The 56608-nt window shown below is 63.3% G+C and carries 54 protein-coding genes and 1 other RNA gene (1 of these 55 cut by a window edge); 37 read left to right on the forward strand and 18 right to left on the reverse strand.

The features are described 5' to 3' along the window. Positions 1-136: 136 nt before the first annotated feature. From NKH97_RS23420 to NKH97_RS23430, 3 genes are all read right to left on the reverse strand, one after another. On the reverse strand, positions 137-1786 hold the full coding sequence (locus NKH97_RS23420; RefSeq protein WP_023813179.1) for a thiamine pyrophosphate-binding protein: 1650 nt from the start codon (positions 1784-1786) through the stop codon (positions 137-139). Continuing rightward, positions 1783-2958: a CaiB/BaiF CoA transferase family protein gene (locus tag NKH97_RS23425; protein WP_128303462.1), complete on the reverse strand. Its 1176-nt coding sequence runs from the start codon at positions 2956-2958 to the stop codon at positions 1783-1785. Before NKH97_RS23425 ends, NKH97_RS23420 begins: the two co-directional genes overlap by 4 nt. Positions 2959-3057: 99 nt before the next feature. Continuing rightward, positions 3058-3990 carry an alpha/beta fold hydrolase gene (locus NKH97_RS23430; protein ID WP_128303463.1) on the reverse strand — a complete coding sequence of 311 codons (933 nt, stop codon included), beginning with the start codon at positions 3988-3990 and terminating at the stop codon, positions 3058-3060. Positions 3991-4172: 182 nt separating this feature from the next. Here NKH97_RS23430 and NKH97_RS23435 point away from each other — a divergent pair, with 182 nt between their 5' ends. After that, positions 4173-5180 carry a ribonuclease T2 family protein gene (locus NKH97_RS23435; RefSeq protein WP_128303464.1) on the forward strand — a complete coding sequence of 336 codons (1008 nt, stop codon included), beginning with the start codon at positions 4173-4175 and terminating at the stop codon, positions 5178-5180. An 89-nt stretch (positions 5181-5269) separates the two neighbouring features. Continuing rightward, complete coding sequence (locus NKH97_RS23440; protein WP_352442212.1) at positions 5270-5872, forward strand: hypothetical protein; 603 nt, start codon at positions 5270-5272, stop codon at positions 5870-5872. Positions 5873-5876: 4 nt separating this feature from the next. Here NKH97_RS23440 and NKH97_RS23445 read toward each other — a convergent pair whose 3' ends face one another. Continuing rightward, the gene (locus tag NKH97_RS23445; protein ID WP_023813174.1) at positions 5877-7163 is read right to left on the reverse strand and encodes a GGDEF domain-containing protein; all 1287 of its coding nucleotides are present in this window, start codon (positions 7161-7163) and stop codon (positions 5877-5879) included. Between the two features lie 275 nt (positions 7164-7438). On the opposite strand from NKH97_RS23445, the gene ettA reads away from it, so the two are divergent. The 3 genes from ettA to NKH97_RS23460 all read left to right on the forward strand — a co-directional run bounded on the left by ettA (position 7439) and on the right by NKH97_RS23460 (position 11209). Beyond that, positions 7439-9088, forward strand: coding sequence for an energy-dependent translational throttle protein EttA (gene ettA, locus NKH97_RS23450; RefSeq protein WP_013530923.1), 1650 nt, complete (start codon positions 7439-7441; stop codon positions 9086-9088). 46 nt (positions 9089-9134) lie between these two features. Then, on the forward strand, positions 9135-9902 hold the full coding sequence (gene tam / locus NKH97_RS23455; protein WP_023813173.1) for a trans-aconitate 2-methyltransferase: 768 nt from the start codon (positions 9135-9137) through the stop codon (positions 9900-9902). A gap of 185 nt (positions 9903-10087) precedes the next feature. Then, complete coding sequence (locus NKH97_RS23460) at positions 10088-11209, forward strand: beta-ketoacyl-ACP synthase III (protein ID WP_023813172.1); 1122 nt, start codon at positions 10088-10090, stop codon at positions 11207-11209. 10 nt (positions 11210-11219) lie between these two features. Here the strand turns inward: NKH97_RS23460 and NKH97_RS23465 are convergent, their stop codons facing one another. Continuing rightward, positions 11220-11750 carry a methyltransferase family protein gene (locus NKH97_RS23465; protein WP_352442213.1) on the reverse strand — a complete coding sequence of 177 codons (531 nt, stop codon included), beginning with the start codon at positions 11748-11750 and terminating at the stop codon, positions 11220-11222. A 197-nt stretch (positions 11751-11947) separates the two neighbouring features. Here NKH97_RS23465 and NKH97_RS23470 point away from each other — a divergent pair, with 197 nt between their 5' ends. Further along, a complete protein-coding gene (locus NKH97_RS23470) occupies positions 11948-12565 on the forward strand; it encodes an MOSC domain-containing protein (protein ID WP_352442214.1) in 618 nt (205 codons plus the stop codon). Positions 12566-12645: 80 nt separating this feature from the next. Here the strand turns inward: NKH97_RS23470 and NKH97_RS23475 are convergent, their stop codons facing one another. After that, on the reverse strand, positions 12646-13608 hold the full coding sequence (locus tag NKH97_RS23475; RefSeq protein ID WP_352442215.1) for a D-amino acid aminotransferase: 963 nt from the start codon (positions 13606-13608) through the stop codon (positions 12646-12648). Between the two features lie 150 nt (positions 13609-13758). On the opposite strand from NKH97_RS23475, the gene NKH97_RS23480 reads away from it, so the two are divergent. Beyond that, entirely contained in the window at positions 13759-14262 is a 504-nt protein-coding gene (locus NKH97_RS23480) for a hypothetical protein (RefSeq protein WP_352442216.1), read from the forward strand. Positions 14263-14268: 6 nt separating this feature from the next. On the opposite strand, the gene NKH97_RS23485 is transcribed toward NKH97_RS23480, so the two are convergent. Then, positions 14269-14583, reverse strand: coding sequence for a DUF2293 domain-containing protein (locus tag NKH97_RS23485; protein WP_127260329.1), 315 nt, complete (start codon positions 14581-14583; stop codon positions 14269-14271). After that, positions 14580-15119, reverse strand: a complete 540-nt coding sequence (gene tsaA / locus NKH97_RS23490) for a tRNA (N6-threonylcarbamoyladenosine(37)-N6)-methyltransferase TrmO (RefSeq protein ID WP_352442217.1) — start codon at positions 15117-15119, stop codon at positions 14580-14582. Before tsaA ends, NKH97_RS23485 begins: the two co-directional genes overlap by 4 nt. A 122-nt stretch (positions 15120-15241) precedes the next feature. Between tsaA and NKH97_RS23495 the strand changes: the two genes are divergently transcribed. Continuing rightward, complete coding sequence (locus NKH97_RS23495; RefSeq protein WP_352442218.1) at positions 15242-16264, forward strand: ArsR/SmtB family transcription factor; 1023 nt, start codon at positions 15242-15244, stop codon at positions 16262-16264. Further along, a complete protein-coding gene (gene metF, locus NKH97_RS23500) occupies positions 16261-17178 on the forward strand; it encodes a methylenetetrahydrofolate reductase [NAD(P)H] (protein ID WP_352442219.1) in 918 nt (305 codons plus the stop codon). The genes NKH97_RS23495 and metF overlap by 4 nt, the downstream gene beginning before the upstream one ends. Before the next feature lie 471 nt (positions 17179-17649). Here the strand turns inward: metF and NKH97_RS23505 are convergent, their stop codons facing one another. After that, positions 17650-18567 carry a DMT family transporter gene (locus NKH97_RS23505; RefSeq protein ID WP_352442220.1) on the reverse strand — a complete coding sequence of 306 codons (918 nt, stop codon included), beginning with the start codon at positions 18565-18567 and terminating at the stop codon, positions 17650-17652. A gap of 209 nt (positions 18568-18776) precedes the next feature. On the opposite strand from NKH97_RS23505, the gene NKH97_RS23510 reads away from it, so the two are divergent. Further along, complete coding sequence (locus NKH97_RS23510; RefSeq protein WP_352798877.1) at positions 18777-19997, forward strand: alanine racemase; 1221 nt, start codon at positions 18777-18779, stop codon at positions 19995-19997. Between the two features lie 116 nt (positions 19998-20113). Here the strand turns inward: NKH97_RS23510 and NKH97_RS23515 are convergent, their stop codons facing one another. After that, positions 20114-21295, reverse strand: coding sequence for a lytic murein transglycosylase (locus NKH97_RS23515; RefSeq protein ID WP_128303477.1), 1182 nt, complete (start codon positions 21293-21295; stop codon positions 20114-20116). 123 nt (positions 21296-21418) lie between these two features. Continuing rightward, positions 21419-22219 (reverse strand): glycoside hydrolase family 25 protein, encoded by an 801-nt coding sequence (locus NKH97_RS23520; RefSeq protein ID WP_352442222.1) that lies wholly within the window; start codon positions 22217-22219, stop codon positions 21419-21421. A 229-nt stretch (positions 22220-22448) separates the two neighbouring features. On the opposite strand from NKH97_RS23520, the gene NKH97_RS23525 reads away from it, so the two are divergent. Then, positions 22449-23828 carry a serine hydrolase domain-containing protein gene (locus NKH97_RS23525; RefSeq protein ID WP_352442223.1) on the forward strand — a complete coding sequence of 460 codons (1380 nt, stop codon included), beginning with the start codon at positions 22449-22451 and terminating at the stop codon, positions 23826-23828. Between the two features lie 22 nt (positions 23829-23850). Here NKH97_RS23525 and NKH97_RS23530 read toward each other — a convergent pair whose 3' ends face one another. The 5 genes from NKH97_RS23530 to NKH97_RS23550 form a co-directional block, all read right to left on the reverse strand. Further along, entirely contained in the window at positions 23851-24159 is a 309-nt protein-coding gene (locus NKH97_RS23530) for a HigA family addiction module antitoxin (protein ID WP_023813159.1), read from the reverse strand. Between the two features lie 9 nt (positions 24160-24168). Beyond that, positions 24169-24465: a type II toxin-antitoxin system RelE/ParE family toxin gene (locus tag NKH97_RS23535; protein WP_352442224.1), complete on the reverse strand. Its 297-nt coding sequence runs from the start codon at positions 24463-24465 to the stop codon at positions 24169-24171. A 110-nt stretch (positions 24466-24575) separates the two neighbouring features. Next, a complete protein-coding gene (locus NKH97_RS23540; protein ID WP_352442225.1) occupies positions 24576-25259 on the reverse strand; it encodes a class I SAM-dependent methyltransferase in 684 nt (227 codons plus the stop codon). Continuing rightward, positions 25256-26554, reverse strand: coding sequence for a BtaA family protein (locus NKH97_RS23545; RefSeq protein WP_352798878.1), 1299 nt, complete (start codon positions 26552-26554; stop codon positions 25256-25258). Before NKH97_RS23545 ends, NKH97_RS23540 begins: the two co-directional genes overlap by 4 nt. Positions 26555-26585: 31 nt before the next feature. Next, positions 26586-30209, reverse strand: coding sequence for a hydantoinase B/oxoprolinase family protein (locus NKH97_RS23550; RefSeq protein ID WP_352798879.1), 3624 nt, complete (start codon positions 30207-30209; stop codon positions 26586-26588). Between the two features lie 192 nt (positions 30210-30401). On the opposite strand from NKH97_RS23550, the gene NKH97_RS23555 reads away from it, so the two are divergent. The 8 genes from NKH97_RS23555 to NKH97_RS23590 all read left to right on the forward strand — a co-directional run bounded on the left by NKH97_RS23555 (position 30402) and on the right by NKH97_RS23590 (position 34443). Next, positions 30402-30662, forward strand: coding sequence for a hypothetical protein (locus NKH97_RS23555; protein ID WP_081734943.1), 261 nt, complete (start codon positions 30402-30404; stop codon positions 30660-30662). 164 nt (positions 30663-30826) lie between these two features. Next, positions 30827-31546 carry a J domain-containing protein gene (locus tag NKH97_RS23560; protein WP_128303483.1) on the forward strand — a complete coding sequence of 240 codons (720 nt, stop codon included), beginning with the start codon at positions 30827-30829 and terminating at the stop codon, positions 31544-31546. Then, complete coding sequence (locus NKH97_RS23565; RefSeq protein WP_352442228.1) at positions 31543-32298, forward strand: N-acetylmuramoyl-L-alanine amidase; 756 nt, start codon at positions 31543-31545, stop codon at positions 32296-32298. The genes NKH97_RS23560 and NKH97_RS23565 overlap by 4 nt, the downstream gene beginning before the upstream one ends. A 208-nt stretch (positions 32299-32506) precedes the next feature. Next, positions 32507-33232 (forward strand): lytic transglycosylase domain-containing protein, encoded by a 726-nt coding sequence (locus tag NKH97_RS23570; RefSeq protein WP_352442229.1) that lies wholly within the window; start codon positions 32507-32509, stop codon positions 33230-33232. A 50-nt stretch (positions 33233-33282) separates the two neighbouring features. Next, positions 33283-33692, forward strand: an RNA gene (gene rnpB, locus NKH97_RS23575) — RNase P RNA component class A. Positions 33693-33869: 177 nt separating this feature from the next. Beyond that, positions 33870-34145: a type II toxin-antitoxin system ParD family antitoxin gene (locus NKH97_RS23580; protein WP_352442230.1), complete on the forward strand. Its 276-nt coding sequence runs from the start codon at positions 33870-33872 to the stop codon at positions 34143-34145. Then, positions 34142-34294 (forward strand): hypothetical protein, encoded by a 153-nt coding sequence (locus NKH97_RS23585; protein WP_352442231.1) that lies wholly within the window; start codon positions 34142-34144, stop codon positions 34292-34294. The genes NKH97_RS23580 and NKH97_RS23585 overlap by 4 nt, the downstream gene beginning before the upstream one ends. After that, positions 34264-34443 carry a type II toxin-antitoxin system RelE/ParE family toxin gene (locus NKH97_RS23590; protein WP_352442232.1) on the forward strand — a complete coding sequence of 60 codons (180 nt, stop codon included), beginning with the start codon at positions 34264-34266 and terminating at the stop codon, positions 34441-34443. The genes NKH97_RS23585 and NKH97_RS23590 overlap by 31 nt, the downstream gene beginning before the upstream one ends. A gap of 8 nt (positions 34444-34451) precedes the next feature. Here the strand turns inward: NKH97_RS23590 and NKH97_RS23595 are convergent, their stop codons facing one another. Both NKH97_RS23595 and NKH97_RS23600 read right to left on the reverse strand, forming a co-directional pair. After that, positions 34452-35567 (reverse strand): cystathionine gamma-lyase, encoded by a 1116-nt coding sequence (locus NKH97_RS23595; protein WP_352442233.1) that lies wholly within the window; start codon positions 35565-35567, stop codon positions 34452-34454. After that, complete coding sequence (locus NKH97_RS23600) at positions 35560-36000, reverse strand: hypothetical protein (protein ID WP_352798901.1); 441 nt, start codon at positions 35998-36000, stop codon at positions 35560-35562. Before NKH97_RS23600 ends, NKH97_RS23595 begins: the two co-directional genes overlap by 8 nt. On the opposite strand from NKH97_RS23600, the gene mraZ reads away from it, so the two are divergent. The 18 genes from mraZ to NKH97_RS23690 all read left to right on the forward strand — a co-directional run. Beyond that, complete coding sequence (mraZ, locus tag NKH97_RS23605) at positions 35978-36436, forward strand: division/cell wall cluster transcriptional repressor MraZ (protein ID WP_056582893.1); 459 nt, start codon at positions 35978-35980, stop codon at positions 36434-36436. The genes NKH97_RS23600 and mraZ overlap by 23 nt on opposite strands. Continuing rightward, a complete protein-coding gene (gene rsmH / locus NKH97_RS23610) occupies positions 36433-37467 on the forward strand; it encodes a 16S rRNA (cytosine(1402)-N(4))-methyltransferase RsmH (RefSeq protein ID WP_352775617.1) in 1035 nt (344 codons plus the stop codon). Before mraZ ends, rsmH begins: the two co-directional genes overlap by 4 nt. A 4-nt stretch (positions 37468-37471) precedes the next feature. Further along, positions 37472-37870 (forward strand): cell division protein FtsL, encoded by a 399-nt coding sequence (ftsL, locus tag NKH97_RS23615; protein WP_128303489.1) that lies wholly within the window; start codon positions 37472-37474, stop codon positions 37868-37870. Then, positions 37867-39576, forward strand: coding sequence for a peptidoglycan D,D-transpeptidase FtsI family protein (locus tag NKH97_RS23620; protein ID WP_128303490.1), 1710 nt, complete (start codon positions 37867-37869; stop codon positions 39574-39576). The genes ftsL and NKH97_RS23620 overlap by 4 nt, the downstream gene beginning before the upstream one ends. Positions 39577-39630: 54 nt before the next feature. Then, positions 39631-41085, forward strand: a complete 1455-nt coding sequence (locus tag NKH97_RS23625; protein ID WP_128303491.1) for a UDP-N-acetylmuramoyl-L-alanyl-D-glutamate--2,6-diaminopimelate ligase — start codon at positions 39631-39633, stop codon at positions 41083-41085. Beyond that, positions 41082-42539: a UDP-N-acetylmuramoylalanyl-D-glutamyl-2,6-diaminopimelate--D-alanyl-D-alanine ligase gene (locus tag NKH97_RS23630; protein WP_352442236.1), complete on the forward strand. Its 1458-nt coding sequence runs from the start codon at positions 41082-41084 to the stop codon at positions 42537-42539. The genes NKH97_RS23625 and NKH97_RS23630 overlap by 4 nt, the downstream gene beginning before the upstream one ends. Positions 42540-42557: 18 nt before the next feature. Beyond that, complete coding sequence (gene mraY, locus NKH97_RS23635) at positions 42558-43640, forward strand: phospho-N-acetylmuramoyl-pentapeptide-transferase (RefSeq protein ID WP_013530954.1); 1083 nt, start codon at positions 42558-42560, stop codon at positions 43638-43640. A gap of 8 nt (positions 43641-43648) precedes the next feature. Then, positions 43649-45049, forward strand: a complete 1401-nt coding sequence (gene murD / locus NKH97_RS23640; RefSeq protein WP_128303493.1) for a UDP-N-acetylmuramoyl-L-alanine--D-glutamate ligase — start codon at positions 43649-43651, stop codon at positions 45047-45049. Continuing rightward, the gene (gene ftsW, locus NKH97_RS23645; protein WP_128303494.1) at positions 45049-46200 is read left to right on the forward strand and encodes a putative lipid II flippase FtsW; all 1152 of its coding nucleotides are present in this window, start codon (positions 45049-45051) and stop codon (positions 46198-46200) included. Before murD ends, ftsW begins: the two co-directional genes overlap by 1 nt. Position 46201: 1 nt before the next feature. Further along, positions 46202-47329, forward strand: coding sequence for an undecaprenyldiphospho-muramoylpentapeptide beta-N-acetylglucosaminyltransferase (gene murG, locus NKH97_RS23650; protein ID WP_128303495.1), 1128 nt, complete (start codon positions 46202-46204; stop codon positions 47327-47329). Further along, positions 47326-48732, forward strand: a complete 1407-nt coding sequence (gene murC, locus NKH97_RS23655; RefSeq protein ID WP_023813140.1) for a UDP-N-acetylmuramate--L-alanine ligase — start codon at positions 47326-47328, stop codon at positions 48730-48732. Before murG ends, murC begins: the two co-directional genes overlap by 4 nt. After that, positions 48729-49694 carry a UDP-N-acetylmuramate dehydrogenase gene (gene murB / locus NKH97_RS23660; RefSeq protein WP_031213597.1) on the forward strand — a complete coding sequence of 322 codons (966 nt, stop codon included), beginning with the start codon at positions 48729-48731 and terminating at the stop codon, positions 49692-49694. Before murC ends, murB begins: the two co-directional genes overlap by 4 nt. A gap of 313 nt (positions 49695-50007) precedes the next feature. Beyond that, positions 50008-50934 (forward strand): D-alanine--D-alanine ligase, encoded by a 927-nt coding sequence (locus tag NKH97_RS23665; protein WP_352442238.1) that lies wholly within the window; start codon positions 50008-50010, stop codon positions 50932-50934. Then, a complete protein-coding gene (locus NKH97_RS23670; protein WP_352442239.1) occupies positions 50922-51863 on the forward strand; it encodes a cell division protein FtsQ/DivIB in 942 nt (313 codons plus the stop codon). Before NKH97_RS23665 ends, NKH97_RS23670 begins: the two co-directional genes overlap by 13 nt. Next, positions 51860-53167 (forward strand): cell division protein FtsA, encoded by a 1308-nt coding sequence (ftsA, locus tag NKH97_RS23675; protein WP_352442240.1) that lies wholly within the window; start codon positions 51860-51862, stop codon positions 53165-53167. Before NKH97_RS23670 ends, ftsA begins: the two co-directional genes overlap by 4 nt. Before the next feature lie 68 nt (positions 53168-53235). Further along, a complete protein-coding gene (ftsZ, locus tag NKH97_RS23680) occupies positions 53236-54915 on the forward strand; it encodes a cell division protein FtsZ (RefSeq protein ID WP_352442241.1) in 1680 nt (559 codons plus the stop codon). 281 nt (positions 54916-55196) lie between these two features. Continuing rightward, positions 55197-56147: a UDP-3-O-acyl-N-acetylglucosamine deacetylase gene (lpxC, locus tag NKH97_RS23685; protein ID WP_023813134.1), complete on the forward strand. Its 951-nt coding sequence runs from the start codon at positions 55197-55199 to the stop codon at positions 56145-56147. A 261-nt stretch (positions 56148-56408) separates the two neighbouring features. Beyond that, positions 56409-56608, forward strand: the beginning of a protein-coding gene (locus NKH97_RS23690) for an outer membrane protein assembly factor BamD (protein ID WP_023813133.1). The gene runs 670 nt beyond the window's last position; 200 of the gene's 870 nt are visible here — the first part of the coding sequence; it begins with the start codon at positions 56409-56411; its stop codon lies off the right edge, out of view.

Below are 56608 nucleotides of genomic sequence, written 5' to 3' on the forward strand. Positions count from 1 at the left end.
TCGTCGAAACCATCGAGGCAGCCGAATGCAAGAACTACTTCGAAAACGCAGGCTACGCTTCCGTCAAAATATGAAACGCTCTAGCGCAAGCCGCATGACGAAAAGGGGCGGGCGACCGCCTCTTTTTTTGTTTGGACTACGCCTTGTCGCGTATCTGCGTCATCGTCTTGGTCGGCGTGATCGCTTCGGGGTCGAGGCGGATTTCCACGATCGCCGGCTTGCCGCTGGCGCGGGCACGTTCGAAGGCGGGAGCGAAATCGGCGGTCTTGTCGACCGTTTCGCCATGGCCGCCATAGGCGCGGGCGAGAGCCGCGAAGTCGGGGTTCTTAAGATCGGTGGCGACGACGCGGCCGGGATATTCGCGCTCCTGATGCATGCGGATGGTGCCATAGATGCCGTTGTTGACGACGACCACAATGATAGGCAGGTCATACTGCACGGCGGTGGCGAATTCCTGCCCGTTCATCAGGAAGCAGCCGTCGCCGGCGAAGGCGACCACGGTGCGCTCCGGAAACAGCTCTTTGGCAGCGACGGCCGCAGGCGTGCCATAGCCCATCGAGCCCGATGTCGGCGCACCTTGAGTGGCGAAGCGGCGGAAGCGGTGGAAGCGATGCACCCAGGTCGCGTAATTGCCGGCGCCGTTGGTGAGAATGGCGTCGTCGGGCAGCATCTTTTCGAGGTAGTTCATGATCGGGCCCATCTGGACCGAGCCGGGGCCGCCTTCCGGTGGCGTCGACCAGTCGAGATAGGAGGCATGCAGCTTTGGTGTCTCGGCTGCCCAAGTCGGCTCAGAGGCCGGCTTGCGCTTGGCGAAAGCGTCGATGAAGGCAGAAGGCGAGGCGTTGATCGCCAGTGTCGGCCTGTAGACGCGGCCGAGCTCGCCAGCGTCGGCATGGACATGGACCAGTGTCTGGTCGGGGTAGGGGCTTTTCAGCAGCGTGTAGTCCGAGGACGGCATTTCGCCCATGCGGCCGCCGATCAGGAGCACGAGATCGGCCTGCTTGATCGCTGTGGCCAGCTTGGGGTTGATGCCGATGCCGACATCGCCGGCATAGTTCGGATGTAGATGATCGAACAGCATCTGCCGGCGGAAGGAACAACCGACCGGCAGCGACCACGCCTCGGCGACCGTGCGCATTTGCGCCACCGCCTCGGCGTCCCAGCGCGTGCCGCCGAGGATGACGAACGGCCGCTTGGCCTTAGCCAGCAGCTTTTCCAGCGCATCGAGCTCCGCTTCGCCCGGCCGTGTCTCAACCGGCGTGTGCGGCAAGGCGATAGGTGCTTCGACGATGCTGGTCAGCATGTCTTCGGGCAGCGAGATCACCACCGGGCCGGGCCGGCCCGATGTCGCCACCGCGAAGGCGCGGGTGACGAATTCGGGGATGCGCGAGGCGTCGTCGATCTCGACCACCCATTTGGCGATATCGCCGAAGAACCTCTTATAATCGACCTCTTGGAACGCTTCACGCTCCTTGGCGTGGCTGGCGACCTGGCCGATGAACAGGATGACGGGTATAGAATCCTGCATGGCGATGTGGATGCCGGCCGAGGCGTTGGTGGCGCCGGGGCCGCGGGTGACGAAGCAGATGCCGGGCTTCCCGGTCAGGCGGCCGTGGCAATCGGCCATCATCGCGGCACCGCCTTCCTGGCGGCAGACGATGGTGCGGATCGCAGAATCGTGCAGCGCGTCGAGCACCGCCAGATAGGATTCACCCGGCACACAATAGATGCGGTCGGTGCCGTTGGCTTCGAGCGCGTCGACGATGAGTTGTCCGCCGGTCTTCATTGTCCAGACTTCTCCAGTTCGGCAAGGATTTCTTGCGTGTGCTCGCCCAGGCGCGGCGAGGGGCGCTCATAGACCAGCGGCGTGCCCGACATCACCATCGGCGCACGCACCGAAGGCAGAAGATTGCCATGGCCGTCGTCGAGATCAAGCCGCATGCCGCGCGCGATCGTCTGCGGATCGGCAAACATCTGGCCGATCGTGTTGATCGGGCTCGCCGGCACGCTGGCCGCTTCCAGCTTGGCCAGCAGCGGATCGCGGTCAAAAACCTTCAGCGCCTCGATCATGCGCTCATGCAATTTCACCCGGTTGGCGACCCGGGCGGGGTTGGTGGCGAAGTCGGGATTGGCAGGCAGGTCGCCCAGTCCGACAGCGGCGCAGAATTTGGCGAACTGGCCGTCATTGCCGACCGCCAGGATGATGTGCCCATCCCGGACCGGCACCACCTCGTATGGGGCGATGTTCATATGCGCATTGCCCATCTGCACCGGCGATTTGCCGGAGACGAGATAGTTCAAATTCTGGTTGCCGAGCGCCGAGATCTGGGTGTCGAAGAGCGCCATGTCGACGTGCTGGCCTTCGCCGGTTTGTTCGGCATGGCGCAATGCTGCCTGGATGGCGATGACCGAATAAAGGCCGGTGAAGATGTCGGAGATGGCGACGCCCGCTTTTTGCGGCTCGCGGCCGACCTCGCCGGTGATCGACATCATGCCGGCCATGGCCTGGATGATGAAGTCGTAGCCGGCGCGCGGCGCATAGGGTCCGTCCTGGCCGAAGCCGGTGATCGAGCAATAGACGAGGCGCGGGTTGATCTTGCGCAGGCTGTCATAGTCGAGGCCGTATTTCTTCAGACCGCCGAGCTTGAAGTTCTCGATCAGCACGTCCGAGGTGGCGACCAGCCGGCGCACGGTCTCGGCCCCTTCCGGTGTCGAGAAATCGATGGCGATGGAGCGCTTGCCGCGATTGCAGGAATGGTAATAGGCGGCCGACAGGTTCTCGCCGTCCTTGCCCATGACGAAGGGTGGCCCCCATTTGCGGGTGTCGTCGCCGCCATCGGGGCTTTCGACCTTGATGACATCGGCGCCGAGATCGGCAAGCAACTGCCCGGCCCATGGCCCGGCAAGGATGCGGGCGAGTTCGACGACGCGGACGCCTTTCAGCGGGGGCTCAGCCATGGATCACCGTGGTTGCCGCAATCACCGTGACTGCTGCGAAAGCAGAGCCTCTATCAAGCCCTGCAACGGCTGTCACGGCTCTTGCAATGGGCCAATCCGTCACGCTTTGAGGACTTTGTCGGCCCAGGCGGCGAAATCATCCATGATGATGTCGCGATTCACCTCGTTCAGGCTTTCGTGGCGGGTGCCGGCGTAAACCTTTGAAACCAGATTCGAAAAGCCCATCGCGCGCATGCGGCTGGCAAGATGCGTGATCCCTTTGCCATAATCCGAGGCGGGATCTCTTTCGCCGCCGACGATGCTGATGGGCAGGTCGCGCCGGATGCCGGCAAAGCCGGCATCCTTGCCGCCGTTCAGCGCCATCGAGACCACATCGCGCCACATCGACACCGAGGCATCCCAGCCGCAGAGCGGATCGGCGATGTATTTCGCCACTTCCGCCTCGTCGCGCGACAGCCAGTCGAACAATGTGCGGTGATTGGGCACCGCCTTGCCCCAGGCCTGGAAGGTGAGCTTCGGCAGCAGACGCGATGGCACGTCGGAGCCGAGCCGCATCCGTTCCCAGGCAAGGATGCCCAGCGCCACCTGTCCGAGCAGGCCTTGGGAGAAATTGCCGTTCCAGATACCGGCGGCATGAACGCGCGGCGAGTGGCGTAACAGGTAGTTCAGCGCGACCGACGCTCCCATCGAATGACCAAACAGGATGACCGGTCTGTTTGGCTGTTCGCGGGCGATAAGATCATGGATGGCGCCGACGTCGGCTATCACCTTGGCCGGGCCGTCGCTGGCGGCGAACCTGCCGAGCGGCGCGTCGGGCGCCTTGGTCGCGCCATGGCCGCGATGATCGTGGACATAGACATCGAAGCCGCGGGAGCCAAGAAAATCGGCAAAGCGGGCATAGCGCGCTGCGTGCTCGGCCAGGCCATGATTGATCTGGACGACGGCGCGTGCCCGGCCATCGGCCTGCCTGACGAAAAGATTGAGCTCGGCACCGGTTGGGGAGCGAACCACGCGCTGCTGGCTGAATGACATGCCGCTCGGTCCCGCCCTTGCATTATCGTCGTTGGCTTTGTTTGCGCCGGCCCACATTATGCGTCAATCCAGCAAACCCGCTTTTCGCGACGATGTTTCTTGCGTTTGGCCAGCAAAATATCGCAATTCTGACATGGAGACAGCTTCAGTCTGTCGCCCACTTGTCCAGCCGAGGATTTTCCATGCGCATTGGTGTCGTTTTCGGATTGGCCATGCTGGCCGCGTCGCTGGCCGGTGCCGCGCGTGCCGACGTCAAGATGAGCGGCTCCTTTGTGGCCGACGCTGCCTGTCCGGCAACGCAAGCCATCAAGAACGGCAAGAACCCCGGCAATGTCTCGACCGATGCCGGGCAGAGCTATCGGCTGCTTGCCGGCAACAAGGATACGCCGACGCATTATCTCATCCTGGTGCCGGGCGCCGATCCGGAGCGCCGCTGGGTGAAGGTCAGCTGCGGCCACGTTTCCGGCAGCAGCGCGGCGACCGTGCCGGCCGCACCTGACGGGCAAGGCAAGCCGGCGGCATCGGGGAAACCCGAATACGTCTTCGCGCTGAGCTGGCAGCCGGCGTTTTGCGAGACAAAGTCGAACAAGACCGAATGCAGGGCGCAGAGTGCTGGTGATTTCGACGCCACGCATTTCACCTTGCACGGTCTCTGGCCGCAGCCGAACGGCAATTTCTATTGCCAGGCGACGGCGAGCGACAAGGCCAACGACAATCCGGCCCACTGGAAAGACCTGCCGCCGGTCAATCTTGACGCCAACACCCGCACGGAACTCGATCAGGTGATGCCCGGCACGGCCTCCCACCTCGATCGGCATGAATGGATCAAGCACGGCACCTGCTACGGCAAGAGCCAGCAGGACTATTTCTCCGATGCGCTCAACCTGATGCGCGCGGTGAACAGCTCGCCGGTGCGCGAACTCTTTGCCAAGAACATCGGCGGCAAGCTGACGGCGGACCAGATCCGCGGCGCTTTCGACACTGCCTTCGGGGCGGGAGCAGGGGATCGCGTGCGCGTTTCCTGCGTCATCGATCCGTCGAGCGGCAGGCGGCTGATCGGCGAACTGACGCTCGGCCTCGCGGGTCCGATCGGGCCCAACAGCTCGCTTAAGGATCTGCTGCTGGCTTCGGTGCCGACCAACAAGGCCGGCTGCCCGACAGGCAATGTCGACGCGATCGGCTTCCAGTAACTCTCAACAGAGATACCGGACTGTCGCGCTGCCGCGCCCTGGTGCTATGCTGCGAGCGCATCATTCTGGCGGGGGCGGCAATGGATGGCATGACGAGCAGCGCGCTGGCGCGGCTGGCTTTCTGGGCCAAGGGCATGGTCTCGATAAACGATGCCCGCATGGAATGGCCGGGCTTTTCGTATACCGACGCCGAGTGGGCACGCATGCGGACGCTCTCCGAACCGATCGGCGTCGGCACCTACCAGCTGTTCACGATCGTCAATGCGGCGATCTTCATCACGATCGCGGCGATCGGCATTTTCGGTGTCTTCCTGCCGCTGGCGACGCTGCTGTTTCCCATAGCGGCGGAAACCAGCGCGCTGAAGTTTTCGCTCCTGCTGGCCGCTTGCGCTTTCCTGATCATCGGGCTCGGTCTGCCGATCTCGATGCACCTTTCGGCCATGCTGGTGGGCGGCAAGACGGTGCGGGCGGTGCTGGTTCCAGCACTCGGCGACGAGGCGTTGGCGTCAAAAGTGTCCTGGCAGATCAACCGCATCATGCTGGTCATGTGCGGCTTGCTGGTGCCGGGCATCCTGCTGTTCATTGCCTACGATATCCAGGCCGGGCCGATCATCACGGTGCTGAAATGGCTGGCGATCGCGCTGATGGCGGTTTCGACCGTGACGGGCTTTCGACGGCAGAGGAATTCGTAACGAACTAGATCTGTGCGGATTTGGTCCGCGCAGCGGCTGTGTCGGCTTCTTGGCCGCCCGGCTCGCCGACGACGCGATCGCGGCCGGTCGACTTCGCCTTGTAGAGACGCTGGTCGGCAAGCGCGAACAGGTCGGCAAGGCAGCGCGTGGTTTCGCTGACGCTGGAAACGCCAGCGCTGACGGTGAGCTCGAAGCGACTGGTGGCGGCCGAGCCCTTGACCGCGTGGCGAATGCTTTCGCCGAACAGCCTGGCGACCGAGTGCGGACGCGAACTGAGGATGGCGAATTCCTCGCCGCCGATGCGGAACACCTGGTCCTCGGCGCTTGCCGTCTCGCCAAGCAGGGCCGCGACCGCCTTCAACACCTTGTCGCCTTCGGCATGGCCGAAACGGTCATTGATCGATTTGAAATGGTCGACATCGATGATCAGCAGGCTGAGCGGCCTGGCGGTGCGCAGGCTGGCCTGGACGGCGGCTTCACCGTCGGCGTCGAAGCGCCCGCGGTGCAGCAGGCCGGTCAGGCCGTCCCGCCCGACATGTTCGACCAGCGCTTCGTAGCGTTCGCGATAGGTCAGCGTATCGAAGATATCGGTCAATCCGCGCGGCGCGGTGACTTGGCGCTCCTCGAACCATTTGAGATAGGCGACGAGCATGGTGCTGAACGTCACCGCCGCCGCCATCTTGGCGAACCAGCCGCCGAAAAAGACGGCTATCGGCGCGCCGGCAACGAAATGCAGGGCGGTGAAAAACCCGGCCTGGTCGAATGTCAGCACGCAAGCGACCGAAATCAGGATGCGCGCGAACGGCGCCTTGCGCAGATAACGCCCGAGCTTTTCATAAAGCAGGATGATCAGGATGGCATCGACGAACAGCAGCGTCGTGCCCCACACCATCAGCCAGCCCATCTGGTCGATGAAGCCGATGTCTGGGAGCCTGCCGTCGGGAAGTGCCGCGATGACGTGCAGGCGCAGCAGCAGCACCAGCCCGATCATCAGCGCATTGCCGAGCAGCAGGCCGTAGATCGGCTGACGCACAGTTGCAGCGTCCTCTTTCATATAGAGCAGCAAAAGCATCACCAGCTTGCCGGAAAACAGCACCGCCGAGCCAGGCGAGACCATGCCGAACGGCAAGGCGACATAAAAAACGCTGGCGAGGTAGGTCTCGAGGAAGTGCATGACACCGAGCGCGCAGATGAACACGCCGAGGCCGATGCGCCTCCGGAAGCGGAAAAGCGTCACCATGACGCTGAAATAGACGACCGCTTCGGCAAGGAGCAGGAAACTGTTCAGCAATGCCGTCGACCCGATCTCTTTCTCGAAATCGCGAATAGCGAGCGATTCCACTCCGATCCTGTTTTGACGCCGAAGAGTTAACCGGAGATTTCAGCACGCTTCGTGCTGGTGGAAAACTTCGGCGGTTGGCGGACACTTCCGCGTGTGACCGGGCAGATATGGCAAAAGCGATTGCCGTTCGCCGCCGCATCGCCTACATAGCGGCCAACCTCCACTCAATTCGACAGATCCAGTCAGTTTTCTGGGCCAGTCAGTTTTTTTCAGGGAAAGCGCGCGTGGCACGCCAGTTCATCTATCACATGGCCGGCCTCAACAAGGCCTATGGCACCAAGAAGGTGCTCGAGAATGTCCATCTCTCCTTCTATCCCGACGCCAAGATCGGCATCCTCGGCCCCAACGGTTCGGGCAAGTCGACGATCCTCAAGATCATGGCCGGGCTCGACAAGGAGTGGAACGGCGAAGCCTGGCTGGCCGAAGGCGCAACCGTCGGCTACCTGGCGCAGGAGCCGGCGCTCGATCCGGACAAGACCGTGTTCGAAAACATCATGGAAGGCGTCGCCGCCAAGACCGCGATCATCGAACGCTATAACGAATTGATGATGAACTACTCCGACGAGACGGCCGACGAGTCGGCCAAGCTTCAGGACGAGATGGACCGGCTCAACCTGTGGGATCTCGAACAGCAGGTCGAGATGGCGATGGAAGCGCTGGGCTGCCCGCCCAAGGATTCGGAAGTCACCAAGCTTTCGGGCGGCGAGCGGCGCCGCGTCGCGCTTTGCCAACTCTTGCTGCGCCAGCCCGACCTTTTGCTGCTCGACGAACCGACCAACCATCTCGACGCCGAAACCACGGCGTGGCTGGAAAAGCATTTGCGTGCCTATCCGGGCGCCGTGATGATCATCACCCACGATCGCTACTTCCTCGACAACGTCACCGGCTGGATCCTCGAACTCGATCGCGGCCGCGGCATTCCCTATGAGGGCAACTACACCAAATACCTCGAAGCCAAGGCCAAGCGGCTCAAGCAGGAAGGCCGCGAGGACGATGCCCGCCAGCGCGCCATCGGCCGCGAGCGCGAATGGATCCAGTCGAGCCCGAAGGCCCGCCAGACGAAGTCCAAGGCGCGTATCCAGGCGTTCCAGGATCTTTTGGATGCAGCCGACAAGCGGCGTCCGAGCGATACGCAGATCGTCATCCCGCATGGCGAGCGGCTCGGCAATGTGGTGATCGAGGCGGAAGGCCTGTCGAAGGGCTTTGGCGACACGCTTTTGATCGACGGCCTGGAATTCAAGCTGCCGCCCGGCGGCATCGTCGGCGTCATCGGCCCGAACGGCGCCGGCAAGACGACGCTGTTTCGCATGATCACCGGCCAGGAAAAGCCGGATGCGGGCTCAGTGCGCGTCGGCGAAACGGTGAAGCTCGGCTATGTCGACCAGAGCCGCGATGCGCTCGATCCGTCAAAGACGGTATGGGAAGAGATTTCCGGCGGCGCAGAAGTGGTCAAGCTCGGCAAATTCGAGGCCAACACGCGTGCCTATTGCGCGTCGTTCAACTTCCGTGGCGGCGACCAGCAGCAGAAGGTCGGCAATCTGTCCGGCGGCCAGCGCAACCGCGTGCATCTGGCCAAGATGCTGAAGACCGGCGGCAATGTGCTGCTGCTCGACGAACCGACCAACGATCTCGACACCGAAACGCTGGCGGCACTCGAAGACGCGCTGGAAAACTTCGGCGGCTGCGCCGTCATCATCTCGCACGATCGCATGTTCCTCGATCGCCTGGCGACGCACATCCTCGCCTTCGAGGGCGACAGCCATGTCGAATGGTTCGAGGGCAATTTCGAGGATTACGAGCAGGACAAGATCCGCCGCCTCGGGCCGGATGCCGTCAACCCGCACCGCATGACCTACAAGAGGCTGACGCGGTAAGGGGTTTTCCGGGCGGCGAATTCTCAAGAAGACGTGAGGAGTTCACATGGCTGATTGGTCCGCCGCCCAATATCTGAAATTCGAGGACGAGCGCACGCGGCCCGCGCGAGACCTGGTGGCACAGGTGCCGGTGGACTTCCCGCGCCGGGTCGTCGACATCGGCTGCGGGCCGGGCAACTCGACCGAGCTGCTCGTCGAGCGCTGGCCGGATGCGCAGGTGAGCGGCTTCGACACTTCGCCCGACATGATCGAGAAGGCGAGGGCGCGTCTGCCCGAGGTCACCTTTGATCTGGCCGATGCCTCCAAATGGCAGCCGGCGGAGCCGGTCGACGTGATCTTCGCCAATGCGGTGTTCCAGTGGCTGCCCGAGCATCCCGCTGTGTTCCAGCGGCTGATGGGTTTTCTTGCGCCAGGCGGCGCGCTGGCCATCCAGATGCCCGACAATATGGGCGAGGACTCGCACCGCCTGATGCGTGAAACCGCCGCCGAAATGCCGTTTGCCGAAAAGCTCAAGGGCGCGGCACGCGGGCCGTTGCCGCCGGTGTCGTTCTATTATGATCTTCTGTCGCCGCTCAGCGATCGGCTGGATATCTGGCACACCATCTACAACCACCCGCTTGCCGATGCGCAGGCGATCGTCGAATGGGTGAAGTCGACGGGCCTGAAACCGTTCCTCGATCCGCTGGGTGCCGATGAGCGGACGCTGTTCCTCGAATGTTACACGGCCAAGATCGCCAAGGCCTATCCGAAGACGGCTGATGGCAAGGTGCTCTTGCGCTTTCCGCGCATTTTCATTGTCGCAAAACGAGCTTGATTATCCGTGTTGCGCGGCGTCTTAGGGCCGCTTGGCTTTGCCTGTGGCCATGTCAAGGATCGGCTTAAGTCGGCCCAGATCTTTGGTTTAAGCCGGCGTAAACCGCCTCGGTGAGAAAACTGTTGCGCCGGAGCATTCCGGCGCCCACATGAAGCCGCAGCGCCTGCGGATGGGACGGACTGGACATGCATCGCGTCATCATCAGCGGCATCGGCGTTGAAATCCCCGAACCCACAATCACCAATGAAGAACTGGTCGCCAGCTTCAATGCCTGGGTCGACACGGAAAATGCGCGCCGCCAGGATACTGGCGAGCCGCCGCTGCCGAAATCGGACAGCGACTTCATCGTCCACGCCTCGGGCGTGCGCACCCGCCATGTCATCGAGCGCGAGGGCATTCTCGATCCGACCCGGATGGCGCCGCGCATTCCGGCGCGGCCCGACGACGCGCTGTCGCTGGAGGCGGAGTTCGGCATCGCCTCGGCGAAGAAGGCGCTCGACCACGCCGGGCTGCAGCCGTCGGATATCGACCTGGTGATCTGCTCGGCCTCGCATCACCAGCGGCCCTATCCGGCGATCGCCATCGAAATGCAGGAGGCGTTGGGCACCAAGGGCGCCGGCTTCGACATGGGGCTTGGCTGTTCCTCGGCCGCGGCCGCCTTGCACGTCGCCGTCAACCTGGTGCGGTCGGGCGCGCACAAACGCATCCTGGTGACGACGCCGGAGATCATCACCGGGCATCTCAATTTCCGCGACCGGCAGACGCATTTCATCTTCGGCGACGCTTCGGTGTCGATGGTGGTCGAAGGCCTGGCCAAGGGCGACAAGCGGCCGGGGCGCTTCGAGGTGCTCGACACGCGCGTCTGGACGCAGATGTCGAACAACATCCGCACCAATCTGGGCTATCACACCCGCACCGCCCAGGAAGATCCTTACATGATCAACCTGGAAGGCAATCTGATCAAGCAGGTCGGCAACAAGGTGTTCAAGGAAGTCACCGTCGCCGGGCAAAAATTCATCGTCGAATTCCTCGCCGAGCACGGGCTGACGCCGCAGGCGATCAGGCGCTTCTGGCTGCATCAGGCCAATGCGCGCATGAATGCGATGATCCTGAAACTGTCGTTCGGCCACGAAGTCGACCACGACCGCGCGCCGATGGTGCTGGAGCGGCTGGGCAACACGGCGGGCGCCGGCGCCATCGTCGCGCTGTCGGAGAACCACGCCGACATGAAGCCCGGCGATTTCGGCCTGATCTGCGCCTTTGGCGCGGGGTATTCGATAGGTGGTGCGCTGTTGCGGATGCTTTAAGCTTGTCTGGTCAAGCTGGTGCGAACGGGCACTGCCCAACTCGCCGCGTAGGAAGCTTTCTTCCAGTCTTGCCTTGGTCACGATGCCGATGATGAGCAGGGCGGTTCCGGCTATGCCCCAGAGGGTGCCCTTGGCCGCCATGGTGGCGAGGATCGCCAGGCAGCAATCCGGTGTAGATCGGATGCCGGACAACGCCATACGGGCCGGTATTGATGACCCGATGCCCGGCCTTGGCGGTGATGGCGCCCGACCACAGCCTGCCGAGATGCAGGCGCGCCCACCAGGCAAAGGCGATGCCGATGGCGATCAGGGCGACACAGATCCAGGCTTCGGAGAGATCAGGCATCCACAGCCTGAGCCGGCCTTCATAGCCGTGCGCCGGAATGAACAGCAGCACCGCGCCGGCCAGCCATAGACCCCGATAGCGGGCCTCCGCCCTGAACCCGGCGCGCTTCTGGGCAGGGTCGGACCACAGGGCGGCGACGGCCCAGATTCCTGCCCAGATCAACCAAAGCAACGTGATTGCCGTCACAGGTCGCATGATCAGCCTCCGCAAACTGTCTGGACGTAACCATGAAACCGGCACCGCGCGGCGGCAATGCGGCGCGAAATCGATGAAAGGTAAGAAAAGCGTGATCGCGATCCTATCGGTGCTGTTGATCGGACGATCAGCACTTTCGACTGGACGCCTCGGAGCCCGCCCGGCTAACTCGTCGAATGACGATTGGAAAGAACGCCATGTCGGATCTCTTCCCCGAGGCTGAAAAGCCGGTTGAAATCATCCCCGCGCGAAAGCTTGCCGCCAGGGCGGCAGCGCTTTACGTGGCGCCGGCGGATCATTTTCAGACCCGCCCGGTGGACGAATTGCGGCTGGGTTTCGACGGCATTTCAGGCGATTTCCATGCCGGACCGACACGGCGCTCGGGCGGGCGCGAGCCCTGGTATCCGCGCGGCACGGAAATACGCAACGAACGGCAATTGTCCGTCGTGGCGGCGGACGAGCTGGCGGTTGTCGCCGAACGCATGGGCCTGGCCGAGATCAGGCCGGAGTGGATCGGCGCCAATCTTGTGATCGAAGGGGTGCCGAACCTCTCCATGCTGCCGGCCGGCACGCTGCTGTTCTTCAAGGGCGGCGTCACCATCAAGGTCGACGCACAGAACGGCCCGTGCCGCATCGCCGGCCGGTCGATCGCCGAAAACGCCGGATTGGCCGACGTCGGAGCCGGCGCGCTGTTGTTCCCGAAAGTCGCGAAACGGCTGCGCGGCGTCGTCGCCTGGGTCGAGAAGCCGGGAACGGTCATGGCCGGCGAAGAAATCTCGGTGCGCGTGCCGGAGCAGTGGATCTATCAAGCCTGAGGGCAGGCTGCGCTGCCCATGGAGCGTAGCAAAAGTGGTGGCCTCAATCCTTGCGGTTTTTCTCGAGACCTTGCTGACTATCAGGGATAATTCACAGGGCTCGACCACGCCGGATCCTCGTGCTTCTCCCAATAGAGCGCCATCAGCCGGCTGGTGATCGCGCCGACCTTGCCGTCGGCGATCCGAACACCGTCGATCTCCGTCACCGGCATGATGCCGCCTGCGGTCGAGGTGATGAAAACCTCGTCTGCCTCGTGCAATGCGGCAACGCTGACATCGGTGGCGGTGGCTGCAAGACCTTCTTCGGCGCACAGATCAAAGACAGTGCGGCGGGTGATGCCGGGCAGCACACCGATGGAAGGCGTCGACAGTTTGCCATCCTTGACGCAGAAGACGTTGAAGCCCGGGCCTTCGGCGACATTGCCGTTGAAGTCCAGAAGCAACGCAGTCTCGGCGCCGCGATCATAGGCATCGTAGAGGCCGCGCACCAGATCGAGCCAGTGGTAGTTCTTGATCGCCGGATCGATCGAGGCCGGCGGAATGCGCACCTTGTCGCTGATGGCGACACGCAGGCCGCGATGCAGCTGCTCGGCATTGGCGACCGAGCCGAACGGCACGGCGAACGCCATGAAGCGGTTGAGTGCCTGGCGCGGGTCGCGGCTGAAAGTCGGGGAGGCGCCGCGCGTGCACAGCATCTCGACATAGGCGGCGCGATGACCCGACAGCGCCACGCAATTGTGCAGGATTTCGGCCACGCCTTTGCGGTCGAAGGGAATGGTCATGCGCAGTTTTTCCAGCCCGCCGAAGAAGCGGTCGAGATGCAAATCGAGGCGGAAGAAGCGGCCATTCCAGACATGCACGGTGTCGTAGGTTGCGTCGGAATGCAGAAAGCCCCAGTCCAGAACCGAGATCTTGGCCTGCGACATCGGCAAATATTGGCCGTCGAGGAAAGCGACGCCCTCGGGGTAGGAGTGCGGGTCGACATGGCGGTCGCCAACTATGGGCAGTTGCTTCTCGTCCTGTGTTGCCATCGTCCGGCTCATCGAGGCCTCCTGTCAAGCAGGCGAGAGGCTAGCGGCGCTGGGCAGAAGGCATAGAGCCACCCGCCCGGCGCTGTTCGGCCTCCATGACGATCTGGCCGATACATTCGATCGCGATTGCCCTATCGTTCCGGGTCTGAACGGGAGGGGAAAATGGGCAGGTTTGGGGCCGTCACAGCGGCAATGATGATGTTCGCCGCCGCGGGCCAAGCCAGCGCCCAGTGCCCACGCGAAGGCGAGGAATTGTGCCAGAGCGGCCAGACCTATCGCTGCGAGAAAACCGGCAGCGAATTGACGTCGATCTTCCAGAACGTGCCTTGCGCGGTGAATGTGCCGACGCTGAGCGGCACCTGGCTCGGCAGCGGCCACCAGAGCCCGGCCGGCGATGCCGGAGCTGATTGGGCGATCGCCATGACGATCAATGATGGGGGTGCGTCCATCGACTATCCGTCGCTCGGCTGCGGCGGATCCCTGTCGCAGACGTCCAGGGACGACATTTCGGCGGAATACCACGAGAGCATCACCTACGGGCAGGACAAGTGCATCGACGGCGGCAACATCACGGTCAGGTTTTTCAAGGGAAATCTGTCCTGGACTTGGGTCGGCCAGGCCGACGGCCAGCCTTATAATGCGGTCGCAGTGCTAAAGCGGAAGTAGCCGTGGTCATTCCTCCTCGTCGTCGGCGTCGAGCAGGCGGGTTGCGCGCCAGCGGGTGAGCACGATGTTGGTCTGCTCGATGACGAAGAAACGCGCCGAGTCGCGGTCATAGCCTTCGCTGAGCAGTTTTTCGTAATCGGTGTGCATGTGGCGGATATGGGCAATGGTCGCCAGCCATACGGCGATGCCCGGCGGCAGGGTCTTCATGTGAACCGCGCCGGCGTCGGTGCGGATCTTCTCCATATCGGCATAGGGCGCCAGCGGCAGAAGTGCGGTCAGCGCCTTGGCGATGGCGCGGCGGCGGCCGGTCGGCGCTGTCATCGCCGGATCCCATTGGGCTCGTCGCGCCCTTCGATGGTCGCCTCTGATATGGCGTCGGTCGAGGCGAAATAGGGTTTTAGGTCGATGACCGGCGTGCCGTCGAGCACGTCGATGGCGTCGAGATCGATGCGGCCGGTTTCGATGTTGACGGCAATCAGCCTGGCGATGTGCAGCCCGATGGGGTTCGGGCGGGCAGGGGAGCGCAGCGCAAATACACCTTTCGCTTCAACGGCATGGCGCGGTCTCTGCACAATCAGAGTCCGCGGCGCATGATGCAGCCAGGATAGGATGATGACGTGGCTGGCGCGCTCCAGCCCCTGCAGGCCCCTTCGGTAGGGCGCGTCGATGGTCAGCACCGCCTTCTGTCCGGTCTCGCGCGCGACGCGCATGTTCTTCGGGCAGGTTTCGCGCGTCGTCCACGGCGAGGCAATGCGGCCGATGAAGACGATGCCGCCATCAGGCGGCATCAGGGCCGGATCGTTTTCCAGCCTCTGCTCCCCTTCGCGCGCCTCAAACATCTCACGCGTTTCAGTCATGGCCCGCGTCTCTTAAAACGCCACACGAGCGGCATTTTCTGGTCCGGAAGCGACATAGCGCTTGCAAGGTTTCGAAAACCGACATAAACATATGTTTATATCTTTTCAAAGAGAATACGCTGATGCATGTCTCGCTCGACACCATGGTTGATACATTGAAGGCGGCGGCCGAATCCAGCCGATTGCGCATACTGGCACTTCTGTCGCGCGGCGACCTCACGGTTTCCGATCTTACCGAAATTCTCGGCCAGTCGCAGCCGCGCGTTTCGCGTCACCTGAAGCTCTTGCTGGAGGCCGGGCTGATCGGCCGCTACCAGGAAGGGTCCTGGGCCTTCTTCCGTCTGTCGGATGCGGATTCAGCGCGTGACTTCGTCATGGGACTGGTTTCCGGCATTCGCGGCGCCGATCCGCAGGTCGAGCGCGATCTTGAGCGTCTGGCCTCGGTCAAGCGCAAGCGGCAGGACCGCGCGGTCGCGTATTTTTCGGTGAATGCGGCAAGCTGGGACCATATCCGCTCGCTGCATGTGCCGGACCGCGCCGTCGAAGCCGCAATGTTGAAGCTGGTGGGCAAGCGGCCGTTCCAGTCGATGCTGGATCTCGGCACCGGCACCGGGCGGCTGCTTGAAATCTTCTCGCCGCTTTATCGGCGCGGTGTCGGCATCGACATGTCGCGCGAGATGCTGACCGTGGCGCGCGCCAATCTCGACAAGGCCGGGGTTTCGAACGCACAGGTTCGGCAGGGCGACATCTTCGCACCGCCGGTCGAGCGCGATGCCTTCGATCTCGTCACCATCCATCAGGTGCTGCACTATCTCGACGATCCCGCCCGCGCCATCCACGAGGCGGCGCGGCTTTTGCGTCCGGCCGGACGCCTGGTCATCGTCGATTTCGCGCCGCATGCGCTGGAATTCCTGCGCGAGGAGCACGCGCATATGCGGCTCGGTTTTTCCGACCGGCAGATCGCCGACTGGTTTTCGGACGCCGGCCTCGATCTTGAAGACAGTCAGGAATTCGAGCCGCGCGGCGGCAACGAGGCCAGGCTCACCGTAAAACTCTGGCTTGGCCGCGACCGGCGCCTCTTGATCGCCGATCCTTCCAACGACACAAGGCAGGCCAAAGCGAACTCGATAGGGGAAATCGCATGAACCAGTTCCGCTTTTCCCGCCGCCCCGACATTGGCGACAAGGTCAGGGTTTCCTTCGAATTCTTCCCGCCGAAGACGGACGAGATGGAAGCGAGGCTGTGGGAGACGGTAACAAAGTTGGAGCCGCTGAAGCCGAAATTCGTCTCGGTGACCTACGGCGCCGGCGGCTCGACGCGGGAGCGTACCGCGCGCACTGTAAAGCGCATCCTGACGGAAACCGGTATTCCTGCAGCGGCGCATCTGACCTGCGTCGGTGCAACACGCGACGAGGTCGACGCGGTCATCCAGGATTACAGGTCGATCGGCATCAACCGGTTCGTGGCGCTGCGCGGCGACCCGGCCTCCGGCGTCGGCGAACCGTATCGGCCGCATCCCGGTGGCTACGAGAACGGCGCGGAGCTGGTCGCCGGGCTCAAGGCAATCGCGGACTTCGACATCTCCGTCGCGGCTTATCCGGAAAAGCATCCGCAAAGTCCCGATTTCGCCACCGACATCGAGATGCTGAAGCGCAAGGTCGACAATGGCGCGACGCGCGCCATCACCCAGTTCTTCTTCGACAATGATCTCTACGAGCGCTATGTCGAGCGCGTCCGCCGCGCCGGCATCTACATCCCGATCGTGCCGGGAATCCAGCCGGTTCACAGTTTCAGGCAGGTCGCGAACTTTTCCGCCAGGGCGGGCGCGCATGTGCCCGGCTGGCTGGCGGAGCGTTTCGAAGGCCTTGACCGGGACCCGCAGACGCATGCGCTGGTGGCGTCGGCGGTGGCAGCCGAACAGGTGATGGATCTGGTCGAGCGCGGTGTCGGCGATTTCCACTTCTACACCATGAACCGCGCCGATCTGGTCTTTGCCATCTGCCATATGATCGGCATCCGCTCGCACGAGGCGGCGGCGGCCGGATCAGCCGCGGCTTGAGGTCGGGTTCAAACAAAAGGCCGGGAAAAACCCGGCCTTTTGAATTGGTTGGACTATTTGGGTGCTGGTCTTCCCCGCTTTGGCGGTCAGGGAAGGAAGCCCATAATAAGGGCTCCGATAAAGGCGAACGCAGCACAGATCATCAATGCGTTGATAGGCCTCGTAAGTCCCATGACATAGCCTCCTCTTAAAGAGCTATGTCATGGAGTCTAGGTTCATTTGTGCCACAGGCAAGCGGAAAATGTGCTGCATTGCGACGTGATTGTGAAATCCGCGACATGTCTTTTGCCGTTAGGCTTTGAAACTCCTAGGCAAAAACCGGCTTCAGACCTGTGAATAAAATGTGGCCCGCTCGTGTCGCTGCTGTGTCATGGCAGCGCTACCCCCGCGAAAGCCGAATTAGGCTTTAGCGATGCGGGGGCAATTAGGCGGTTAGAGCATTCTTTGCGCGTCCAGTGGACGCGCGGCGCTCTAACGTCGGCCGAACAACCGCCCGTCAATGGTGACGAGGCCGAGCGCGATCAGGACCACGCCGCCGATTTCGAACAGCTCCAGCCGCTCGCCAAGGAACAGGAAGCCGAGCAGCATGGCGCTGGCCGGCACGACAAGCGTGACCAGCGAGGCGTTGGTCGCGCCGGCCGAGGCGACGAGGTTGAAATAGAGGATGTAGGCGAAGGCGGTGGACAGAAGCGCCAGCGCCAGCACCGCCGCCCAGACCGGGGGCGAGGCCGAGAACAGGCCGGATGGACCGTAGGTGAAGAGCACGATCGGGATCATGATGATGGTCGACGCCGTCAACTGTCCGGTGGCGATGACCGGTGAGGGCACGCCCTTGAAGAGGCGGGCGACCATCAGCGCAATACCATAGGACAGCGAAGCACCGATCAGCGCGAACTTGGCCCAGACCGGGCCGCCGAGCCCGGTAAGCAGGCCGGGGCCGATCATGACGGCCGTACCGGCGATGCCGAGCGCAATGCCGGCGAGCTTGTTCCAGGAGAGCTTTTCGTCGGATGTCAGCGCGTTGGCGAGGATCAGCGTCCAGAATGGCGTCGTCGCGTTGAGCACCGAGGCGATGCCGGCGCCAAGCTCCGTCTGGCCGGCGAAGATCAGCGAGAAGGGCACGACATTGTTGGTGAGCGCCAGCAGGAAGAACAGGCCTGCATGCGGAAGCGCGAGGCGGAAGGACGGACCGCGCAGGCCGAGATAGATCTGCAGTGCGATCGCGGCGATGGCGACGCGAAACAGCACCAGCACCAGCGGGGGGAGTTCCGCCACCGCGATGCGCGCAAAGAAGAACGAGCCGCCCCAGATCGCGCCGAGCAGCAGGAGTTGCCCCCAATCCTTGAGCACCATCGGCCCGCGTGGTGCGGATGTCGCGGCCATTGCCATGTGAGTCGCCCTCCCAGACTGCCTGAATGCCAGTCACTCAGGCAGAAGCCATATCGGCGCCAGTGACAAGGGCCACCCGAAACCTGATCGCTGGCAAACGTTGCTGGCAAAGACCTAGCGCCGCTGCGTCAGCCGCACGAGACACAGAATTGTTTTCATTAGCCGCTAGCTTGGATTAATTGTGCGCAGGCTAGGTCAAGGATTCGTCGATGCAGCGATTCGAAAATGCCCGCGAGGCGGCACTGGCGCTTCGTCCGGACGATCCGGTCTATTGCTTCCGCCCGCAAGTGCTGATGGCGGATGCCAGGCAGTTCATGGGCATGTTCCCCGGCAAGACCGCCTATGCGGTCAAGACCAATGGCGAGCAGATCGTGCTGAAGACCCTGGTCGAAGCCGGTGTCAAGGCTTTCGACGTCGCTTCGCCGGGCGAGTTCGCCGCCGTGCGCGCGGTCTCTCCGGATGCCGAGATGCTCTACATGCATCCGGTCAAGGCGCAGTCGGACATCAAGCTGGCGCTGGAGAAATACGCCATCCGCGTCATTTCGCTGGATCACGAGGACGAGATCACCAAGCTGACGCGAGTGGTGCGGGCGCTCGACATCGATCCGGGCTCGATCAGCGTGTTCGTGCGGGTGCAGACCAAGGGGCATGCCGCCTACGAATTGTCGAAGAAGTTCGGCGCCGGGCCGGCCTATGCGGTCGAACTGGCCGAGCGGCTCAACCGCACCGGCTACAAGGTTGGTCTGTGTTTCCATGTCGGCAGTCAGATCGAGGATCCCGACACCTATGAGCGGGCGCTGGCTTCCGCCGATTGGGTGCGCAACCGGCTGACCTTCGATATTGCAGGGCTCGACGTCGGCGGCGGTTTCCCCGCCGAATACGGCCACGATCCCAACCGCAAGCAGATCGAGATGCCGTCGCTCGGCCAGATCATGTCGCGGCTTTCGGGCGATCTGAAAGAGTATCAGTTCGACCAGATGCCGCTGGTGGCCGAGCCGGGCAGGGTGATCGTGGCGCGCTGCCTGTCGCTGATCGTGCGGGTGCTGTTGCGCAAGGGCAAGCGGCTTTACATCAATGACGGCATCTGGGCGTCGCTGTCGGATTCATGGACCGGCAAGATCACGCTGCCGGCCCGCTTCATTCCCGATCCTGCGATCCGCTCGCGCAATGGCGAGGAGAAGAACATCGTGCCGTTCAAGGTCTGCGGCGCGACCTGCGATTCCGTCGACATCCTGTCGCGGCCATTCTGGCTGCCGGAAACGGTCGATACCGGCGACTGGATCGAGATCGGCCATATCGGCGCCTATTCGCTGTCGCTGAGGACCCGATTCAACGGGTTTTACCCCGACACCTTCGTCGAGGTGACGACGCCGTTCGACGAGGGCGACGCGCCGCAGGGGTTTGCGAGTCTGGAGACGATGGCGGAATAGGGAATAGGGAATAGGGAATAGGGAATAGGGGTGGCAGGCACGGCTTTCGGAGTAATTTTCTACTGCCTACTGCCTACTGCCTACTGCCTACTGCCTACTGCCTACTGCCTACTGCCCTAAAATTTCCCCAATAGCTCCGGCGTCGGCCAGCCATCCACCGGCAGGCCTAGCCGCATCTGCTCCTTGCGGATCGCCTCGCGGGTGTTGGTACCCAAAATGCCGTCGACAGTGCCGACATCGTAGCCCCTGGCTTCCAGCTTGGTCTGCAACGCCTTCATCTGCTCGTTGTTGAGGCCGGTTTCGGGATTGCGCGGGTCGAGCGGCGGCGCGCCTGCGAGTCGTGCGGCAAGGTTGGCTGCCGTCAGCGCATAGGTGAAGGACTGGTTCCATTCGAGATAGACGTCGAAATTGTCGTAGGTGAGGAAGGCAGGCCCCTTGCGGCCCATCGGCAGCGCCAGGCCTGCTTTCAGGCCGTTGTCGACCAGCGGCGCGCCGCTAGGGTAGGTGACGCCCCATTGCGCCCACTGCGACAGCGGCAGCTTGTTGGTGCGGCCGGTCTGGTCCCACGGCATGTCTTCGGGCGCGCGGACTTCCTGGATCCAGGGCTGGTCGCGTTTCCAGCCGCGCGACAGCACTTTGTTGGCGGTGGTCATGATCACATCGGGCACGCTGCCGCGCAGGTCGATCTTGCCGTCGCCGTCGCCGTCGACGCCGCGTGCCAGATAGTCGGAGGGCAGGATCTGCGTCTGGCCGATCTCGCCGGCCCAGGCGCCCCTGACATCGGCCGGCAGCACGCCGCGATCGATCAGCTCCAGAAGCGGCACCAGCTGCTGCCGGAAGAGCTGCGGCCGGCGGCAATCATGGGAAAGCGTCACCAGGGCGCTCAGCGTGTGGAAGTCGCCCTGCACGGCGCCGAAATCGGTCTCCAGCGCCCAGAAAGCGGCGATGATCGGCGCCTGGACGCCGAACTGCTGGTCGGCGCGGGCGAAGACGTCGGCGTATTTCTTCAGGTTTGCCGCACCTTGCTTCAGGCGATAGGCCGAGATCATGCGGTTGGAAAACTCGACAAAGGTTTGGGTGAAGACGCCCTGGGCGCGGTCGCGTGCCAACACCTTGTCGTCGAAGGTTGCCGCTCCAAGGGCGTCGAGACCCGCTGTACCTACGCCAGCCGCCTTGGCTTCCGCAGCGACGCCCTGCTTCCAGGATTCGAAGTCGCCGCCGCATTCCTGCGCCATCGCCGGCAAGGCCGTGGCGCACAGGGTCAGCGCAGCCGCGAGGACTTTGGAACGCAGTCGCATCAGCTTCCTCTCGAAACGAATAGCGGGCAGTTGTTGTGCTCCCCGGAAGCCCAACGCCCTGAATTACTGGCGGTTGCACTGTTCACCGCTGGCTGTGTCGAAAAGCAGGCGGTAGGCCCGGTGTCAACGGGTGTTCTGCCGCAGCCACTTGTTCCAGGAGGCTTCACTGCCGTTGAAGACGTTGATGTCGGACTTGCCGCTTACGCCCGGAACGATGCCGGTTCCCGTGTATTGCCAGAAGGTGAAGGGGTGGCTGCCGTATTTCTCACGCGGATGGCCGGCGACGGAGCGCAGCCAATAGGGATAGCCGCGAAAGCTCGACAGCTCGTTATCGTCGAAGAAGTCGATCGAGGTGTAGATGATCGGCTTCTTGCCGTAGTGCCGTTCGACGATTTCAAGGAAGGTGGTCATCTCCGCGCGCACCGTGGCAGCGTCGGGACGCAGCCTGCAGGTCGGCGATTGCGGGTTCCATTCCATGTCGAGGACCGGCGGCAGCGCCGAGCGGTCGACGGGGACGTTGCGGATGAACCAGCGCGCCTGCACGGCAGCCGGGGTGCAGAAATAGTAGAAGTGATAGGCGGCTCGCGGAACGCTGGCAGCTTTCGTGCGGGTCCAATGCTCGTTGAAATACTCATCGAAGCGATCGCCGCCCTCGGTCGCCTTGATGAAGGCGAAGGAGATGCCGCTGGCCTTGGCCGCCGGCCAGTCGACCGAGGTCTGGTATTTGGAGACGTCGGTGCCGTGAACGGCATAGTTCCAGGGCGCGCCGCTTTCCCATTCATGCGGTTTGGAATCGGCAAAGCGCGGCGCGCGCACGGCAACCGTCGGGCTGCTCGAAGCGGACGGCGACAGCGGCGAGAGATCGTCCACGGTCGAGCAGGCGCCAAGCAGCGTCAGCATGATGAGGCCCGCAAGACGGCGCATCGCAATTCCCGAGCCGGATTCAGCCGGTCGCTGATGGGTCTATACACTGATGGCCGGTTTTGTGATCGGGCCCCCTCCGAGCGATCGCCCCACAGCATCGCTCAGCATATCCTGTGATCGCCGATCATGGTTGATAATCCGTTGATGGCGCTCGACAAGCATTGTGATTTGCGGAAGCAATGGCGGCAAATCGATGACATAAGGGTCGCGCAGGGCCCGGAGGAAATAAATGCGGATCGTGGTCAAGATCGTCAAATGGCTGCTTGGCCTGATCGTTCTGGCGATCGCCGCCCTTTTTGCCTGGCTTTATATCGCGCCGCCGGAGTTGATCAGGGTCGGCTCGGGCTACTCGGCCAAGATCGTCTGTTCGAACGTCTTCATTGCCGGCCGCGATCCCAATGAGGTGCTTGCCGTCGACGTGCAGGCGCCCGGGCATCCCCTGCTGCGGCTAATGCGGGTTTCGGTGGACAAGAACAGGGGAACGGTGTCGGCGGGCCTGTTCGGCTTCCTCGGCAAGAGCATCGCCGTCGCCCGTGACGGGCTGGGCTGCGCTTCGGTTCCGGACGGCGATGTAGGCAAGGCGCGGCGGACCGCGATCCAAGCGGAGCCGTCGGCGGCCACCATGGGCGACCTGTGGCCGCAAGGCGAGCGCGTCGAGGCATCACAGGATCCGGTGATTGCCAAGCTGCTGGACGATGCGGCGCTGGCCGGCACCGGCATGCGCGCGGTGGTGGTGGTCAAGAATGGCCGCGTCGTCGGCGAGCGCTACGGCGATGGCTTTTCCGCCAAGACGCCGCTGCTCGGCTGGTCGATGACCAAGACGGTGAACGCCGCCATCGTCGGCACGCTGGTCAAGGACGGCAAGATGGCTTTCGACGACAAAAACCTGTTTGCGCCGTGGAAGGCGGACGGCCGCACTGCCATCCGCCTCGCCGACATGATGGCGATGTCGAGCGGGCTGGAGTTCAACGAGGATTATGGCGACGTCGCCGACGTCACGCGCATGCTCTATCTCGAACCTGACATGGCGGGCTTCGCCGAATCCAAGCCGCTGGCTGCAGAGGTCGGCAAACAGTTTTCCTATTCGAGCGGCACGGCGGTGATGCTGTCGCGCCTCTGGCAGGACGCGATCGGCGACAAGGCCAAGGCGCTGACGTGGCCGCGCACGGCGCTGTTCGAGCCGCTCGGCATGCACAGTGCGGTGCTCGAGACCGACGAGCAAGGCACCTTCGTCGGCTCATCCTATCTCTACGCGACTGCCCATGACTGGGCGCGCTTCGGCCAGTTCCTGCTGCAAAGCGGGGTGTGGAACGGCAACCAGATCCTGCCGGCCGGCTTCGTCGACTGGATGCGGGAGCCGGCAGCTGCCTCGAAAGTCTACGGCAAAGGCCAGTTGTGGATCGAGGCCCCTGGCGATGAGGAAAACCCCGGCGCCGGCGTCGCCGCAGGCCTGCCCAAGGACACCTACTGGATGGAAGGTCATGACGGGCAGACGGTCGCCATCATTCCCTCGGAACAACTGGTGGTCGTGCGGCTGGGGCTAACGCCGGCCAAGCTCGGCTACCGGCCGCAGACGATGGTGGCGGCGTTAATCAAGGCGTTACATTAGACTAGCGCGCCGTAACTCTTGTCTATGCAGCTGTCGCCAAAGGCTTGGCGCGATCAACCCGCGCCCGCTCGTCGGGCGAGTTCATGACCTGCCAAAGATCGCTGCGGCGCTGTACGTTCAACCAGAAATCCGGGCTGTTGCCGAACACCCGTGCCAGAATGAGCGCGGTCGCCGCCGTCACGTTGCGGCGGTCGTTGCACAATTCGTTCACATGTTTGCGCTGGACCCCCATCGCCTCGGCCAAAGCTGCCTGCGTAAGGCCAAGCGGTTGCATGAATTCTTCCGTGAGAATTTCGCCAACCGTTGCTGGCTTGCGTGCGGTCATCAACATGTTCTCACCTCACTTATAGCTGTGGTCGTCGAGATAGATGTCCGACGCCTCACCGCGGCCGCCGTCCCAGCGGAAGATCAGCCGCCATTGCTTGTTGACGCGTATTGAATGGAAGCCTTCGAGAATGCCACGCAGCTTCTCGAAATGATTGCTGGGCGGCACACGCAAATCCTGATCGATCATCGCGTCGTCAATCATCTGGAGCTTGCGGAACAAACGGCTTTCGAGATCGGACGGAATGTTGCGAGAATGGGTGTCTTCCACGAAGAAGGCCCGCAGCCATTCATCCCTGAAGCCGATGATCACCACATGCTTCCATGCATGTGAGATAGTGTACCGCTCTCGGGGTCATAAGGCAACGTTGATCCAACGGATCGTGGCTGCTTCGCCTTTATGTGCCTTTCCCACGGCAATATTCAGGAAGTGATCTTGATAACCGCCAGCCAGGCATAGCCGCGATAAAGCGTGCGGAAACGGAAGCTTGCGCTGGTTCGCCGCGATTCCGATTCCAGCACTTCGCGCAACGATTCACGCGGCGCGACGTGGAATTTTTTCAGCCAGCCGCGCAGCAAGGTCCGGAACCAGCCGGGCAGGCCTTCCTGCTGGCCGAAATCGACGATGTGCAGCGAACCGTTCGGTAACAGCGCGGCCAGCGCTGCCGACACAGTTTTTTCCCAGCCGGGGATCATCGACAGCGAATAGGACACGAAGACGCGATCGAAGCCGTTGCGCCCGAACAGCGCCTTGGCATCGAATCCCGTGGCGTCGCCCTGGGCGAGCGTGACACGATCGACCAGGCCCTCGCGGGCAATCGCGGCGCTGGCCGTCTCCAGCATTTCGGCTGAAATGTCGAGGCCGAAGAAGCCGGCGTCGGGGTAGCGACGCGCGGCCAGGATGATGTTGCGGCCGGTGCCGCAGCCGAGCTCCAGCACGGTGCCACCGACAGGCACGTCGAGCCCCGAGATCATTAGGTCGCGGCCGAGCAGGTAGTATTTGCGGGTCAGGTCGTAGATATGGCGCTGCCAGCGGTAGACGCGGTCCATCAGTTCGGCATGGTTGGCCTTGAATTCGGGGCTGGCCGGCAACTCGCTGGTGCTCATGCCGCACGCTTCACGTAGAGGTGGAAGCCGCCATAGATGGCCGAGCGGTCGCGGGCCAAAAATTCGCGCGAAGCCTGGTCCTGATAGTCCCACTGGTCGAGCAGCGAGCTGGAGACTCGGCCCGGCAACAGGCTGGGTTCGGCGGCGGTGCGGAAGATCACGCGGGCGCCGGCCGATGCGGTGCGGGTGATTTCCGCCCACAGCGCGTTGAGCTGGTCATCGGTCATCCAGTCCTGAGCGTCGAGCAGGACGAAGCGGTCGACCGCGCCTGCGTCCTTGCCGGCGAGGAACTCGATCAGATTGGCATGGTGGATGGCGACGCGGTCGACATTGCCGCGAATGGTCTCGTAGTTCTGTTTTTCGAGATAGGCGGGAAGGGCAGCCTCGCCGGGGTTCGGATAGCGCCGGGCGAAGGCCTGCCAGGCGAAATAGTTGTTCTCCAGCGGAAAATCGCAAGCGAGCTTTTCCAGCCGGGCTTTCAGCACGCTGGCCATGGTGCCGTCGCCAGAAGTGATCAGCGAATCGTACTGCGCCGGCGGAATGCCGAGGCCGAACAGAGAGGCCTTGCGCGACGTCGCCCATTTCAAAAGCTTCTTGTCGAAGACCGGCGCCAACTCCTCGTTGAAGAAGCGGCGCTGCTCGCCGATGTTCTTGGCCTGCATGATGCCGGCAGGGTCGACGCCGAAGAATTTTGCCGTGCGGTGGCCCATGGCGATGAACAGGCCGAGCAGGCCGGTCTGGTAGAAATTGCGGTCGAACACAGTGATGCGACGGCGGCCGCGCCAGTTGCGGCGCTCCCAGTAGTGACGGCTGACCGGATCGAGATGCGGCGCGATGAAACGGTCATACGCTTTCGAATTGTGGCTGGTGTCGGCGGCGCCGAAGAAGCAGAACAGGTCGCCCTGCGATGGCAAATGGCGCACCGCCTCCAGCTTCATGCGGTTCAGCGCGATGTGCGCGGTGTTGAGGTCGACGGCGTCGACCCGGGCCGGCGAGCGCGTGAGGTAGGCCAGGATGTTGCAGCCGCCGGAGGCGATGGTGACGACGCGGTGGCCCTGGCCAAGCTGCATCGCCTCCATGTCGACATCGGGGTCTTCCCAGATCTGCGGATAGACGAGGCCGGAAAACAGGAAGGCGAACAGCCGCTCCGAAATGCCGGCCTTCGACAGCGGGCGGTTCTGGTAGACGGCCTTTCCAACTTCCTTGCCGCGGCGAAAAACCAGATCAGCGGAAACGTCCGTCATGGCAAGATGATTCCCCATTTGCTTTGCCGCAAGCGGGTAGCTCAGGGTCATGACAGGCCGGTGACAGCCTGTTGACGCCTCCTTACAGTTTGCCAAACCCGCCCGGCGTCGGCGTCGTCAGGATGACGGCGTCGCCGGCCTGCAGCACGGTCTGGTCGCAGGCTTTCAGCATGTCGATCGTGCCGTCCTTGCGGCGGACCTTGGTCGAGCCGACCTCGCCATCGCCGCCTCCGTCCAGCCCTTGCGGCGGGCGGTTGCGGTGCGAGGAGAGGATCGCGCATTCCATCTTTTCGAGGAAGCGGATGGTGCGTTTGGTGCCGTCGCCGGCGCTCCATTTGCCCTTGCCGCCGGAGTTTTCCCGAATGTGGAAATCCTCGAGCAGCACGGGAAAGCGCAATTCCAGCACTTCCGGGTCGGTGAGGCGCGAGTTGGTCATGTGGGTGTGGACGCCGGAGGTGCCGGCAAAGCCGCGGCCCGAGTTCATCTGGCCGGCGGGCGAGCCGGAACAGATCGTCTCGTAGTATTGGTAGGTCTTGTTGCCGAAGGTCAGGTTGTTCATCGTGCCTTGCGCGTTGGCCATGGCGCCCATGGCGCCGAACAGCGCATTGGTGACATGCTGCGAGGTCTCCACATTGCCGGCGACGACGGCGGCGGGGTAGGCGGGTTTCAGCATGCAGCCGTCGGGAATGATGATGTTGATTGGCCGCAGACAGCCGGCATTCATCGGGATCATGTCCTCGACCATGACGCGGAAAGCATAGAGCACGGCCGCTCGGGCGACGGGTTCGGGCGCGTTGAAATTGTTCTTCATGACCGGCGACGTGCCGGTCAAGTCAACGGTCGCCTCGCGCTTTTGCCGGTTGACCGTGATCTTCACCTTGATGATTTGGCCGGTGTCGGTCGGGTATTCGTACTGCGAACTATCGGGCAGCCGCTCCAGCACGCGGCGCACGCTTTCAGCCGCATTGTCCTGGACATGGCCCATATACGCTTCGACGACATCGAGGCCGAAATGCGCGACCATCTTGCGCAGTTCCGCGACGCCCTTCTCGTTGGCGGCGATCTGCGCTTTGAGGTCGGCGATGTTCTGGTGCGGATTGCGGGCCGGGTAGCGGTGGTCGGTGAGCAGCGTTTCCAGCTCCTTCTCGCGGAATTTTCCACGATCGACGATGCGGAAATTGTCGAACAGCACGCCTTCCTCGTCGACCGTGGTGGCAAGCGGCGTCATCGAGCCGGGTGCCGTGCCGCCGATATCCGCATGATGGCCGCGAGAGGCTGCCCAGAACAGGATTTCGCGTTGGGCGTCGTCGAACACCGGCCTCACCACGGTGATGTCGGGCAGATGCGTGCCGCCATTGTAGGGTGCGTTGAGGGCAAAGACGTCGCCGGGGTGGATGTCGCCGGAATTCAGCCGGATGACGGTTTCGACCGAGCGGTCCATCGAGCCGAGATGTACCGGCATGTGCGGCGCATTGGCGACCAGCGCGCCAGTGCGATCGAAGACGGCGCAGGAGAAATCCAGCCTTTCCTTGATGTTGACCGAATAGGCGGTGTTCTGCAGCGTCACACCCATCTGCTCGGCGATCGACATGAACAGATTGTTGAAGACCTCCAGCATGACCGGATCGGCCTCGGTGCCGAGCGCTGCCTGCCGGCGCTTTTTCTCGACGCGGCGCAGAAGCACATGATTCCTGGCGGTGATTTCGGCCTGCCAGCCCGGCTCGATGGCGATTGTCTGGTTCGGCTCGATAATCAAGGCGGGTCCCGCAATCCTGTTTCCCGGCTTCAGCGCCTCGCGGCGGAAGATGGGTGAAGTGTGCCACTCTCCTTCGGTGAAGATTTCGCGGGTTTGCGAAGGGCTTACGGCAAGGTCTTCGGTTCGCGATTCAGTTTCGTCGCGCCCGGTGCCGCCGCTGTCGGTGCCTTCGACGCCGACGGTCTCGACGATCATCGGCTTGTCGTCATAGACGAAACCGAACTGCGCCTTGTGGGCGATTTCAAAATCGCGCCTCGCCTGGAAAATCGAATCCGCCTCGAAATTCACCGGCAGTGTCGTGTCGGTGCCGTCATAGCGAATGTGCAGCACGGGCTTGGTGGCGACCGCATCCTCGCCGATGCCTTGCGCCGCGAGCTCGGCGATGACGGCTTTTCTCAAGATGGCAATGAGGTTGCCGATCTCCGTTCTGGACTCTTCGGCAAGCGGTTTCAGCAGCGCCTGCTGGCGCGAGGCAAAGACCGAGGACAGGCCGATGCCATAGGCCGACAGCAGACCTGAGAAGGGATGGATCAGCACCGCTTCCATGCCGAGCGCATCGGCGACCAGGCACGCGTGCTGGCCGCCGGCGCCGCCAAAACAGTTCAGGAGATATTCGGTGACGTCATAGCCGCGCTGGACGGAGATCTTCTTGATGGCGTTGGCCATGTTCTCCACGGCGATGGTGACGAACCCTTCGGCGACAGTCTCGGGCGACCGGCCATCGCCGATTTCGGCGGCAAGTGTTGCAAATTTTGCTCGCACCGTCTCGACGTCGAGCGGTTCGTCCTGGCCGGGTCCGAATATTGCCGGAAAGAAATCGGGCTGCAGCTTGCCAAGCATGACGTTGGCGTCGGTGACGGCGAGCGGGCCGCCGCGCCGGTAGGCTGCCGGGCCGGGATTGGCGCCAGCCGAATCCGGTCCGGCCCGGAAGCGACCGGCCTCATAGTGCAGGATCGAGCCGCCGCCGGCGGCGACGGTGTGGATGCGCATCATCGGCGCACGGATGCGCACGCCGGCGACCTCGGTGTCGAAGGCGCGCTCATACTCTCCGTCATAATGGGCGACGTCGGTGGAGGTGCCGCCCATGTCGAAGCCGATGACTTTGCCGAAACCGGCGAGCCTGGCCGTCTCGACCATGCCGACGACGCCGCCGGCGGGCCCCGACAGCAGCGCGTCCTTGCCCTGGAACATGTCGGCGGCGGTGAGACCGCCCGACGACATCATGAACATGAGGCGAGGCGATTGGCCGGGCGCCACGCCCAACTCTCCCGCCACCCTTTGCACGTATCGAGACAGGATCGGCGACAGATAGGCGTCGACCACGGTGGTGTCGCCGCGGCCGACCAGCTTGATCAGTGGCGAGACTTCATGGCTGACCGAGACCTGGCTGAAACCAAGTTTGCGGCAGACTTTCGCCACAGCCTTCTCGTGGTCGGGGTATTTCCAGGCGTGCATGAAGACAATGGCGACCGCATCGATGCCATCGGCCCTGGCCTGTTCGATCGCCGGCCGGCAGGCGGCGATGTCGAGCAATTGTTCGACGCGGCCATCGGCGCGCACGCGCTCGTTGATTTCGATGACCCGCTCGTACAGCTGTTCGGGAAGGATGATCTCCTTGGCGAAGATGTCGGGGCGCGCCTGGTAGGCGATCTTCAGCGCATCGCGAAAGCCCTTGGTGATGAGCAAAAGCACGCGGTCGCCCTTGCGCTCCAGCAGCGCATTGGTGGCGACCGTGGTGCCCATCTTGATGTCGCCGATCAGGCCGCTCGGGATCGTGTCGCCGACTGACAAGCCGAGAAGGTCGCGAATGCCCTGGATGGCGGCATCGTTATAGGCTTCGGGGTTTTCGGAGAGAAGCTTGCGCGGGTGCAGCCCGCCTTCCGGATCTCGGCCGATGATATCGGTGAATGTGCCGCCGCGGTCGATCCAGAAATCCCATTTTTCGGTCATGACAGCCCCTGGCGCTCTTCTGTTCGATCGGTGGTGCACATGCTGTTAGTTCGCCACGGCCTGAGCGGCAATCGCAAATGAACCAGACGATGTTACATGTCGAAACGCAACGTTACGAAACTCATGGTCGTCTGACGCATTTGTCCTTCGACCGCTCACGGCAACGTGAGCGTGTGTTGAAGGAGAGACAAAATGAAAAAGCTCATTCTCGCGTCCGTTTCCGCTCTGGCCTTGCTTGGCGTCGCCGCCTGCAGTGACAGCGGCACGGACAATACGACCACCCAGAGCACCAATCCGCCGGCCGCCGAGGAACCGATGAAGCCGGCTACCCCGGAAGCCACGCCGCCGGCCGCGACGCCTCCGGCAACGGATAATTCGACCACGAAGAGCATCACACCCGAGAAGCCTGCCGAGCCGGCTCCGGCAACACCAGCTCCTGCGCCCGCGCAGTAGTGAGCAAGCAGTACTTCGTGTGATGAATGAGAAAGGCCGGCTCGCGCTGGCCTTTTTCATATTGTCCGAGCGCCGTGGCGTTCGAGTCTGATCGATTTGTCGCGCAAAGCCTGCGGCACTGTCCCGGCTTGATAGGAGCGGGCGGTGGCTCTAAGAAGCAGGCCATGTCGATTTGGGATCGCCTCGGCGAATTCATCACCCGCGTTTCATCCTCAGCCTCGTCGGGTGTCGCCGACGTGGTCGAGGCCGTGCGCACGGTTTTCGCCGGCGATGCGGATTTGCGCCGGCGTGTCGCCTTTTCGGTGGCGATGATCGCGCTGTCGGCCAAGATGGCCAAGGCCGATGGCATCGTCACCCAGGACGAGGTGCGCGCGTTCCAGGAAATATTCGAAGTGCCGCCGAAGGAGACGCGCAATGTGGCGCGTCTGTTCGATCTCGCCCAGCGCGACGTGGCCGGTTTCGAGGCCTATGCCGAGCGGATGGCGCAGATGTGCGGTTCCGGGCATTCCAATTGTGTGATGCTGGAGGACATACTCGACGGTCTGTTCCACATCGCCAAGGCCGACGGGCTGGTGCACGAGCGCGAAGGCCACTTCCTGCACCGCATCGCCGAGATTTTCCGCATCGACGAAGCGCATTACGAGGCCATCATGGCGCGGCACGTCAATCTCGGCGCCGGGGATCCCTATGTCGTGCTTGGCATCGAGCGCGGCAAGCCGTTCGAAGAGGTCAGGAAACGCTATCGCAAGCTGGTTTCCGACAATCATCCGGACCGGCTGATCGCGCGCGGCCTGCCTCAGGAATTCATCAAGATCGCGACCACCAGGGTGGCGGCGATCAACGCCGCCTACGAGATGATCGAGCGGGGCCTGCGCCACGCATGAGCGGCTTTCTGCCCGACGAGCCACGTGCCGAAGTCAGGGTATCGCCGAATTTCGGCCCGCGGCGCGAGACGCCCAGGCCTGACATGATCGTGCTGCACTACACCGGTATGGCGACCGGCGCCGGGGCCGAGGCTTGGCTTTGCGACCCGGCCAGCGAGGTCTCGTCGCATTATCTCGTCCACGAGAATGGCCATATCCTGCAGATGGTCAGGGAAAGCGACCGCGCCTGGCATGCCGGCAAGAGTTCGTGGTTCGGACGGGCCGACATCAATTCCTGTTCGGTCGGCATCGAGATCGTCAATCCGGGGCATTCGCTGGGTTATCCCGGTTTTCCCCGGCGGCAGATCGATGCGGTGATCGGGCTGTGCCGTGGGATCGCCGGTCGGCATTCGATCGCCGCCGAGCGGGTACTCGCGCATTCCGATATTGCGCCGGGGCGCAAGATCGATCCCGGCGAGAAGTTTCCGTGGCGGACGCTGTTCGAGGCCGGTGTCGGTCATCTCGTGGCGGCCGCACCCGTCAGGCGAGGCGCCACTCTGACAACCGGCGACACCGGCGGCGACGTCGAAGCGTTGCAGTCGATGCTGGCGCTCTACGGTTATGGCGTTGAAATATCCGGCGTTTTCGACCGGCAGACCGAGGCGGTGGTCGAGGCCTTCCAGCGTCATTTCCGGCCGCGCAAGGTGGACGGCGTTGCCGACGGCTCGACGCTGCGGACGCTGCAAAGGCTGCTTGCTTCCGTGAGGCGCTGACCCCCGGGAAGCCTCTTCCAAGCAATTCTTTCCAATCCTTAAGTTACAAGCTGTCACTCAAAGTGACTTGCCTGGCCTTGTTTGACACCAATTCGGGCGTCAAACGGCTGACGTGTAGATGTCGGACCCCAAGCCCCCGGGTTGTTCCGACGTTGGTTAGGCGTTGCTGCGCGAACATCTTCGCGCGGTTCAGACAGAACAGGATCACATGCAGAAATTTACCGTTTTAACGGCAGCTCTTGCTGCCGGCGTAATGACTTTTGCCTTCAGTGCCGCAGATGCCGCGCCCCTCAGCCCGCGAGCCGATCAAGGGCCTGTCGTGGCATCCGCGAAAAGCGGCAAGGCCCCACAGGCCAGAAGCGGCAAGGCAGGCCAGGACGCCAAGGCGACGAAGCGGGCTTCCGCGAAAATGGAAAAAGCAAGCTGGTCCAAGCCGAAGAAGTCCGCCAGAAAGCAGACGAAGCGTGGCCGAAAAACCGTCGACATGACGGCAACGGCGTCGATCGGTGTCCGGAACGCGGCAGCCTCGGCGGCCACGGTGGCCAGCAGCGGGCAGTATTCCGCAATCGTTGCCCGCTATGCGGCGATCGAAGGCGTTCCGGTATCGCTCGCCTCGGCGGTTATCCAGATCGAAAGCAACTATCGGCCCAACATCGTCGGCGGCGCCGGCGAGATCGGCCTGATGCAGATCAAGCCGGCCACGGCTCGGATGATGGGCTATAGCGGCTCCGCCAAGGGTCTGTTCGATCCCGACACCAACATCAAATACGGGATGAAATACCTTGCCATGGCGCGGAGCCTCGGCGGCGGCACGACCTGCGGCACAATTCTGAAATACAATGCCGGCCACGCCGCAACGCGGATGAACCCGGTGTCGGCAGCCTATTGCGGCAAGGTGAAGGTGCAGATGGCTGCGCTGGGATCGCCCGCATAAGTCTGCTTTTTCGTTTGCGTTTTCGGGCGTGAACCCCTTTATACGCTCTGCCAGCTGGCTGGGCGGCCGCACCCGCAAACGCCGAAAGGTCGTGGGTGAGGAAAGTCCGGGCTCCATGGAAACACGGTGCCGGTTAATGGCCGGCGGGGGCGACCCCAGGGAAAGTGCCACAGAAAGCAAACCGCCACGATCCGGCTTGCCGGATTCGGGGTAAGGGTGAAAGGGTGGGGTAAGAGCCCACCGCGCGACTGGCAACAGGAGCGGCACGGTAAACCCCACCGGGAGCAAGACCGAATAGGGACGGTGCGAGGGGAAACTCTCGAGGGCTGTTTCCGGCTCACCGTCCGGGTAGGTTGCGTGAGGCGCATGGCAACATGCGCCCAAGATGAATGGCCGCCACGTTCTCGCCTCGCAAGGGGCGAGGGCCATACAGAACCCGGCTTACAGGCCAGCTGGCAATTTTTTCTCCCGCGATATCGAAGAGAAGTCTCTTGATATCAACAGGTTGCGCCCTCGGGCGCGCCTGCTGATTCAAGTTTGTTCACCGATCCATCCATGCGAGCGAGGGCCGGCTATTGCTTGAAACTGGTGCGATTAAATCGTACCATGGATCAGCTGATAGCATCGGGAGCCTCTCATGGGACAGGTCGACAAACGCAGCATCACGCTGTCGCCGGAACTGGCGGCGGCGGTGGACGGTGTAGTCGCCGCCGGCGAATATGCATCGGCCAGCGAAGTGATCCGCGACGCGCTCAGACAGTGGAAAGACCGGCGCGACCTGCATGGCTACACGGTCGAGGAATTGCGCAAGCTGGTGCAGGAAGGGATCGACAGCGGGCCTGGTCGATTTGCGTCAATGGATGACATCAAGGCTGAAGCGAGGAGACGCCTGCGATCTGACGACGCGGCATGAATCTGCTGCCCATCGTCCGGAATGCGCGCGCAGAAGACGATTTGATCGCGATCTGGCTTCATGTTGCACGCGACAGCGAGGCTGCGGCCGATCGGTTGCTCGATCGCATCGAGGCGCGGTGGCGGCAACTGCCACTTATCCCTTCTTAGGCGCACCGCGCGACGACATCGCGCCAGGCATCCGTCATCTGGTCGTTGGCGACTATCTCACCTTGTACCGGGTCGATGACGATGCGATCGAAATAATCCGCGTGCTGCATGGCAAGCGCAACATCGAGGCCGATGACGTCGGCGCGTAGCCGTTTCGTCAGCCGCCGATCTTGTCCAGTGACGCCTCGATCGCCTTCCAGAGCTCGTCCACCGGCTCGCAGCCGACCGAGAGGCGAACGAAGCCGGCGGCAACGGCATCGCCTCGCTTCAAGCGCCGCTCGGCGGAGGTGTGGACGCCGCCGAAGGATGTCGCGGCCTGCATCAAGGCGCAATTGTTGATGAAATCCTCGGCCTTGTCCTCCGAGGCGAGCTCGAAAGAAATGAGAAAGCCAAAGCGCTCCATCTGGGCGCGGGCAAGGTTGTGCGACGGATCGCCTTCCAGTCCGGGATAACGCAGACCGCTGATTGCCCGATGGCCCTGCAGCCGCCGCGCGATGACTTCCGCCGAGGAACACATGCGATCGAAGCGCACATCCAGTGTCTCCAGGCCGCGATGCACCAGCCAGGCTTCGAATGGTCCGGGAATGCTGCCGGAAACTTCGCGCCAGCCGGTCACGGCGGCGATGATATCGGCATTGCGGCTGGCCACATGGCCGAACAGCACGTCGGAGTGGCCATTGGGTGCCTTGGTGTCGGCGGCAACGACGATATCGGCGCCATGGTCGAGCGGCCGTTGGCCGAACGGTGTCATGGTCGTGTTGTCGACGACAAGGATCGCGCCGGCTTTGTGAACAGCATCGGCAACGGCGGCGATATCGCAGATATCCAGCCCCGGATTGGCAGGGGTTTCGACAAACGCCAGCCGATAGCCATCGAAGCCGCCATCGAGGAAGGTCGAGGTCGGCCTGACGTCGTAGGTGATGCCGAGCGGCTTGAGGAAGCGATCGGCCAAAGCCCGTGTCGTGTGATAGCCGTCTGAAGGCAGCAGGATACGGTCGCCGCCCTTGAGCATGGCAAAAAACCCCGCCGAGATTGCCGCCATTCCTGAAGGGAAGGCAACGCACGGCGCACTCTCCAGATGAGCCAGCATATGTTCGACCGCGTCCCAGGTCGGGTTGCTGAAGCGGCCATACTGGTTGAAGCCGGTGGCGTCGCCGGGCGCATGAAAAATGGCGGCCATGGTCAGGGGCAGGGGAATGGAATCGCCCATGGCAAGCCCGCTGCGACGCAGATGAGGAAGTGCTGCAGCGCGTGACTTTGCTGTTTCAGACATCGAATTTCCAACCCTGTTTGCGACCGACGAGATGTGGCGAGACGCTATGCCCTGCAGCGGCGCGCGGCAAGGCGCGTCCGGTTGGGCCAAGCGGCTCTAAACGCTTCGTTAGGCTTAATAGACGATAAAGACGAGACGTGTCGTCGAGGCTGTTCTCATTGGTCGCGGCGCGCGTGTTTGTGAAGCCTAATCCCGTTGACGCCCATAGTGCCCCATGATATCCCATCCAGACATCAAAGCCTTCGTTCCGTGTCAGGGTAAAGCGTACGCCAATCGGGCAGCCGCGGCGGCTGCGCGTTTGCCGGTCTTTGCCGGTGTGGACGAGGCTGATACGGGGCAGGGAACGCGCCGCGGCGGCGCGGGCGACAAGATGGAGAGGGGTGCGGCGGCGAAAGCGGCTGTAGCGTTTAATGGACCGGTTTCTGTCAAACACGGTGAGCAGGATCGATGCGAAGGGACGGGTGTCCGTTCCCGCGCATTTCCGTGCCGTCGTGCAGAAGCGCGGCTATTCGGAACTCTACGCGCTGCGCTGCCTCGACCTGCCGGCGATGGATGTCGGCGGGCTCGACCTGCTCGACCGCTACGAGCAGCGCATTGCGCTCGAGGATCCCTTCCTGCAGACGGCGGACGACATGTCGTTCTTCTGCCATGGCGATGGCACCTTCTTGAAACTCGACCAGGACGGCCGCATCACGATGAGCGATTTCATTCGCGAACACACCGGCATTTCGGCGGAAGTGGCCTTTGTCGGACGCGGCAATTTCTTTCAGATCTGGGAGCCGGGACGGCTTGCCGCCTATGGGGCGCAGGCGCGAGCCCGGCTTTTGCAGCTTCGGCAGGGGACGAAGCCTGGGGAGCGACCGGAATGACGGCGAGCCACGGCGATGACCTTCCTCACGCCGTTGGCGGATCGGCCCGCCACATTCCGGTCCTCCTTGGCGAAGTGCTCGAAGCGCTGGCGCCGGCGCAGGGCGACGTCATCATCGATGGCACATTCGGTGCCGGCGGCTACACCAGGGCCATTCTGGCGACGGGCGCCTCGGTTGTGGCGATCGATCGCGATCCGGATGCAATCGATGCCGGGCGCGATCTGGAAGCGCAGTCCGGCGGCCGGCTGCGGCTGGTGCAGGCGCCGTTCTCGACGCTGGACGAACATGTCGAGAGCGCCGAGGGCGTCGTGCTCGACATCGGCGTGTCCTCGATGCAGCTCGACCAGGCCGAGCGCGGGTTTTCGTTCCGCGCCGACGGGCCACTCGACATGCGCATGGCGCAATCGGGCCTCAGCGCCGCCGATGTCGTCAATTCCTTCAAGCCGGGCGACCTTGCCCGTATCTTCGGCTTTCTCGGCGAGGAGCGCCATGCCGGACGCATCGCCCGCATGATCGAGGCGCGCCGCGAAAAGCGCCCGTTCGAACGCACGCTGGAACTGGCCGACGCCATCGAGACGCATATCGGCCGGGCGCCGAAGGACAAGATCCATCCGGCGACGCGCGTCTTCCAGGCGCTGCGCATCTTCGTCAATGACGAGCTTGGCGAACTGGCCAAGGCGCTGTTCGCGGCCGAACGCGCGCTGAAGCCGGGCGGTCGGCTCGCCGTGGTGACGTTCCATTCGCTGGAAGACCGCATCGTCAAGCGCTTCATCGCCGACCGGGCCGATGTTGCGACCGGCTCACGTCACCTGCCCGAGGCTCATGCGCGCACCGCGACGTTCCGCAAGGCGGGCGGCGGCGTGACTGCCGGCGACGCCGAGGTGGCGGCCAATCCGCGCGCCCGTTCGGCCAGGCTGCGCGCGGCGATCCGCACCGAGGCGCCGGCGCGCAGCAGCGACTTTTCGATTTTCGGCCTTCCAAAGCTTCCCGGCCCAACACTTCCCGGCACAGGCCGACCGGGGGAGAGGTAGCTAAGTGTTTCGTACCAGCGACATTGTCCTGATCGCCGTCATGGTTGCGGTCGCGGCCCTTACCTACAAGGCCAAGCGCGAGGCCGAGGAACAATTGGCCGCGGTGCAGAAGATCCATGCGCAGATACGCTATGAGGAGGATACGATCGACCTGCTCAAGGCCGACTGGAGCCTGCTTACCCAGCCGTCGCGGCTGCAGAAGCTCGCCGAACTCTACAAATCGCAGCTCGAACTCGAGCCGGTCAGCGCTCGCCAGATCGGCGGCATCGGCGACCTGCCGGCCAAATCCCTTGACATCCAGGACATCCTGTCGGGACGCCAGGGAGGCATGGCCGACAATTCGGGTGGCAACGCGCCGCCGGACGGCAGGGATCCCGTGGTGACCGGAGGCATCGCCCAATGATCGGCAAACTGCTGAAGCGTCGCGCCAGGACGAGTGAAGATGGATCGATCGTGGTCGAGGGCGCCCGCAAGACGACCGGCGGCAAGGGCAGGACGCGCATCGTCATGACCATGGCGGTGTTCTTCGGTATCTTCTCGACCATATCAGGGCGGCTGGTCTATCTCGGCTTCCAGACCCCCGACATGTCGGGCGGTCCGCAGAGCCGGGTGACGGCATCGCGGCCCGACATCGTCGACCGCAACGGCGAAGTGCTGGCCACGGATATCAAGACGGCGTCGCTGTTTGCAGAACCGCGCCGCATTGTCGACGCCGACGAGGCGATCGAGAAGCTGTCGACGGTGCTTCCGGACATCGACTATGAGCAGACCTACCATAAGCTGAAGAGCGGCGCCGGTTTCGTCTGGCTGCAGCGGCAGCTGACGCCCAAGCAACAGTCCGACATCATGCAACTCGGCATTCCCGGTTTCGGCTTCCGCACCGAAAAGCGCCGCTTCTATCCGAGCGGCGAGACCTCGTCCTACATTGTCGGCCTCACCAACATCGACAACCAGGGCATCTCCGGAATGGAGAAATATGTCGACGAGCAGGGGCTGAGCGATCTGCAGGCATCGGGCCTTGCCATTGCCAAGGATCTCAAGCCGGTAAAGCTTTCGATCGATCTGCGCGTGCAGCATGTGGTGCGCGACGAGATCGCCGCCGGCCTGGAGCGCTATCGTGCCATGGGGGCCGGCGCCGTCGTGCTCAACGTCAAGACCGGCGAAGTGGTGGCCATGGCCTCGGTGCCGGATTTCGATCCGAACAATCCCTACAATGCACAGGACAAGGACCGGCTGAATCGCATGTCGGCGGGCCTCTACGAGATGGGCTCGACCTTCAAGAGCTTCACCTCAGCCATGGCGCTCGATTCCGGCAAGGCGACGATGGCGAGCCGCTTCGATGCTTCGCATCCAATCCGGGTCGGCCATCAGGCCATTCACGATTTCCACGGCAAGAACCGTGTGCTGTCGTTGCCGGAGGTGTTCCTCTACTCGTCCAACATCGGGTCGGCCAGGGAAGCCGAGATGGTCGGCATCGAGGGGCATCGCGAATTCCTGCATCGCCTTGGCCTTCTGGACAGGATGCAGACCGAATTGCCGGAGACTGCCCGTCCAACTGAACCGAAGGTCTGGAAACAGGTCAATTCATTCACCATCGCCTTCGGCCATGGCGTGTCGACGACGCCGTTGCAAGCGGCTGTGGGCTGCGCGGCGTTGATGAATGGCGGCTTCCTGATGAACCCTACCTTTCTGGTGCGTACGCAGGCGGAAGCGATGGCCACGGCCAAGAAGGTGGTCAGCGAAAAGACCGTTGAAGGCATGCGCTACCTCTATTCGCTCAACGCGGAGAAGGGCTCGGCCAGAAATGCCAGGGTCCCCGGCTACCGCGTTGGCGGCAAGACCGGAACGGCCGAGAAGGTCGTCAATGGCCGCTACTCCAAGGACTTGAATTTCAACACTTTCGTCGCCGCCTTCCCGATGGACGATCCACAGTATCTGGTGTTTACCATTGCCGATGCCCCGCACCCGGAAAAGCCTGGCATGACGGATGTCGCGGCCGCAAATGCGGGGGTCATGGCCGGCAATATCATCAGGCGTTCAGCTGCCATGCTTGGCGTGAAGCCAGATTTCAGCCATGAAAATGGTGCAACGCTGGTTTCCTATCAGTGATTCTTAGGGCGCGCCGGCAACAGCGCGCTATTTTGTTGCGGTGAACGGGACTCGATGAAGCTCAGAGATCTAGCCGGTATCCTGCCCGTCGAGGGAATAGCTTCCGTCGATCTGGAGGTTACAGGGATTTCTTCGGATTCCCGCCAGGTGAAACCGGGCGTTGTCTTTTTTGCGCTCGCCGGAACCAAGGCCGATGGTGCCGTTTATGCCGCCGACGCCGCCGCGCGCGGTGCGGCCGCGATCGTGGCGGGCAAGGGCAGCACCATTGCCGGGCTGTCGGTTCCGTTATTGGCGGTCGACGATCCCCGCCTGGCGCTGGCGCTGAGTGCCGCCCGTTATTCCGGCAAGCAGCCTGAGATCATGGTCGCGGTGACCGGCACCAGCGGCAAAACGTCGGTCGCCGCCTTCACCAGGCAGATCTGGGAGCAGGCCGGTTATGCCGCCGCTTCGATCGGCACCACCGGCGTGGTGGCGCCTGGACGCAACGACTATGGCTCGCTGACGACACCCGATCCGGTCGCCCTGCACCAATTGCTGCGGGAATTGGCGGATGCCGGCGTCACCCACGCTTCGATGGAAGCCTCCAGCCATGGGCTCGACCAGCGCCGCCTCGACGGCGTGAAGCTGGCCGCCGGCGGCTTCACCAATCTCGGCCGCGACCATATGGACTATCATCCGACCATCGAGGACTATCACCGCGCCAAACTGCGTCTGTTCGACACGCTGCTGCCGAAGGGCGCACCGGCCGTGATCTTCGCCGACGATCCATGGTCGGCGCCGACGATCGAGGCCGCACAGGCTGCCGGGCTCAATGTGCTGACGGTCGGCCGCCATGGCGATTTCCTCAGGCTGAAGCGGGTCGAGCACGAGCGCCACCGCCAACGCGCCGAAGTCGAGGCCGATGGCGTGCTCTACGAGATCGACCTGCCGTTGGCCGGTGATTTCCAGATTTCGAACGCGCTGGTTTCGGCGGGTCTTGCCATCTCCACGGGAACACCTGTCGCCAAGGCCTTGATGGCGTTGGAGAAACTGAAGGGCGCGCCGGGCCGGCTCGACCTCGTCGGCACCACCGCCAGCGGCGCGCCGGTCTATGTCGATTATGCCCACAAGCCGGACGCGCTGGAAAACGTTCTGGCCTCGGTCCGGCCGTTCACCACCGGCCGCGTCATCGTCGTGTTCGGCTGCGGCGGCGACCGCGACCGCGGCAAGCGACCGATCATGGGCGAGATTGCGACGCGACTTGCAGATGTCGTCATCGTCACCGACGACAATCCGCGCTCCGAAGTGCCGGAAACGATCCGCGCCGCTATTTTGGCCGCCGCTCCCGGTGCCATCGAGATCGGCGACCGGCGCCAGGCGATTCATGAGGCGGTCGCCATGCTGCATGCCGGCGACACGCTGATCGTGGCCGGCAAGGGGCACGAGGAGGGCCAGACGATCGGCTCCGAGACCTTGCATTTTTCCGATCACGAGGAGGTTCGCGCGGCACTCGTGGAGCGTGCCGCATGAGCTTGCTGTGGACCTCCGAGGCGCTGGTTGCCGCCATGGACGGGCGGCCGCTCGGGCCGATGCCGGAAGGCATTTCAGGCATTTCGATCGACAGCCGCAGCCTGCAGCCGGGCGACGCCTTCTTCGCTATCAAGGGCGAGGCGATGGACGGCCATGACTTCGCAACCGCCGCCATCAAGGCTGGCGCCGGCGTGCTGGTGGTGGCCGAAGGCAAGCTGCCGTCGCTCGGCCGGCTGACGGCGCCGATCATCGTCGTCGAGGACGTGCTGGTCGCGCTGGAAAAGCTTGGAGTTGCGTCGCGCGCCCGCTCGAGCGCGAAAATCATCGCTGTGACCGGTTCGGCCGGCAAGACCACCACCAAGGAAGCGCTGCGCCATGTGCTGCAAGCCGCCGGCAAGGTGCATGCCTCGGCGCAGTCCTTCAACAATCACTGGGGCGTGCCGCTGACTTTGGCACGCATGCCCGATGATTGCGACTATGCCGTGTTCGAGATCGGCATGAACCATCCCGACGAGATCCGTCCGCTGGTCAAGATGGTGAGGCCGCATGTCGCCATCGTCACCATGATCGCGGCCGCCCACCTAGGTTTCTTCCGCAATCTGGACGAGATCGCCAAGGCCAAGGCCGAGATTTTCGAGGGGCTGGAGCCCGAGGGGGCCGCCGTCCTCAACCGCGACGATACGCGCTTCAAGCTGCTCGACAAGATGGCCCATGCAGCCGGTGTCGAGCACGTCTACGGCTTCGGCGAGAATGCGCGCTCTACCTTCAAGCTCACCAAATGCGAACTGCATGCGGATCATTCCGATATCATCGCCAGGATCGGCGGCCACGAAGTGACGGCGCGGATCGGCGCGCCCGGCCGCCATATGGTGCAGAACGTGCTGGCGGTGCTGGGGGCGGCACATCTGGTCGGGGCCGATCTCGACAAGGTGACACTCGCACTGGCCGATCTTTCGGCCGAGCGCGGGCGCGGCAAGCGCCATGTGCTGCGCCATCCCGGTGGCTCGACTTCGAGCCACCCAGGTGGACCGATCACGCTGATCGACGAAAGCTACAACGCCAATCCGGCATCGATGGCTGCTGCCATGGCATTGCTCAACGCGACGCCTGTGACGGGCGAGGGCCGCCGCATCGCCGTGCTCGGCGACATGCTCGAACTCGGCGACCATTCGGCCAAGCTGCATGCAGCCCTTGCCGAACTCATCGTCGGCACCGGGACACAGACCGTCTTCCTCGGCGGCCCGGAAATGCGGGCGCTGGCCGAAGCGCTGCCGGCTGAGATCAAGACGGAATACCGCGCTGGTGTCGAGGAGCTGAAGCCGGTGCTGCTTGCCGCGCTTAAGCCGGGTGACGTGGTGATGATCAAATCGTCGAAGGGCATCGGTTTTGCAAAACTGGTCGATGCGCTGCTGGGCAAATTCCCGGCTGAATCGACAGCTAGAAAACAGACCTAGGTCGGGGGACGAAAACGCATGTTTACACTGCTCGTCGATTTTGCGGACAAGGTCTCGGTCTTCAATGTCTTCCGCTACATCACCTTCCGCACCGGCGGGGCGCTGATCACGTCGGCGCTGATCGTCTTCATCTTCGGACCGACCATCATCAATTCGCTGCGGCTGCGGCAAGGCAAGGGTCAGCCGATCCGCGCCGATGGGCCGCAGACACATTTCAAGAAGGCCGGCACGCCGACCATGGGCGGCCTGATGATCCTGTCGGGCATCATCGGCTCGTCGCTTTTGTGGGCGAACCTGTCGAGCATCTATGTCTGGGTGGTGCTGCTGGTGACGCTGGGCTTCGGGTCGATCGGCTTCTACGACGACTATCTCAAGGTAACCAAGCAGTCGCATCTCGGCTTTTCCGGCAAGGCACGCCTTGCGCTTGAATTTGTCATTGCCGGCATCGCCGCCTGGGTGATCATGCACAATGGCCAGGCGCCGTTCTCTTCGTCGCTGACATTTCCCTTCGCCAAGGAATTCATCGTCAATCTCGGCTGGTTCTTCATTCCGTTCTCCTGCTTCGTCATCGTCGGCGCCGGCAATGCTGTGAACCTCACCGACGGTCTGGACGGACTGGCGATCGTGCCGATCATGATCGCGGCGGCTTCCTTCGGTGTCATCGCCTATCTCTCCGGCAACGCCGTGTTCGCCGAATATCTGCAGATCCATTTCGTGCCCGGCACCGGTGAACTGGCGGTCGTGCTCGGCGCGGTCATCGGCGCTGGTCTGGGCTTCCTCTGGTTCAATGCGCCGCCTGCGGCGATCTTCATGGGCGACACCGGCTCGCTGGCCATGGGCGGCCTGATCGGCACCGTTGCGGTCGCCACCAAGCACGAGATCGTTCTGGTCATCGTCGGCGGATTGTTCGTCGTGGAAATCCTGTCGGTCATCATCCAGGTCGGCTACTTCAAGATGACCGGCAAGCGGGTGTTCCTGATGGCGCCGATCCACCATCATTTCGAAAAGCTCGGCTGGACCGAAAGCCAGGTGGTGATCCGCTTCTGGATCATCGCCGTCATCCTGGCGCTGGTCGGCCTGTCGACCCTCAAGCTGAGATAGGAAGCCCCTTGATCCCCGCCGCATCCTTTTCAGGCAAGCGCGTTTCGCTCTTCGGGCTCGGTGGCTCGGGGATCGCGACGGCGCGCGCACTGATCGAGGGCGGCGCGGACGTGCTGGCTTGGGACGACAATCCCGAAAGCGTGGCCAAGGCAACGGCTGCCGGCATCGCAACCGCCGATCTCCGCGGCGCCGACTGGGCGAAATTCTCGGCCTTCGTGCTGTCGCCAGGTGTGCCGCTGACGCATCCCAAGCCGCATTGGACGGTGGAGCTGGCGCGCGGTTCGGGCGTCGAGATCATCGGCGACATCGAGCTTTTCTGCCGCGAGCGGATGCTGAGCGCGCCAAATTCGCCTTTCATCGCCATCACCGGCACCAACGGCAAGTCGACGACGACCGCGCTGACCGCGCATATCCTGAAAGCCGCGGGACGCGACACCCAGATGGGCGGCAATATCGGCCGCGCGGTAATGACGCTCGATCCACCCGAGCCCGATCGGCACTATGTGGTCGAATGCTCGTCCTACCAGATCGACCTCGCGCCCTCGATCAATCCGACGGCAGGCATCCTGCTTAACCTGACGCCCGATCATCTCGACCGCCACGGCACCATGCAGCACTACGCCGCGATCAAGGAGCGGCTGGTGGCCGGCAGCGAGACGGCGATCGTCGGCATCGACGATTCCTGGTGCGCGCAGATCGCCGAGCGGTTGGAGCGGGCGGGCCGGCCTGTCATCCGCATTTCCAAGCGCCTGCCGCTGACCGATGGCTATTTCGCCGATGGCAGCAATCTGATGGAAGCCGTGCACGGCCGTTACAGCCGTGTCGCCTTCCTCGAAGGCATCGGCTCGCTGCGTGGCCAGCACAATGCCCAGAACGCTCTGGCGGCGGTCGCCGCTTGCCTCAAGGTCGGGCTGGAGCTTGGCGAGATCCAGTCGGGGCTGGAAAGCTTTCCCGGCCTCGCGCACCGCATGGAGCAGGTCGGCCGCAAGGACCATGTGCTGTTCATCAACGATTCCAAGGCGACCAATGCCGATGCGGCGGCGCCGGCGCTGTCCAGCTTCGCGCGCATCTACTGGATCGCCGGCGGCCTGCCCAAGGAAGGCGGCATCGAACCCTTGCGCGGCTTCTTCCCGCGCATCGCCAAGGCCTATCTTATCGGCGAGGCGGCGCCGGCTTTTTCGGCGACGCTGGGCGAGGCAGTTCCCTACGAGATTTCAGGCACGCTGGCCGCGGCGGTCGAGCACGCCGCGCATGATGCGGCCAAGGACGACAGCGGTGAGGCGGTGGTGCTGCTGTCGCCGGCCTGCGCCAGCTTCGACCAGTTCAAGAATTTCGAAGTCCGCGGCGAAGCCTTCAGGCAAGCTGCGAATGCTATCGAGGGTGTGAAACCCATCGGAGGGGCACGATAATGCAGAGCCGTCTCGACAAAAGTCCGGTTGCGACCTGGTGGTGGACGATCGATCGCTGGTTCCTGGCGGCGTTCCTGTCGCTGATGGGGCTTGGCATCGTCTTGTCCTTCGCTGCCAGCCCGGCGGTGGCCGAACGCATCGGCCTCGACAGTTTCCACTTTGCCACCAGGCAGATCATCTTCACCGTGCCGGCGCTCGGCGTGATGCTGGCCGTTTCCTTCCTCGATTCCAGGCAGATCCGGCGCATGGCGCTGGTCATCCTGTGCCTGATGCTGGTGCTGATGGTGGCGGTGCTCTACATCGGCGTCGAGGTGAAGGGTGCGCGCCGCTGGGTGTCGCTTGCAGGCCTGTCGATCCAGCCGTCGGAATTCCTGAAGCCGGCCTTCGTCATCATGTGCGCCTGGCTGTTCGCCGAGCACAAGCGCCAGCCTGACATTCCGGGCAATCTGTTTGCCATGCTGCTGCTGGTGCTGGTCGTATCGCTGCTGGTGGCGCAACCCGACCTCGGCCAGACCATGCTGACGACCGGCACCTGGGGCATCATGTTCTTCATGGCCGGGCTGCCCTGGCTGTGGATCGTCGCGCTCGGCGCGGCCGGCGTCGGTGGCGTCTTTGCCGCCTATACGGTGTTCCCGCACGTTGCCTTGCGCATCGACAAGTTCCTCACCGGCGAGGGCGACACGTTCCAGGTCGACATGGGGCGCGAAGCGCTGATCAATGGCGGCTGGTTCGGTGTCGGGCCGGGCGAGGGCACAGTCAAGCGCGTCATTCCCGATAGCCATGCCGACTTCGTCTTCTCGGTCGCGGGCGAAGAGTTCGGGCTGATCATGTGCTTCTTCATCATGTCGATCTTCGCCTTCATCGTGCTGCGCGGCCTCAACACGGCGCTGAAGGAGCATGACGATTTCACCCGCTATGCGGTCGGCGGCCTCGTCACCGTGTTTGGCCTGCAAGCGGTCATCAACATGTGCGTCAATCTCCAGCTTGTGCCGGCCAAAGGTATGACGCTGCCGTTCATCTCCTATGGCGGCTCCTCGCAGATCGCCATCGCCATCTCGATGGGCATGGTGCTGGCGCTGACACGCAAGCGGCCGGAAAAGCGCAAGCAGATGGGCTTTGGCCTGTCGCAACGCGCCCTGCCGGCGGAGTGATATGGCCAGAGGCGTCATCCTTCTCGCGGCAGGCGGCACCGGTGGGCATCTTTTCCCGGCCGAAGCGCTGGCGCATGAGCTGAACGAGCGCGGCTGGTCAGTGCATCTGGCGACCGACGACCGTGCAGAGCGTTTCGCCGGCCATTTCCCGGCCGCAGCCGTCCATCCGATCCAGTCGGCGACGATGGGCTCGAAAAACCCCTTTGCCCTGCTTGGTGCCTTCTGGAAAATCTGGCGCGGCGTGCGCCAGGCTTCCGCCGTCATCGCCAGGATCAAGCCGGATGCGGTCGTCGGCTTTGGCGGCTATCCGACCTTGCCGCCGCTCTACGCGGCGACACGGCGCAAGGTGCCGACCCTGATCCATGAGCAGAACGCGGTGATGGGGCGCGCCAACCGGGCGCTGGCCGGCCGTGTCGATGCCATCGCCGGCGGCTTCCTGCCGCAGGACACCAGTGCTGCCGGGGTCAAGACGGTGACGACAGGCAATCCGGTCAGGCCGGCCGTGCTGGAAGCTGCCAGGACGAATTATGCGGCATCGACCGGGGAACAGCCGTTCCGCCTGCTGGTGTTCGGCGGCAGCCAGGGCGCTCAGTTCTTTTCCGATGCCGTGCCGGGGGCGATCGCGCTGCTTTCCGATGCTCAGCGCAAGCGGCTGGTCATTACCCAACAAGCTCGCGCCGATGATGTGGCGCGGGTCAAGGCGGCCTATGCGGCACTGGGCGTTGCTGCCGAGGTCTCACCCTTCTTCACCGACATGGCGCAGCGCATGGCGGCTGCGCACCTGGTGATCTCGCGCTCCGGCGCCTCGACCGTTTCGGAGATCGCCGTCATCGGCCGGCCGGCGCTGCTGGTGCCTTACCCCTACGCGCTCGACCACGACCAGGCGGCGAACGCGGCGGCCCTTGCCGCTGCCGGCGGCGGCGAAGTGCACCCGCAATCCTCGCTCTCGCCCGAACGCATCGCAGTGCTCCTCGGCGGGCTGATCGACCAGCCTGAGCGGCTTGTGGCGATGGCGGCGGGCGCGAAATCGGCCGGCCGGCCGAACGCGGCACGGTTGCTCGCTGATCTTACAGAGGCTATTGCGTCCAAAAAAACCATTTCGGATTTCAGGAAGGGGACGCAAGCATGAAGATGCCGCAGACCATCGGCCTTGTGCATTTCATCGGCATTGGCGGCATCGGCATGAGCGGCATTGCCGAAGTGCTGCACAATCTCGGCTACAAGGTGCAAGGGTCCGATCAGGCCGAAAGCGCCAATGTGCAGCGGCTGCGCGACAAGGGCATCGAATGCTTCGTCGGCCATAGGGCCGAGAATCTCGGCGATGCCGAGGTTGTCGTCGTCTCGACGGCGATCAAGAAATCCAACCCTGAGCTCAAGGCCGCGCGCGAAAAGCTGCTGCCGATCGTGCGCCGGGCCGAAATGCTGGCCGAGCTGATGCGCTTTCGCCAGGCGGTGGCGATCGGCGGCACGCATGGCAAGACGACCACGACCTCGATGGTGGCGACCTTGCTCGATGCCGGTGGGCTCGATCCGACCGTCATCAATGGCGGCATCATCAATGCCTACGGCACCAACGCGCGCATGGGCGACGGCGAATGGATGGTGGTCGAGGCCGACGAAAGCGACGGCACTTTCCTGAAACTGCCGGCCGAGATCGCGGTCGTCACCAACATCGATCCCGAGCATCTCGATCACTATGGCAGCTTCGACAAGGTGCGGGAGGCGTTCCGCCAGTTTGTCGAGAACGTGCCGTTCTACGGTTTTGGCGTGATGTGCACCGACCATCCCGAGGTGCAGGCGCTGGTCAGCCGCATCGAGGACCGCCGGGTCATCACCTATGGCGAGAATGCGCAGGCCGACGTGCGCTTTACCAATCACCGCATGGCAGGTGCCATTTCGGAATTCGACGTGGTGATCCGCGACCGCAAGACAGGCGGCCAGACTGTCATAGCAGGCCTGCGCCTGCCGATGCCCGGCCGCCACAACGTCTCCAACGCGACGGCAGCGATCGCGGTCGCGCATGAGCTCGGCCTGTCGGCCGAGGCGATCAAGAAGGGCCTGTCGTCCTTCGCCGGCGTCAAGCGCCGCTTCACCCATACCGGTTCGTGGGACGGCGTCGAAATATTCGACGATTACGGCCACCATCCGGTCGAGATCTCGGCGGTGCTGAAGGCGGCGCGCAGCGCCACCCAGGGTCGCGTCATCGCCATTGCCCAGCCGCATCGCTTCACCCGGCTGCATGATCTGTTCAACGAGTTTTCCACTTGCTTCAACGACGCCGACACAGTGATGGTGGCGCCGGTCTACGCGGCCGGCGAAGAGCCGATCGACGGCGTCAGCTCGGACGCGCTGGTGTCGCGCATCCGCGCCGGCGGCCATCGCGACGCGCGCTACATCGAGGGTCCGGCGGCGATCGCGCCCGTCATCCGTGATCTGGCCAAGCCGGGTGACTTCGTCGTCTTCCTGGGCGCCGGCAACATCACCCAATGGGCCTATGCGTTGCCCAAGGAGCTTGGCGGGACCGTCTCATGATGCACGGCCAGGCCCTGATCGACAGACTTGGCGACCGGCTTGCCGGCCTGCGCGGCCGCCTCACGCCGAACGCCGAGATGGACAAGATCACCTGGTTCCGTGCCGGGGGCCTGGCTGAAGCGTTGTTCCAGCCGGCTGATGAGGAGGATCTTGCGGTGTTCCTCAAAGCCGTTCCTGAAGAAATACCTCTTACCGTCGTTGGCGTCGGCTCGAACCTTTTGGTCCGCGACGGCGGCATCGAGGGCTTTGTCATCCGCCTTTCGGCCAAGGGCTTCGGCGAGGCCGAGGTGATTTCGCCGATCAGGATCAAGGCGGGAGCTGCGACCCCCGACAAGCGTGTCGCAGCGGTGGCGCTCGAGGCCGGCATTGGCGGCTTTCATTTCTACCACGGCATTCCGGGTGCAATCGGCGGTGCGCTGCGGATGAATGCCGGCGCCAATGGTGTCGAGACGCGCGAGCGCGTCGTCGAAGTGCGGGCGCTCGACCGCAAGGGCAATGTGCAGACGCTGAGCAATGCCGATATGGGATACGCCTATCGCCATTCAGCGGCGCCCTCCGGGCTGATCTTCACCTCGGCCGTGTTCGAAGGCTTTGCCGAGGAGAAAACGGCGATCAAGGCGGCGATGGAGGCCGTGCAGAACCATCGCGAGACCGTGCAGCCGATCCGCGAGAAGACCGGTGGCTCGACCTTCAAGAATCCGGAAGGCACGTCGGCCTGGAAGGAGATCGACAGAGCGGGCTGCCGCGGCCTGATGATCGGCGGGGCCCAGATGTCGCCGATGCATTGCAACTTCATGATCAACACGGGAACCGCGACCGGCTACGACCTTGAATATCTCGGCGAGACGGTGCGCACGCGGGTGCTGGAGAATTCCGGTATCCGGTTGCAATGGGAAATCAAGCGAATCGGCAATTTCCGGCCGGGGCATGCCGTGCAGGAGTTTCTCGGGCAGCTCCTTTAAGGTGCACTTTGGCGCGCGTTGAAGTTCATGTGATGCATGAACTTCAACGAGGCCGAAACGGTCCGCGACCGTTGCCGCAAAGACTCAACGACACGCTTTTCGCATCCATTTTCTCAGAAAGTGAATCTCTCGGAATCGTAAGCACTTGCCAGTGAATCAACTCTCTGATTCTCTGCTCGAAAGCGTTTCCTGATTTGAGTCGTTCGACGCGTTTTCAGCGTTTTCCGTCTGGGGGGCAACCTGCCGGGAGACTCTGACTCAATGTTGCGGAAAATCTGGTTTTGGTCCGCCGTGAGAGAGGGGATGCCGGGGAATGAAAAACAAGCATGTGGCCGTCCTGCTGGGTGGTTTTTCGTCCGAGCGGCCCGTGTCTCTTTCGTCGGGAAGGGCTTGTGCCGATGAGCTCGAGAAGGAAGGCTACCAGGTCACCCGTGTCGATGTCGGGCGCGATGTCGGCTCCGTGCTTGCCGAGCTCAAGCCGGATGTCGCCTTCAATGCGCTGCACGGCCCTTTTGGCGAGGACGGCACCATTCAGGGCATCCTTGAATATCTCGGCATTCCCTACACCCATTCTGGCGTGCTCGCCTCGGCTCTGGCCATGAACAAGGAGCAGGCCAAGCGGGTTGCCAAGTCGGTCGGCATCGTGGTCGCCGAATCGAAGGTCGCCAGCCGCTTTGCCATCCAGAACAAGCATCCGATGAAGCCGCCCTATGTGGTCAAGCCGGTCAATGAGGGTTCGAGCTTCGGTGTCGTCATCGTGCATGAGGGCCAGTCGCATCCGCCGCAGGTTCTTGGCTCGTCGGAGTGGAAATATGGCGATACCGTCATGGTCGAGCGCTACATCCACGGCAGGGAGCTGACCTGCGCGGTGATGGGCGATGTGGCGCTGGGGGTCTGCGAGATCATCCCGACCGGCCATTCCTTCTACGACTATGATTCAAAATATGTCGCCGGGGGATCAAAGCACGAATGCCCCGCAAAAGTTTCACCGAATATTTACCAAAAAATACAAACACTGGCGCTCAAGGCTCACCAAGCGATCGGCTGTCGAGGCGTTTCCCGTTCGGACTTCCGTTATGACGATCGTCATTCCGAAAACGGCGAGATTGTCTGGCTCGAGGTCAACACCCAGCCGGGTATGACGCCGACGTCTTTGGTGCCTGAAATCGCCGCCCAAGCCGGGCACTCGTTTGGCGATTTGTTGAGTTGGATGGTGGAGGACGCTTCGTGTCTGCGTTGAAATGGGGACAAGGTAGGGAGAGGGGCGCGGCCGGGCCGGCGCTGTTCGGCCTGTCATTGTCGTTGGACCATTTCGTACTGCCGCGCATGCTTCGCCGCCCGGTGCGCATTCTGGCGCGCCTGGGCGTTGGGGAATTCCAGGCGCCGCGCTTTTCCGCGGCCATGATGTCGGCCGTGCTGATTTTCTCGAGCAGTGCCTATGGTGCCTACCTTGGCGGTCACGTCGACGGTATCGTGCAGAGCATCACCGCCCGTACCGGCTTTGCCGTCGATCAGGTCAAGGTGGTCGGCAATCGCCAGACCTCGGAAATCGATATACTCGACAGGCTTGAACTTGATGGCTGGACGTCGCTGATCGGCTTTAATGCCGAGGCAGCGCGCGAACGGATCTCCGGCCTGCCGTGGATCGAGGTTGCGGCGGTGCGCAAGGTCTACCCGCATACGCTGGAAGTACGTGTCGAGGAGCGCGAGGCTTTCGCGCTCTGGCAGCAGGGCGACGAGCTTTCGGTCATCGAGAGGAATGGTGCCATGATCGCGCCGTTCTCGGGCGGCAAGCAGGTGCTTCTGCCGCTGCTGATCGGCGCCGGCGCGCCGGCGAGCGCGCCCGATTTCCTGGCCAAGGTCGAAAAATATCCCGAGCTCGCGAGCCGGATCAAAGGGTATATCCGCGTAGGCGAGCGGCGCTGGGACCTGAAGCTGGACAATGGCATCACCATCAAGCTTCCCGAGGATGACGAGGAACAGGCGCTCGCCGAACTCGTGAAGATGGATCATGACAGCGGCTTGCTGTCGCGCGACATCGCCGCCGTCGACATGCGCCTGACGGACCGGCTGGTCGTGCAGTTGACGGCGGAAGCGGCGACGCAGCGCGAAGCCGCCCTCAACGAGAAACCCAAGAGCCTGAAGCGCAAGCCGGAGACGAAGATATGAACTGGCTTGGCGGTCCTGGCGATGCCGCGTCGCGCCGGTCCGGCACCCTGACGGTGCTGGATGTCGGTTCGAGCAAGGTCTGCTGCATGGTGGCCAAGCTGAAGCCGTGCGATGACGGCAAGCTGCTGCGCGGCCGCTCGCACCGGATCCAGGTGATCGGCATCGGTCACCAGAAGTCGCAAGGCGTGAAGTCGGGTGTCATCGTCGATCTCGACCGCGCCGAGCACGCCATCCGCCTTTCCGTCGACGCGGCCGAGCGCATGGCCGGGCTGACGGTCGATTCTCTGATCGTCAACATGACGGCCGGCCGGCTCAAGAGCGAAGCCTTCTCCGCCACCATCAATCTTGGCGGCCATGAGGCCGACGAGGCCGACATCAAGCGCGTTCTCGGTGCTGGCGCCAAGCAGGCGCTGAAGGCCGAGCGCGAGGTGATCCATTCGCTTCCCGTCGGCTTCTCGCTGGATGCCGAACGCGGCGTGCGCGATCCGCGCGGCATGGTCGGTGACGCACTCGGCGTCGACATGCATGTGCTGACCGGCGACGCCGCGCCGATGCGCAATCTGGAGCTTTCCATCAACCGCTCGCATCTGTCGGTCGAGCGCATGGTGGCGACGCCCTATGCCAGCGGTTTGGCGGCCCTGGTCGACGACGAGCTGGAAATGGGTGCGGCCTGCATCGACATGGGCGGCGGCACGACAACGATTTCGGTGTTTTCGGAAGGCAAGTTCGTCCATGGCGACGCCATCGCCATCGGCGGCAACCACGTCACGCTGGACATGGCCAAGGGGCTGTCGACCTCGCTCGATGCCGCGGAACGGCTGAAGGTGATGCATGGCTCGGCGCTGCCGGGCAGCGCAGACGACCGCGACCTGGTCTCGGTCCAGCCGATCGGCGACGATGGCGACGTGCCCTTGCAGATCCCGCGCTCGGTGATGACGCGCATCGTGCGCGCCCGCATCGACGAGACGCTCGAACTGCTGCGCGACCGGCTCAACAGGTCCGGCTATGGCAATGCAGTGGGCAAGCGTGTGGTTCTTACCGGCGGTGCCAGCCAGCTTGCCGGCCTGCCGGAGGCGGCGCGCCGCATCCTGGGACGCAATGTGCGCATCGGCCGCCCGCTCGGCGTGGCCGGCCTGCCGGAAGCGGCGAAGGGGCCGGCCTTCTCGGCCGCGGTGGGGCTTCTGATCTATCCGCAGATGGCGAGCTTCGAGAGCCATCCTGCGAAAGGAATTTCCGGTCTCAAAATGACCGGAACGGGCGGAAAACTGCATCGCATGAGTCAGTGGTTGAGAGACAGTTTCTAAAATTGACGGGGACAGCCCCATAGGCGGCCGCGGCGGCGAAGCGGCGTGAAAGGCAAAGGACGGAGACAATGACCATCAATCTGCAGAAGCCGGACATCACCGAGCTTAAGCCGCGCATCACCGTGTTCGGTGTCGGCGGCGGCGGCGGCAATGCCGTCAACAACATGATCACCGCCGGTTTGCGCGGTGTCGAGTTCGTGGTGGCCAACACCGACGCGCAGGCGCTGACCATGTCGAAGGCGGGCCGCCTGATCCAGCTCGGCGCGCATGTCACCGAAGGCCTTGGCGCCGGCTCGCAGCCGGAAGTCGGCCGTGCGGCGGCGGAAGAGTGCATCGATGAAATCCTCGATCACCTGACCAACACCCATATGTGCTTCGTCACCGCCGGCATGGGCGGCGGCACCGGCACCGGTGCTGCTCCCGTCGTTGCCCGCGCGGCGCGCGAAAAGGGCATCCTCACCGTCGGCGTCGTCACCAAGCCGTTCCACTTCGAAGGCCAGCGCCGCATGAAGACCGCGGATTTCGGCATCGAGGAATTGCAGAAATGCGTCGATACGCTGATCGTCATCCCCAACCAGAACCTGTTCCGGCTGGCCAATGACAAGACCACCTTCGCCGACGCCTTCGCCATGGCCGACCAGGTGCTCTATTCCGGTGTCGCCTGCATCACCGACCTGATGGTCAAGGAAGGCCTGATCAATCTCGACTTCGCCGACGTCCGTTCCGTCATGCGCGAGATGGGCAAGGCGATGATGGGCACCGGCGAGGCTTCCGGAGAGGGCCGTGCGATGGCCGCCGCCGAAGCGGCGATCGCCAACCCGCTGCTCGACGAGACCTCGATGAAGGGCGCCAAGGGCCTGCTGATCTCGATCACCGGCGGCCGCGACCTGACGCTGTTCGAAGTCGACGAAGCCGCGACCCGTATCCGCGAGGAAGTCGACCAGGACGCCAACATCATCCTGGGCGCCACTTTCGACGAGGAACTCGAAGGCGTCATTCGCGTCTCGGTGGTTGCCACCGGCATCGACAAGTCGGCGGCTGAAATCGCCGCCGCGCCGATCTCGATCCGCACGGCGCCTCCGAAGCCGGCCAGCCGCCCGGCGGCTCAGATCGCGGAGGTTCGTCCGGCGCCTGTCCAGCAGGCGGCATACGAGCCACGCGCTGTCGACCCGGTCGCGGAAGCCATCCATCTGGCCGAAGCTAATGCCGCGGCCATGGCGCAGGCGCGCCCGGCCCCGGTCGCCCACGCTGAAGATTTCCGCCCGCAGAGCAAGATCTTCCAGGCACCGCCCGCCCAGCCGATGCCGCAGCCGGTGGTCCAGCAGATGCAGCCGGCCCCGCAGCCGCGCGAGATGCTGCGCGAAGCCCCGCAGCCGGTTGCGATGGCGCCGCAGCGTATGCCGCGCGTCGAGGACTTTCCGCCGGTCGTCAAGGCCGAGGTGGATGCCAAGAGCCGCCCGGTCGATCACGAGAACAACAGCGGACCGATGGGCCTGCTGAAGCGCCTGACCAATGGCCTGACCCGTCGCGAGGAGGAACCCGCACGACTGCAGCCGGCGCAGCCGCGCGAGCCCAAGCTGCGCCAGGCAGCGCCCGAAGTACGCCGTCTTGCCAGTCAGGATGCGCAGCTGTATGCGCCGCGCCGTGGCCAGCTCGATGATCAGGGCCGCCTGACGCCGCAGGTGAGGACGACTCAGGAAGACGATCAGCTGGAGATTCCGGCGTTCCTGCGCCGCCAGGCCAACTGATTGGTAAACGGACTGTAACATTTGTTAACAGGTAAGCGAGGAATCGCTTGCCTGTTAACGTTTTAAATGATGGGATTTCAACGACTTACCAATTCGCACTCATTCCATTTCGCGGTTACACAGAGTAAGAAACCGTGATTTGGAGTCTCCCTGACGGGACATTATCTTCGCTGCCTACCATCATCGGTTTGCCGGGATTTCGGGGGAAGTCGCCCTGCCAGCCGATTCACACAAGAGCCGCGCCCTCGGGCTGGAGAAGCGGACCTAGGCATTACGGGCTTATGGGGATTGTCTTGCACGACTATCAGACGACATTGAAGACGCGCGCGTCGCTTACCGGCACCGGCGTCCACAGCGGCAAGGAAGTGTCCATCAGCTTCGTGCCCGCGGATGCCGACACCGGCATCGTTTTCCAGCTTTTCAACGGTGCGGAGCAGGGCCGCGAGTTTCGTGCCCTGGTCTCGGAAGTCGGCGCTACCGACCTGTGCACCATGCTTGGTGATCCCGCTGGCGAGCACATCGCCACGGTCGAGCACATCATGGCGGCGCTGTTTGGGCTCGGCATCGATAATGTCGCTGTCGAGATCGATGGTTCCGAGGTTCCTATCTTCGATGGCAGCGCCATGGCGTTCGTCGAAGCCATCGATCAGGCGGGCATCGAGACGCTTTCGGTCAAGCGCCGCTATATCAGGGTCATCAAGCCGGTCCGCATCGAGAACGGCGCCTCGTGGGCGGAGTTTCGCCCCTATGACGGGACCCGTTTCGAGATCGAGATCGACTTCGAAAGTCCGGCGATCGGCCGTCAGCTGTTTGCCTCCGACCTCAATGCCGATATTTTCCGTCGCGACATCGCGCGCGCCCGCACCTTCGGCTTCATGAAGGATGTCGAGCGGCTGTGGGCTGCAGGCTATGCGCTCGGCTCCTCGCTGGAGAACTCGCTGGTCATCGGCGACGACAACCGCGTCATCAATATGGGCGGCCTGCGCTATCCCAACGAATTCGTGCGCCATAAAACGCTGGACGCCATGGGCGACCTGGCGCTGGCCGGCGCCCGCTTCATCGGCTGCTTCCGCTCCTATCGCGGCGGCCACAGGATGAATGCCGCGGCCCTGCGCCGTCTGCTCTCGGACCGCACGGCATTCGAAATCGTCGAGACGACACGCCGCGAGCGTGGCCGCAGCGCCGAGATGAACGCCGTCAATGCGCCACTCTACGCGCCCTGGATGATCTGATTTCCCGGGTTTTTCGGGTTCCATGGGCGATAGCGCATGTGGCAGGAATGCACCACTCGCCAGTGAAATTGCATTGACGTCCAAGCTGCGTCCGGCCGCCACAAAAATGTGCGATTGGCCGGAGATAGCGTTGTCGGGCAAGGCGGTTATGGTTTATGGCTGCTGCCGTCGATTATGCATGTCGTTCAAAAGTGGGGACCAGTTTTGAAACAATGGCATGCAACTGGCATTGAAATGGCGCCGAAAGGGCGAGATCCAATCATGTTCTTCAAGCGAGTTGGTCAATTGAAAGCACCGCAGAGGGCTGTTTTCCTGGCGCTTTCAGTAGTTGTTCCATCGCTCTTTCTGTCGGCCTGCATGTCGTCGGAGAAAGATATCGACCTGTCGACCTATGTCGACCAGACCGAGCCGGCCGATGTTCTCTACAATCAGGGCCTTGCCAATCTCAATGCCGGGCGCCT

It is taken from the genome of Mesorhizobium sp. M0870, from assembly GCF_040319775.1.
GTDB lineage: Bacteria > Pseudomonadota > Alphaproteobacteria > Rhizobiales > Rhizobiaceae > Mesorhizobium.

Bases quoted from the DNA above. Each gene is read 5' to 3' on its own strand.
- NKH97_RS23525 (WP_352442223.1), top strand. From the start codon at position 22,449: ATGCGGATCGTGGTCAAGATCGTCAAATGGCTGCTTGGCCTGATCGTT.
- NKH97_RS23440 (WP_352442212.1), top strand. From the start codon at position 5,270: ATGACGAGCAGCGCGCTGGCGCGGCTGGCTTTCTGGGCCAAGGGCATG.
- NKH97_RS23595 (WP_352442233.1), bottom strand. From the start codon at position 35,567: ATGTCTGAAACAGCAAAGTCACGCGCTGCAGCACTTCCTCATCTGCGT.
- NKH97_RS23520 (WP_352442222.1), bottom strand. From the start codon at position 22,219: ATGCGCCGTCTTGCGGGCCTCATCATGCTGACGCTGCTTGGCGCCTGC.
- rsmH (WP_352775617.1), top strand. From the start codon at position 36,433: ATGACGGCGAGCCACGGCGATGACCTTCCTCACGCCGTTGGCGGATCG.
- NKH97_RS23580 (WP_352442230.1), top strand. From the start codon at position 33,870: ATGGGACAGGTCGACAAACGCAGCATCACGCTGTCGCCGGAACTGGCG.
- ftsZ (WP_352442241.1), top strand. From the start codon at position 53,236: ATGACCATCAATCTGCAGAAGCCGGACATCACCGAGCTTAAGCCGCGC.
- NKH97_RS23430 (WP_128303463.1), bottom strand. From the start codon at position 3,990: ATGTCATTCAGCCAGCAGCGCGTGGTTCGCTCCCCAACCGGTGCCGAG.
- mraY (WP_013530954.1), top strand. From the start codon at position 42,558: ATGTTTACACTGCTCGTCGATTTTGCGGACAAGGTCTCGGTCTTCAAT.
- NKH97_RS23485 (WP_127260329.1), bottom strand. From the start codon at position 14,583: ATGACAGCGCCGACCGGCCGCCGCCGCGCCATCGCCAAGGCGCTGACC.
- NKH97_RS23495 (WP_352442218.1), top strand. From the start codon at position 15,242: ATGCATGTCTCGCTCGACACCATGGTTGATACATTGAAGGCGGCGGCC.
- ftsW (WP_128303494.1), top strand. From the start codon at position 45,049: ATGCAGAGCCGTCTCGACAAAAGTCCGGTTGCGACCTGGTGGTGGACG.
- NKH97_RS23515 (WP_128303477.1), bottom strand. From the start codon at position 21,295: ATGCGACTGCGTTCCAAAGTCCTCGCGGCTGCGCTGACCCTGTGCGCC.
- NKH97_RS23625 (WP_128303491.1), top strand. From the start codon at position 39,631: ATGAAGCTCAGAGATCTAGCCGGTATCCTGCCCGTCGAGGGAATAGCT.
- NKH97_RS23425 (WP_128303462.1), bottom strand. From the start codon at position 2,958: ATGGCTGAGCCCCCGCTGAAAGGCGTCCGCGTCGTCGAACTCGCCCGC.
- NKH97_RS23420 (WP_023813179.1), bottom strand. From the start codon at position 1,786: ATGAAGACCGGCGGACAACTCATCGTCGACGCGCTCGAAGCCAACGGC.
- NKH97_RS23665 (WP_352442238.1), top strand. From the start codon at position 50,008: ATGAAAAACAAGCATGTGGCCGTCCTGCTGGGTGGTTTTTCGTCCGAG.
- NKH97_RS23540 (WP_352442225.1), bottom strand. From the start codon at position 25,259: ATGAGCACCAGCGAGTTGCCGGCCAGCCCCGAATTCAAGGCCAACCAT.
- ftsA (WP_352442240.1), top strand. From the start codon at position 51,860: ATGAACTGGCTTGGCGGTCCTGGCGATGCCGCGTCGCGCCGGTCCGGC.
- NKH97_RS23530 (WP_023813159.1), bottom strand. From the start codon at position 24,159: ATGTTGATGACCGCACGCAAGCCAGCAACGGTTGGCGAAATTCTCACG.
- NKH97_RS23565 (WP_352442228.1), top strand. From the start codon at position 31,543: ATGAGCGGCTTTCTGCCCGACGAGCCACGTGCCGAAGTCAGGGTATCG.
- NKH97_RS23555 (WP_081734943.1), top strand. From the start codon at position 30,402: ATGAAAAAGCTCATTCTCGCGTCCGTTTCCGCTCTGGCCTTGCTTGGC.
- mraZ (WP_056582893.1), top strand. From the start codon at position 35,978: ATGGACCGGTTTCTGTCAAACACGGTGAGCAGGATCGATGCGAAGGGA.
- tsaA (WP_352442217.1), bottom strand. From the start codon at position 15,119: ATGACTGAAACGCGTGAGATGTTTGAGGCGCGCGAAGGGGAGCAGAGG.
- NKH97_RS23585 (WP_352442231.1), top strand. From the start codon at position 34,142: ATGAATCTGCTGCCCATCGTCCGGAATGCGCGCGCAGAAGACGATTTG.
- NKH97_RS23550 (WP_352798879.1), bottom strand. From the start codon at position 30,209: ATGACCGAAAAATGGGATTTCTGGATCGACCGCGGCGGCACATTCACC.
- NKH97_RS23505 (WP_352442220.1), bottom strand. From the start codon at position 18,567: ATGGCAATGGCCGCGACATCCGCACCACGCGGGCCGATGGTGCTCAAG.
- murB (WP_031213597.1), top strand. From the start codon at position 48,729: ATGATGCACGGCCAGGCCCTGATCGACAGACTTGGCGACCGGCTTGCC.
- NKH97_RS23435 (WP_128303464.1), top strand. From the start codon at position 4,173: ATGCGCATTGGTGTCGTTTTCGGATTGGCCATGCTGGCCGCGTCGCTG.
- NKH97_RS23630 (WP_352442236.1), top strand. From the start codon at position 41,082: ATGAGCTTGCTGTGGACCTCCGAGGCGCTGGTTGCCGCCATGGACGGG.
- NKH97_RS23510 (WP_352798877.1), top strand. From the start codon at position 18,777: ATGCAGCGATTCGAAAATGCCCGCGAGGCGGCACTGGCGCTTCGTCCG.
- NKH97_RS23480 (WP_352442216.1), top strand. From the start codon at position 13,759: ATGGGCAGGTTTGGGGCCGTCACAGCGGCAATGATGATGTTCGCCGCC.
- tam (WP_023813173.1), top strand. From the start codon at position 9,135: ATGGCTGATTGGTCCGCCGCCCAATATCTGAAATTCGAGGACGAGCGC.
- lpxC (WP_023813134.1), top strand. From the start codon at position 55,197: ATGGGGATTGTCTTGCACGACTATCAGACGACATTGAAGACGCGCGCG.
- murC (WP_023813140.1), top strand. From the start codon at position 47,326: ATGAAGATGCCGCAGACCATCGGCCTTGTGCATTTCATCGGCATTGGC.
- NKH97_RS23570 (WP_352442229.1), top strand. From the start codon at position 32,507: ATGCAGAAATTTACCGTTTTAACGGCAGCTCTTGCTGCCGGCGTAATG.
- NKH97_RS23465 (WP_352442213.1), bottom strand. From the start codon at position 11,750: ATGCGACCTGTGACGGCAATCACGTTGCTTTGGTTGATCTGGGCAGGA.
- NKH97_RS23475 (WP_352442215.1), bottom strand. From the start codon at position 13,608: ATGAGCCGGACGATGGCAACACAGGACGAGAAGCAACTGCCCATAGTT.
- NKH97_RS23460 (WP_023813172.1), top strand. From the start codon at position 10,088: ATGCATCGCGTCATCATCAGCGGCATCGGCGTTGAAATCCCCGAACCC.
- NKH97_RS23470 (WP_352442214.1), top strand. From the start codon at position 11,948: ATGTCGGATCTCTTCCCCGAGGCTGAAAAGCCGGTTGAAATCATCCCC.
- metF (WP_352442219.1), top strand. From the start codon at position 16,261: ATGAACCAGTTCCGCTTTTCCCGCCGCCCCGACATTGGCGACAAGGTC.
- NKH97_RS23620 (WP_128303490.1), top strand. From the start codon at position 37,867: ATGATCGGCAAACTGCTGAAGCGTCGCGCCAGGACGAGTGAAGATGGA.
- murG (WP_128303495.1), top strand. From the start codon at position 46,202: ATGGCCAGAGGCGTCATCCTTCTCGCGGCAGGCGGCACCGGTGGGCAT.
- NKH97_RS23545 (WP_352798878.1), bottom strand. From the start codon at position 26,554: ATGACCCTGAGCTACCCGCTTGCGGCAAAGCAAATGGGGAATCATCTT.
- NKH97_RS23560 (WP_128303483.1), top strand. From the start codon at position 30,827: ATGTCGATTTGGGATCGCCTCGGCGAATTCATCACCCGCGTTTCATCC.